Origin of the sequence: Kribbella sp. NPDC051587 (assembly GCF_044453945.1) — a bacterium.
In the GTDB taxonomy this organism is placed as follows: domain Bacteria; phylum Actinomycetota; class Actinomycetes; order Propionibacteriales; family Kribbellaceae; genus Kribbella.
The window spans coordinates 173,015-225,918 of the sequence record NZ_JBITDE010000015.1; the positions used below are offsets into that span (position 1 = coordinate 173,015).

55 protein-coding genes (1 of these 55 cut by a window edge) are annotated in these 52,904 nt (G+C 68.2%); 32 read left to right on the forward strand and 23 right to left on the reverse strand.

Translation table 11 applies throughout. The annotated features are described in order from the left end of the window. On the forward strand, positions 1 to 393 hold the 3' portion of the coding sequence (locus ACIA49_RS36535) for a protein meaA (RefSeq protein WP_396382852.1). Its footprint begins 1,593 nt before the window's first position; only the last 393 of its 1,986 coding nucleotides appear in the window; its start codon lies off the left edge, out of view; its stop codon occupies positions 391 to 393. A 22-nt stretch (positions 394 to 415) separates the two neighbouring features. Continuing rightward, positions 416 to 2,440 (forward strand): sialate O-acetylesterase, encoded by a 2,025-nt coding sequence (locus ACIA49_RS36540; RefSeq protein WP_396382853.1) that lies wholly within the window; start codon positions 416 to 418, stop codon positions 2,438 to 2,440. Here ACIA49_RS36540 and ACIA49_RS36545 read toward each other — a convergent pair. Continuing rightward, entirely contained in the window at positions 2,437 to 2,928 is a 492-nt protein-coding gene (locus ACIA49_RS36545) for a pyridoxamine 5'-phosphate oxidase family protein (RefSeq protein WP_396382854.1), read from the reverse strand. The two genes, ACIA49_RS36540 and ACIA49_RS36545, sit on opposite strands and share 4 nt — an antisense overlap. Positions 2,929 to 3,007: 79 nt before the next feature. Here ACIA49_RS36545 and ACIA49_RS36550 point away from each other — a divergent pair, with 79 nt between their 5' ends. Next, entirely contained in the window at positions 3,008 to 4,852 is a 1,845-nt protein-coding gene (locus ACIA49_RS36550) for a hypothetical protein (protein ID WP_396382855.1), read from the forward strand. Between the two features lie 129 nt (positions 4,853 to 4,981). Further along, positions 4,982 to 5,965 (forward strand): LuxR C-terminal-related transcriptional regulator, encoded by a 984-nt coding sequence (locus ACIA49_RS36555; RefSeq protein WP_396382856.1) that lies wholly within the window; start codon positions 4,982 to 4,984, stop codon positions 5,963 to 5,965. A gap of 34 nt (positions 5,966 to 5,999) precedes the next feature. Here the strand turns inward: ACIA49_RS36555 and ACIA49_RS36560 are convergent, their stop codons facing one another. Beyond that, on the reverse strand, positions 6,000 to 6,701 hold the full coding sequence (locus tag ACIA49_RS36560) for an isocitrate lyase/phosphoenolpyruvate mutase family protein (RefSeq protein WP_396382857.1): 702 nt from the start codon (positions 6,699 to 6,701) through the stop codon (positions 6,000 to 6,002). Continuing rightward, positions 6,698 to 7,159, reverse strand: a complete 462-nt coding sequence (locus ACIA49_RS36565) for a carboxymuconolactone decarboxylase family protein (protein WP_396382858.1) — start codon at positions 7,157 to 7,159, stop codon at positions 6,698 to 6,700. The genes ACIA49_RS36560 and ACIA49_RS36565 overlap by 4 nt, the downstream gene beginning before the upstream one ends. A gap of 46 nt (positions 7,160 to 7,205) precedes the next feature. Between ACIA49_RS36565 and ACIA49_RS36570 the strand changes: the two genes are divergently transcribed. Then, complete coding sequence (locus ACIA49_RS36570; RefSeq protein WP_396382859.1) at positions 7,206 to 8,585, forward strand: PLP-dependent aminotransferase family protein; 1,380 nt, start codon at positions 7,206 to 7,208, stop codon at positions 8,583 to 8,585. On the opposite strand, the gene ACIA49_RS36575 is transcribed toward ACIA49_RS36570, so the two are convergent. The 5 genes from ACIA49_RS36575 to ACIA49_RS36595 are packed head-to-tail and all read right to left on the reverse strand — an operon-like array spanning position 8,574 to position 13,748. Continuing rightward, a complete protein-coding gene (locus tag ACIA49_RS36575) occupies positions 8,574 to 9,467 on the reverse strand; it encodes an FAD-dependent oxidoreductase (protein WP_396382860.1) in 894 nt (297 codons plus the stop codon). The two genes, ACIA49_RS36570 and ACIA49_RS36575, sit on opposite strands and share 12 nt — an antisense overlap. Positions 9,468 to 9,481: 14 nt before the next feature. Next, entirely contained in the window at positions 9,482 to 10,564 is a 1,083-nt protein-coding gene (locus tag ACIA49_RS36580; protein WP_396382861.1) for an esterase-like activity of phytase family protein, read from the reverse strand. A 31-nt stretch (positions 10,565 to 10,595) separates the two neighbouring features. Next, entirely contained in the window at positions 10,596 to 11,915 is a 1,320-nt protein-coding gene (locus tag ACIA49_RS36585; protein ID WP_396382862.1) for an enolase C-terminal domain-like protein, read from the reverse strand. After that, entirely contained in the window at positions 11,912 to 12,817 is a 906-nt protein-coding gene (gene kdgD, locus ACIA49_RS36590) for a 5-dehydro-4-deoxyglucarate dehydratase (RefSeq protein WP_396382863.1), read from the reverse strand. The genes ACIA49_RS36585 and kdgD overlap by 4 nt, the downstream gene beginning before the upstream one ends. 55 nt (positions 12,818 to 12,872) lie before the next feature. Next, positions 12,873 to 13,748, reverse strand: a complete 876-nt coding sequence (locus ACIA49_RS36595) for a LysR substrate-binding domain-containing protein (protein WP_396382864.1) — start codon at positions 13,746 to 13,748, stop codon at positions 12,873 to 12,875. A 63-nt stretch (positions 13,749 to 13,811) separates the two neighbouring features. On the opposite strand from ACIA49_RS36595, the gene ACIA49_RS36600 reads away from it, so the two are divergent. Continuing rightward, positions 13,812 to 14,375 (forward strand): hypothetical protein, encoded by a 564-nt coding sequence (locus ACIA49_RS36600; protein ID WP_396382865.1) that lies wholly within the window; start codon positions 13,812 to 13,814, stop codon positions 14,373 to 14,375. Continuing rightward, positions 14,375 to 14,662 carry a transcriptional regulator gene (locus ACIA49_RS36605; RefSeq protein WP_396382866.1) on the forward strand — a complete coding sequence of 96 codons (288 nt, stop codon included), beginning with the start codon at positions 14,375 to 14,377 and terminating at the stop codon, positions 14,660 to 14,662. Before ACIA49_RS36600 ends, ACIA49_RS36605 begins: the two co-directional genes overlap by 1 nt. Positions 14,663 to 14,826: 164 nt before the next feature. Here the strand turns inward: ACIA49_RS36605 and glmS are convergent, their stop codons facing one another. From glmS to nucS, 3 genes are all read right to left on the reverse strand, one after another. Continuing rightward, positions 14,827 to 16,647 carry a glutamine--fructose-6-phosphate transaminase (isomerizing) gene (glmS, locus tag ACIA49_RS36610; RefSeq protein WP_396382867.1) on the reverse strand — a complete coding sequence of 607 codons (1,821 nt, stop codon included), beginning with the start codon at positions 16,645 to 16,647 and terminating at the stop codon, positions 14,827 to 14,829. A gap of 33 nt (positions 16,648 to 16,680) precedes the next feature. Next, a complete protein-coding gene (locus ACIA49_RS36615) occupies positions 16,681 to 16,962 on the reverse strand; it encodes a hypothetical protein (protein ID WP_391547833.1) in 282 nt (93 codons plus the stop codon). A gap of 76 nt (positions 16,963 to 17,038) precedes the next feature. Continuing rightward, positions 17,039 to 17,698: an endonuclease NucS gene (nucS, locus tag ACIA49_RS36620; RefSeq protein ID WP_396382868.1), complete on the reverse strand. Its 660-nt coding sequence runs from the start codon at positions 17,696 to 17,698 to the stop codon at positions 17,039 to 17,041. A gap of 41 nt (positions 17,699 to 17,739) precedes the next feature. Between nucS and ACIA49_RS36625 the strand changes: the two genes are divergently transcribed. The 3 genes from ACIA49_RS36625 to ACIA49_RS36635 are packed head-to-tail and all read left to right on the forward strand — an operon-like array spanning position 17,740 to position 20,893. Continuing rightward, on the forward strand, positions 17,740 to 18,624 hold the full coding sequence (locus tag ACIA49_RS36625) for a class I SAM-dependent methyltransferase (protein WP_396382869.1): 885 nt from the start codon (positions 17,740 to 17,742) through the stop codon (positions 18,622 to 18,624). Next, positions 18,621 to 19,070, forward strand: coding sequence for an NUDIX domain-containing protein (locus tag ACIA49_RS36630; protein WP_396382870.1), 450 nt, complete (start codon positions 18,621 to 18,623; stop codon positions 19,068 to 19,070). The genes ACIA49_RS36625 and ACIA49_RS36630 overlap by 4 nt, the downstream gene beginning before the upstream one ends. Before the next feature lie 44 nt (positions 19,071 to 19,114). Further along, positions 19,115 to 20,893 (forward strand): 3-hydroxyacyl-CoA dehydrogenase family protein, encoded by a 1,779-nt coding sequence (locus tag ACIA49_RS36635; RefSeq protein ID WP_396382871.1) that lies wholly within the window; start codon positions 19,115 to 19,117, stop codon positions 20,891 to 20,893. Between the two features lie 16 nt (positions 20,894 to 20,909). Here the strand turns inward: ACIA49_RS36635 and ACIA49_RS36640 are convergent, their stop codons facing one another. After that, positions 20,910 to 21,692, reverse strand: coding sequence for a phytanoyl-CoA dioxygenase family protein (locus ACIA49_RS36640; protein ID WP_396382872.1), 783 nt, complete (start codon positions 21,690 to 21,692; stop codon positions 20,910 to 20,912). A gap of 50 nt (positions 21,693 to 21,742) precedes the next feature. Between ACIA49_RS36640 and ACIA49_RS36645 the strand changes: the two genes are divergently transcribed. The 4 genes from ACIA49_RS36645 to ACIA49_RS36660 all read left to right on the forward strand — a co-directional run bounded on the left by ACIA49_RS36645 (position 21,743) and on the right by ACIA49_RS36660 (position 25,069). Next, positions 21,743 to 22,534: a helix-turn-helix domain-containing protein gene (locus ACIA49_RS36645; RefSeq protein ID WP_396382873.1), complete on the forward strand. Its 792-nt coding sequence runs from the start codon at positions 21,743 to 21,745 to the stop codon at positions 22,532 to 22,534. Positions 22,535 to 22,623: 89 nt separating this feature from the next. After that, positions 22,624 to 23,493 (forward strand): ABC transporter substrate-binding protein, encoded by an 870-nt coding sequence (locus ACIA49_RS36650; protein ID WP_396382874.1) that lies wholly within the window; start codon positions 22,624 to 22,626, stop codon positions 23,491 to 23,493. Next, the gene (locus ACIA49_RS36655; protein WP_396382875.1) at positions 23,490 to 24,341 is read left to right on the forward strand and encodes an amino acid ABC transporter permease; all 852 of its coding nucleotides are present in this window, start codon (positions 23,490 to 23,492) and stop codon (positions 24,339 to 24,341) included. The genes ACIA49_RS36650 and ACIA49_RS36655 overlap by 4 nt, the downstream gene beginning before the upstream one ends. Next, positions 24,338 to 25,069, forward strand: coding sequence for an amino acid ABC transporter ATP-binding protein (locus ACIA49_RS36660; RefSeq protein WP_396382876.1), 732 nt, complete (start codon positions 24,338 to 24,340; stop codon positions 25,067 to 25,069). The genes ACIA49_RS36655 and ACIA49_RS36660 overlap by 4 nt, the downstream gene beginning before the upstream one ends. On the opposite strand, the gene ACIA49_RS36665 is transcribed toward ACIA49_RS36660, so the two are convergent. Both ACIA49_RS36665 and ACIA49_RS36670 read right to left on the reverse strand, forming a co-directional pair. Further along, entirely contained in the window at positions 25,066 to 25,713 is a 648-nt protein-coding gene (locus tag ACIA49_RS36665; protein WP_396382877.1) for a response regulator, read from the reverse strand. The two genes, ACIA49_RS36660 and ACIA49_RS36665, sit on opposite strands and share 4 nt — an antisense overlap. Continuing rightward, positions 25,665 to 26,972 carry a sensor histidine kinase gene (locus ACIA49_RS36670; protein WP_396382878.1) on the reverse strand — a complete coding sequence of 436 codons (1,308 nt, stop codon included), beginning with the start codon at positions 26,970 to 26,972 and terminating at the stop codon, positions 25,665 to 25,667. Before ACIA49_RS36670 ends, ACIA49_RS36665 begins: the two co-directional genes overlap by 49 nt. A gap of 131 nt (positions 26,973 to 27,103) precedes the next feature. On the opposite strand from ACIA49_RS36670, the gene ACIA49_RS36675 reads away from it, so the two are divergent. The 9 genes from ACIA49_RS36675 (at position 27,104) to ACIA49_RS36715 (ending at position 33,760) form a co-directional block, all read left to right on the forward strand. Continuing rightward, entirely contained in the window at positions 27,104 to 28,138 is a 1,035-nt protein-coding gene (locus tag ACIA49_RS36675; RefSeq protein ID WP_396382879.1) for a fatty acid desaturase family protein, read from the forward strand. Positions 28,139 to 28,213: 75 nt separating this feature from the next. After that, positions 28,214 to 29,605: a M28 family peptidase gene (locus ACIA49_RS36680; protein WP_396382880.1), complete on the forward strand. Its 1,392-nt coding sequence runs from the start codon at positions 28,214 to 28,216 to the stop codon at positions 29,603 to 29,605. 53 nt (positions 29,606 to 29,658) lie between these two features. Continuing rightward, positions 29,659 to 29,958 carry a hypothetical protein gene (locus tag ACIA49_RS36685; protein ID WP_396382881.1) on the forward strand — a complete coding sequence of 100 codons (300 nt, stop codon included), beginning with the start codon at positions 29,659 to 29,661 and terminating at the stop codon, positions 29,956 to 29,958. Positions 29,959 to 29,971: 13 nt separating this feature from the next. Continuing rightward, positions 29,972 to 30,739 (forward strand): alpha/beta fold hydrolase, encoded by a 768-nt coding sequence (locus ACIA49_RS36690; protein WP_396382882.1) that lies wholly within the window; start codon positions 29,972 to 29,974, stop codon positions 30,737 to 30,739. Between the two features lie 70 nt (positions 30,740 to 30,809). Continuing rightward, a complete protein-coding gene (locus ACIA49_RS36695) occupies positions 30,810 to 31,754 on the forward strand; it encodes a GNAT family N-acetyltransferase (protein WP_396382883.1) in 945 nt (314 codons plus the stop codon). 12 nt (positions 31,755 to 31,766) lie between these two features. Continuing rightward, positions 31,767 to 32,477: a PIG-L deacetylase family protein gene (locus tag ACIA49_RS36700; RefSeq protein ID WP_396382884.1), complete on the forward strand. Its 711-nt coding sequence runs from the start codon at positions 31,767 to 31,769 to the stop codon at positions 32,475 to 32,477. Positions 32,478 to 32,589: 112 nt separating this feature from the next. Further along, the gene (locus ACIA49_RS36705) at positions 32,590 to 33,117 is read left to right on the forward strand and encodes a hypothetical protein (protein ID WP_396382885.1); all 528 of its coding nucleotides are present in this window, start codon (positions 32,590 to 32,592) and stop codon (positions 33,115 to 33,117) included. Between the two features lie 41 nt (positions 33,118 to 33,158). After that, on the forward strand, positions 33,159 to 33,323 hold the full coding sequence (locus ACIA49_RS36710) for a hypothetical protein (protein WP_391547855.1): 165 nt from the start codon (positions 33,159 to 33,161) through the stop codon (positions 33,321 to 33,323). After that, entirely contained in the window at positions 33,320 to 33,760 is a 441-nt protein-coding gene (locus tag ACIA49_RS36715; protein ID WP_396382886.1) for a type II toxin-antitoxin system VapC family toxin, read from the forward strand. Before ACIA49_RS36710 ends, ACIA49_RS36715 begins: the two co-directional genes overlap by 4 nt. Before the next feature lie 52 nt (positions 33,761 to 33,812). Here ACIA49_RS36715 and ACIA49_RS36720 read toward each other — a convergent pair whose 3' ends face one another. From ACIA49_RS36720 to mce, 5 genes are all read right to left on the reverse strand, one after another. Continuing rightward, positions 33,813 to 35,174 (reverse strand): AI-2E family transporter, encoded by a 1,362-nt coding sequence (locus ACIA49_RS36720; protein WP_396382887.1) that lies wholly within the window; start codon positions 35,172 to 35,174, stop codon positions 33,813 to 33,815. After that, the gene (locus ACIA49_RS36725) at positions 35,171 to 36,799 is read right to left on the reverse strand and encodes a transposase (protein WP_396382888.1); all 1,629 of its coding nucleotides are present in this window, start codon (positions 36,797 to 36,799) and stop codon (positions 35,171 to 35,173) included. Before ACIA49_RS36725 ends, ACIA49_RS36720 begins: the two co-directional genes overlap by 4 nt. Positions 36,800 to 36,895: 96 nt before the next feature. Then, entirely contained in the window at positions 36,896 to 38,227 is a 1,332-nt protein-coding gene (gene ccrA / locus ACIA49_RS36730; protein ID WP_396382889.1) for a crotonyl-CoA carboxylase/reductase, read from the reverse strand. 136 nt (positions 38,228 to 38,363) lie between these two features. Further along, the gene (locus ACIA49_RS36735; RefSeq protein ID WP_396382890.1) at positions 38,364 to 39,266 is read right to left on the reverse strand and encodes an anti-sigma factor RsbA family regulatory protein; all 903 of its coding nucleotides are present in this window, start codon (positions 39,264 to 39,266) and stop codon (positions 38,364 to 38,366) included. Between the two features lie 78 nt (positions 39,267 to 39,344). Further along, positions 39,345 to 39,761: a methylmalonyl-CoA epimerase gene (gene mce / locus ACIA49_RS36740; protein WP_396382891.1), complete on the reverse strand. Its 417-nt coding sequence runs from the start codon at positions 39,759 to 39,761 to the stop codon at positions 39,345 to 39,347. A gap of 92 nt (positions 39,762 to 39,853) precedes the next feature. Here mce and ACIA49_RS36745 point away from each other — a divergent pair, with 92 nt between their 5' ends. The 4 genes from ACIA49_RS36745 to ACIA49_RS36760 all read left to right on the forward strand — a co-directional run bounded on the left by ACIA49_RS36745 (position 39,854) and on the right by ACIA49_RS36760 (position 43,266). After that, positions 39,854 to 41,056, forward strand: a complete 1,203-nt coding sequence (locus ACIA49_RS36745) for an acetyl-CoA C-acetyltransferase (protein WP_396382892.1) — start codon at positions 39,854 to 39,856, stop codon at positions 41,054 to 41,056. Continuing rightward, entirely contained in the window at positions 41,056 to 42,012 is a 957-nt protein-coding gene (gene meaB, locus ACIA49_RS36750; protein WP_396382893.1) for a methylmalonyl Co-A mutase-associated GTPase MeaB, read from the forward strand. Before ACIA49_RS36745 ends, meaB begins: the two co-directional genes overlap by 1 nt. Positions 42,013 to 42,309: 297 nt before the next feature. After that, positions 42,310 to 42,468: a hypothetical protein gene (locus tag ACIA49_RS36755; protein WP_165956841.1), complete on the forward strand. Its 159-nt coding sequence runs from the start codon at positions 42,310 to 42,312 to the stop codon at positions 42,466 to 42,468. A gap of 87 nt (positions 42,469 to 42,555) precedes the next feature. Next, positions 42,556 to 43,266: a PH domain-containing protein gene (locus ACIA49_RS36760; protein WP_391547864.1), complete on the forward strand. Its 711-nt coding sequence runs from the start codon at positions 42,556 to 42,558 to the stop codon at positions 43,264 to 43,266. On the opposite strand, the gene ACIA49_RS36765 is transcribed toward ACIA49_RS36760, so the two are convergent. The 3 genes from ACIA49_RS36765 to ACIA49_RS36775 form a co-directional block, all read right to left on the reverse strand. After that, positions 43,232 to 44,461 carry an RNA polymerase sigma factor gene (locus ACIA49_RS36765; RefSeq protein ID WP_396382894.1) on the reverse strand — a complete coding sequence of 410 codons (1,230 nt, stop codon included), beginning with the start codon at positions 44,459 to 44,461 and terminating at the stop codon, positions 43,232 to 43,234. The genes ACIA49_RS36760 and ACIA49_RS36765 overlap by 35 nt on opposite strands. A gap of 3 nt (positions 44,462 to 44,464) precedes the next feature. After that, a complete protein-coding gene (locus ACIA49_RS36770; RefSeq protein ID WP_396382895.1) occupies positions 44,465 to 44,812 on the reverse strand; it encodes a YciI family protein in 348 nt (115 codons plus the stop codon). 75 nt (positions 44,813 to 44,887) lie between these two features. Next, complete coding sequence (locus ACIA49_RS36775; protein WP_396382896.1) at positions 44,888 to 45,628, reverse strand: maleylpyruvate isomerase family mycothiol-dependent enzyme; 741 nt, start codon at positions 45,626 to 45,628, stop codon at positions 44,888 to 44,890. 44 nt (positions 45,629 to 45,672) lie between these two features. Here ACIA49_RS36775 and ACIA49_RS36780 point away from each other — a divergent pair, with 44 nt between their 5' ends. The 4 genes from ACIA49_RS36780 to ACIA49_RS36795 all read left to right on the forward strand — a co-directional run bounded on the left by ACIA49_RS36780 (position 45,673) and on the right by ACIA49_RS36795 (position 50,653). Further along, entirely contained in the window at positions 45,673 to 46,176 is a 504-nt protein-coding gene (locus ACIA49_RS36780) for a MarR family winged helix-turn-helix transcriptional regulator (RefSeq protein ID WP_396382897.1), read from the forward strand. A gap of 68 nt (positions 46,177 to 46,244) precedes the next feature. Continuing rightward, positions 46,245 to 47,918, forward strand: coding sequence for a methylmalonyl-CoA mutase (locus ACIA49_RS36785; protein ID WP_396382898.1), 1,674 nt, complete (start codon positions 46,245 to 46,247; stop codon positions 47,916 to 47,918). A 76-nt stretch (positions 47,919 to 47,994) separates the two neighbouring features. After that, positions 47,995 to 49,632: an NAD-binding protein gene (locus tag ACIA49_RS36790; RefSeq protein WP_396382899.1), complete on the forward strand. Its 1,638-nt coding sequence runs from the start codon at positions 47,995 to 47,997 to the stop codon at positions 49,630 to 49,632. A 76-nt stretch (positions 49,633 to 49,708) separates the two neighbouring features. Then, a complete protein-coding gene (locus ACIA49_RS36795) occupies positions 49,709 to 50,653 on the forward strand; it encodes a tetratricopeptide repeat protein (protein WP_396382900.1) in 945 nt (314 codons plus the stop codon). Positions 50,654 to 50,656: 3 nt separating this feature from the next. On the opposite strand, the gene ACIA49_RS36800 is transcribed toward ACIA49_RS36795, so the two are convergent. After that, positions 50,657 to 51,112, reverse strand: a complete 456-nt coding sequence (locus ACIA49_RS36800; RefSeq protein WP_396382901.1) for a MarR family winged helix-turn-helix transcriptional regulator — start codon at positions 51,110 to 51,112, stop codon at positions 50,657 to 50,659. Positions 51,113 to 51,202: 90 nt separating this feature from the next. On the opposite strand from ACIA49_RS36800, the gene ACIA49_RS36805 reads away from it, so the two are divergent. Next, the gene (locus ACIA49_RS36805) at positions 51,203 to 52,186 is read left to right on the forward strand and encodes a hypothetical protein (RefSeq protein WP_396382902.1); all 984 of its coding nucleotides are present in this window, start codon (positions 51,203 to 51,205) and stop codon (positions 52,184 to 52,186) included. The last annotated feature ends 718 nt before the right edge of the window (positions 52,187 to 52,904 follow it).

Genomic DNA, 52,904 nt, shown 5'->3' on the forward strand with positions numbered 1-52,904 from the left:
CTGGTCGGCAAGCCTGGGCTGGACGGCCACTCCAACGGCGCTGAGCAGGTAGCGGTCCGCGCGCGTGACGTCGGCTTCGAGGTGATCTACCAGGGCATCCGGCTGACGCCCGAGCAGATCGTGGCGGCTGCAGTGGCGGAGGACGTGCACTGTGTCGGGCTGTCGATCCTGTCCGGCTCCCACATGGAGCTGGTCCCGGCCGTCGTGGCAGGCCTGCGCGAGGCCGGGCTGGAGGACGTGCCCGTGGTGGTCGGTGGCATCGTCCCGGACGCGGATGCCAAGGCCCTGCTCGCATCTGGTGTCGCTGCCGTCTACACGCCGAAGGACTACGATCTGACGGGGATGATGTCCGACATGGTCGACGTCATCCGCCACGCCAACAAACTCGAATAGAGCTTCCCCGGAGGTACCGCCCATGCCTCGGTCTGCCATCCTCACAACGGTCCTCGCCACGATCGCGGTCCTCGCTCCGCCCACTGCGGCGGTGGCAGCGGCAGGCTGTGACGCAGCCGCGGCGGGCTACACCACGGCTCTGCAGATCAATCTGCCCACGTCGGCGACCTGGCTCAATACGACGCCGCCGTACACGGTCAACAACACTGCGGCGATCGGGTCCAACTTCGATCGCGTCGGCTACTGCCTCGAGCTGAACGGTCCCAAGGGCGTGCAGTGGGTGTGGACGGCGATGGACCCGTTCACCAGTGATGCCAAGCGACTGGGTCTGCAGACCTCCGCAGGTCAGATCTTCCGGCAGCAGGTCACCGACCTCGAGGTGAGCTCCAACGTGGCCGGCGTGACGAACGGGACCGGTCAGACCGGCTACATCGAGATGTGGCCGAACCAGTACAGCGGTGCGGCCGCCGGTCAGGTCCCCAACGCCTCCGCGAGCACGTACGACGCGGATGACAGCCCGACCACGGTTCTCGGCCATGGCTCGTTCCAGATCCACCAGATCGGTGGGACCAAGCCGTCGTCCGTGCCGGCCAAGCCGGTGCTCTCGATCAACCGGTTCTCCGAGGCGACCGCCAAGACCCTGGCGCTCGGCATCGGCACGAACACCACCGGAGCACCCGACTGGACGCTGACCGACAACGCGGCGTCGTACACGCAGCGCAAGCTGACTGTCTACGCCCGGCCGTCGCTGGTGAAGCTGACCGAGATGCCGCAGGACCTGAAGCTGGTCCCACGCGACAGCGACAACGGCGCGAACCCCGCAGTGGCCGGCCAGGTCACGGCGACCGGGGTGGATCACGTGGAGCTGCGCGTCACCGGCAACGGTGCGACGCAGACCTTCACCGCTCCGGCCTCTGCGCCGTTCCGGTTCACGCCACGCATCCTGGCCGGCCGGTGGGACTACACCTTCGAGCTGAGAGCCGTCGGGCCCGGCATCGACCGAGTGGTGGCCAAGCGCACCGGAATAGTCGCCGGCGACGTGTACGTCGTACAGGGTCAGTCGAATGCCGAGGCGGCCAAGCGGTCCGGCGACGCGAATGTCGAGGAGTCCCAGTACCTGCGCAGTTTCGGGAGCTCCAACGCCGACCCGACCATCTCTGGTGCCGACCGGGTCTGGCACTACGCGACCGGGGAGGTGACGCAGCAGTCCGGCTCAGCTGGTCAGTGGGCGATCCGGATGGGCCGACGGCTCGTCGACACCTACGGCGTACCGGTGGCGCTGTTCAACGGCTCCCACGGCGGTAAGCCGATCAGCTTCTTCCAGCGCAACGACACCACGCCGAACGACCTCACAACGAACTACGGCCGGCTACGCAGTCGCTTGCAGGCGTCGGGAGTGCTCAGCAAGGTCAGGGGCGTGCTCTGGTACCAGGGCGAGCAAGACAGCGACAACGCGTCCGTCCACATCGCCGGCTTCACCTCTCTGCTGGCGGACTGGCGCACTGAGATGACTACGGCGAAGTACTTCGCCTACCAGGTCCGCACGTCCCCCTGTAACAACACCACGACCGTCAACCTCCGCGAGGCACAGCGCAAGCTTGGCGACACGCAGGGCGTCACGATCCTGTCGACCAACGGCCTGTCCGGTCACGACGGCTGTCACTACGCCTACGCCGGTGGCTATCGCGAGATGGGCGACCACACGTTCGCTGTCGTCGCCAGAGACCTGTACGGCGGTCCCTCGGCCGGCGTGGCTCCGCCGAACCCGTCGAGCGTCACCAAGAGCGGTACGACTCTCACAGTGAAGCTCCGGTCGACTGACCCGCTCATAGTGGACTCCGGCGTGGGAGCCGACTTCCGGCTGGTCGGCTCCACTGTCACGGTCACCTCGGTCGTCTACCAAGCCGATGGCTCGCTCAAACTGTCCTTGTCCGGTACGCCGACCGGTGCGACGGCACTCATCTACCAGGGTCATCTGAAGGCGGGACCCTGGATCACCAACGCCACCGGTACCGGGCTGCTGGCCTTCGACCTGGCCATCACCTAGGCGCTCTGCTTCTCCTTGACCAGGTCCTCGACGGCCTTCGGGATGGTGGTCTCGAAGTCGAGCAGCTTGGCCCAGGTGAGCGTCACGGTGATCAGGACCATGTCGGTGTAGAGGTCCTTCACACCGGCTACCCAGCCCTGGTACTGCTCCTCGTCGGCCATCACCTTGCGCCCGGCGACGATGTACCCCTCGGGGATCCCGTCGGCCAGCTCGACCTCGGCGGTTCCGCGCAGCAGCAGCACCTTCGGTGGGAAGGCCGCCGTGTCGATCGTCAGCGCCACCTTCGGGTTCTTCTTCAGCGCGGCGACCTTGGCCGCCTTCGGCGCGGTGGCGATCAACAGCTTGCCGCCGTCCATCCAGTAGCCGATCGGAACCACCCGCGGGTCCCCGTCCAGGCCGTTGTAGGCGAAGCGGGCCGGCTCGGTGCCGTTCAGCAGCTGCTGGGAGTAGGGCTTGGCCAGGATCTCGGAGATCTGCTCGGGGTTCATGTCGGTTCCTTCCGGTTGGTGTTCTCATGATGGAGACGGAGCCGGATCGCGGTCCTCGACATCAGTAGGTTGGGGAATTGTGGAATCTTTCGGATTCGGTCCCGGGACGGTCCAGATCGCCGACGACGGCGCGGTGGCGCAGGTGCTGCACCCTGATGGCCGCCAGGTGCTCCAGAGCACCTGGGGCAAGGGCTTCGTCATCACGGACCGCGGCAGCCACCGCTTCGACCAGCCGGTCCTCACCAGGTGGCGAAGCAGCGGACTCGACCTCCTCCACCAGCTGGGCGACCTGGAGCTGCGTGTCGGCCGCCGCTTCGGCGAGCACTGGACGGAGACCTACGAACTCCGCAATCCGACCGCTGAGCCAGTAGCGGTCGGCTCACTCGCGATCAGTACGCCGTACCGGGACGTCTATCGCTCTAGTCGCGAGAGCCTCACTGGTGCGGTCCACGCGCACATCTGGACCGGCGGTGCGGACGCATGGGCCTGGGCGGTCCCGATGGACGGCAGTGGTCCCGGACTAGGGCTGCAGCTCAAAGAGGGCGAGCTCTGGGCGTACTCCGTCGAGGGACGCGACACAGACAGCAGTAGCAACACCCGCGGCCTCCTCTACCTGCACGTCACGGACCACGCCCGTGCCCCGCATGCGATGGGCGGTCAGCCGCTGATCACGCTGCAACCGGGAACGTCGTACCGGTGGACCTGGCAGCTTGGCTGGTACGACGACCTGCCGGCGTTCCAGGTGGACCGCCAGCCACGTCTCGACGCCGACCGGTTGGCTGCCGAGGTGGGCGAGACGATCGAGGTGCGCGGCCACGGCCCGGTCACCAGCGACGAGCCCGGTCTAAAGTATGTGGAGGCCGACAACGCGCGGATCGCGCTCCTGTTCCACGAACCGCTGCGAGTGATCGCGGAACGGCGTACCCGCTTCATCCTCGACCACCAGCGCCGCCCGGAGCTCGCAGACAGCCGCCGGTACGCCTTCGTTCCCTACGACAACGACAGTGGCCTCACGGTGCAGACAGGGGCTTGGCGAGACTGGTCAGACGGACGTGAGCGCGTCGGTATGGCCCGTCTGCTGCAGGAGGTCCGCGACCGCGGCTGGGGTGATCGGGCCGAGCTGGATGAGGCGCTGGCCTCCTATGAGCGTTTCGTCCGCGACTATCTGGTCGACGAGGACGGCACAGTGCATGAGGACAGCGTGGAGCAGGAGCACATCCGGCTCTACAACTTCCCGTGGTTCGCACGCTTCCTCCTGGCGCAAGGCGATCGCGCTGGTGCGATCCGCGTGCTCGAGAAGTACTACGAGCTAGGCGGCGACCACTTCCTCGCTTTCGACCTTGGACCGCTGTTGAGCGAGCTGGGTCTCCACGAGCACCTGATCCGGCATGCGCGCACGTTCCTCGAGTACGGCGACGAGCTACCGCCGCACGAGGTGAACTACGAGCAGTCGATGGTGGCGCCGCTCCTCGAGCTCCTGGTCGCGGCCTACCGGATTGCGCCGGACCAGATCGATGGTGCGGAGCTCACGCGCCGACTGCCGTGGCTGACCGCCTTCGCGGCCGATCAACCCGACGTACGGCTGCGGCACGTACCGATCCGGCACTGGGACGGCTACTGGTTCGGACGGCTCCGGCTGTGGGGTGACGTCTTCCCGCACTACTGGTCAGTGCTCAGTGCGACCGTGTACGACGCTTGGCCGCGCGAGCTGGTCAGCCCCGAGCAGGCGGCATGGCTGGACACGGCGGCGGACGCCATCCTGCGAGCGAACCTCTTCGGCTTCTCCTCCGACGGTACGGCGACCTGTGCGTTCGTCTACCCGAGTTGTGTCAACGGCCAGCCGGCGCACGTCGCGGACCCGCTGGCCAATGATCAGGACTGGGCTCTCGTCTACGCCCTGCGTTCTAACGATAGAAAGTGGTAAAAGCATCAGAAGAACGTGAGAGATACCACCGGCAGTTTACGAAAGTTATCTACCTAAGCAGGGGTGTCGAATGGTAACTTCACGCCAACGCCACCCGCCCTGGTGGCCGACCGTGGTGGGGGATGTCGCGTGGTTGCCAACGTCACCGCCGGCTTCGGCCGGCAGCCGCAGGACCTGTCCGAACACGAGAAGCTCGTCCGCGAGCTGCTGCCCGACGATGTGGCCGAGGCCTATCTCGAGCTGACCCGAACCGGCGCTCGCGTCACCCACGTCGGTGACCCGATCGACCAAGAGTTGCTGAACCGCCAGCTGGCGTACCTGCAGCCCGCTCCCGACGCTCTGGTGATCAGAGCCGTCGACCCGCTGATCGCTGTCACCGGTCTGCTGACGCAGGTGCATCAGGAGCTGACCAAGCAGCACGGCAGACTGCTGCAGGGGTACGTGGCCGCTGCCGAGATGCATCAGATGCAGCTGCACGACCGGCGGTCCGACCATGTCCCGTCGATGCTCGCCCAGATCATCTCCGACCCTGACGAGCTCACCGCTCGCTGGACGACGTCCATCCAGACCGTCCAATGCACCTACCGGTCGATCGTCACCCCTGACGGTCCAGCGCGGGTGCTGCCGGCGCCTGTCAACGCACAGTGCGACAGCATGCAGTTCCGCGAGCTCTGCACACCGGAGTACCTGGCTGACGGCGGTGTGCAGACAGCACTCGACGCCGGGGTCGTCGTACGCACGACTCGCACGCTGCCGACCAGCATGGTGATCGTCGACGACCACTTCGCACTGATCGGTCTGGCCGCCGGTGGCAGTACCGGCGCGCTGCTGGTCCGCTCGGCACCGATGGTCGCCGCATTGACGCAGTACTATGACCAGCTCTGGGAGAGCGCCACACCGGTCATTCAGTCGCAGACCAAGGGACTTGGTGCCACTGAGCGAGAAGTCCTTCGGTTGCTCGTCCATGGTCTCAAGGACGACGCGATCGCCCGCCACCTGCAGCTGAGTGTCCGGACGGTACGCCGTCATATCGCCGCGATCATGGACTTCGTCGACGCCCCCACCCGCTTCGCTGCCGGCGCCGCCGCGCACCGTTTGGGCTTACTGGGCTGAAGGGTGGGCCGCTGCAACGGCCCACCCTCTTCGCTCACTGCAGGCTCGGGAGGAGCTTCTGCAGGGAGTCCATCATGTGCGTGTGCAAGCTGGTGCCGTAGGAGATGCGGTGTGCACCGGCAGCGACCAGCTCGGCAGCCTTCAGGCCGTCGGGTGCAGCGTGCGCGTTGATCGGGCCGCCGATCTCAGCGACCAGCTCCGGCAGTACCTCGACCGGTGCGAAGATCGGGTAGATGCAGTCCGCACCCGCCCGCCGGTAGATCCGCCCGCGGGCAACAGCGTCCGCAGGCGTGCCCTGCACCAGGAAGGTGTCGACCCGCGCGTTGATGACCAGGTCAGCACCTGCGGTCGCTCGTACCTCAGCCAGGTAGTCGGCGAACTCAGCAGGGTCGACCAGTCCACCGGGCGTCGAGTCCTCGAGGTTGCAGCCGACCGCACCGGTCTCCAGCAACCGCTCCGCGAACTCCTTGGCCGGCAGGTTGTAGCCAGCCTCCATGTCCGCCGTCACCGGTACGTCGACCGCCCGGGCGATCCGGGCGACCGCGGTCAGCATCTCCGCGGCCGGGGTCAACTGACCGTCGTCGTACCCGAGGACCCGAGCCATCGCACCGCTACTGGTGGCGATGGCCGCTGCGCCGCCGGCCGCGATGACCTTGGCGCTGACCGGGTCCCACGCGTTCGGCAGAATCAGCGGGGGCCCGGAGTGGTGCAGGGCCCGGAAGGCTTCAGCGGTCATGGCTTGTAGTGGCCGGGAGCCATCTTGCCGGTGACGCCGACCCGGTTCCACGCGTTGATCATGATGATCAACGCGATCAGCTGGGCCAGCTCCTTCTCATCGAAGTGCTGTGCGGCCAGCTCATAGACGTCGTCCGGCACGTGGCCGTCGCTGACCAGGGTGATCGCTTCGGTCAGTTCCAGGGCGGCCTGCTCCTGCTCGGTGAAGAGGTTGCGCGACTCGCGCCAGACCGGCAGCAGGTTCAGCTTCTGCTGGGGGCCGTCGCCGTGCAGGTAGTCGAGGCTGTGCATGTCGGTGCAGTAGGCGCAGCCGTTCAGCTGGGAGGCGCGCGCCCGGATCAGGTTGGCGAAGTTGGCGTCGAGGCCGACGCCGGCGGTCTCGTCCAGCGCGATCAGCGCCTTGTAGAAGTCCGGGGCCACGGTGGCCAGCTTCACCCGTCGAGTTGTCGTTGTGCTCATGTCTCCAACCTAGGTCGGGATCGGCCCAGGTGTATGGTCCACTTCCATGGAAGATCCAGGGGCCAATTTCGGAGCCGATCTGCATCTGGACCTGGCCGCCTCGCGCGGCCGCAACGACCTGGTCCAGGCGCTGCACGCCTCGATCCGGAGCGGCCGGCTCCCGGCAGGCACCCGGCTGCCGTCGTCGCGCTCACTGGCCAAGGACCTGGGCATCGCCCGGAACACGGTGGCCGATGCCTACGGCCAGCTTGTCGCCGAAGGCTGGCTCACAGCCCGCCAGGGCTCCGGCACAGTCGTTGCGAGCCGCGCCAACACCACACCGACTCCGGCCGCGACCGTGGCGCCGGTCCGCACCTTCCGCTACGACCTGACCCCGGGCTCACCCGATGTCTCGACGTTCCCGCGGGGCGAGTGGCTGGCCGCCGCACGCAAGGCCTGGCCGGCTGCTCCGAACGAGGCGTTCGGCCTCGGCGATCCCCGCGGCCGGATCGAACTCCGCCGTACCCTCGCCGACTACCTCGCCCGCGCCCGCGGGGTCCGCGCCGACCCGGAGCGCATCCTGATCTGCTCCGGCTACGTCCAGGCCCTCAGCCTGCTCTGCGAAGCAGTCCGCAACCTCGGCGGTACGACGGTCGCCACCGAGGAGTTCGGCTATGACCTGCACCGCGACGTCATCCGCGCCCGTGGTCTCAAGCCCGTCCCGCTCCCACTCGACCAGTACGGCGCCGACGTGTCCCACCTGGCCGGACAGGCCGCACTGCTCACTCCGGCCCACCAGATGCCCACCGGCGTCCCGCTCTCACCAGAACGCCGTACGGCGGCTGTGGAGTGGGCAGCCGAGTCAGGCGGAGTGCTGATCGAGGACGACTACGACGGTGAGTTCCGCTACGACCGGCAGGCCGTGGGAGCCCTGCAGGCGTTGGACCCTGAGCGGGTCGTCTACACCGGCACAGCGAGCAAGAGCCTCGCCCCGGGCGTCCGGCTCGCCTGGATGGTCCTTCCACAACACCTGCTCGAGCCGGTGATCGCAGCCAAGCGCGTGGCCGACTACCAGACCGCCACACTCGAGCAGTTGGTGCTCGCCGAGTTCATTGCCTCCGGCCACTACGACAGGCATGTACGGCGTTCGCGCTTGCACTACCGCCGTCGCCGCGACCGCCTGGTCGAGCTGCTCGCGGAACGCGCTCCGAACGTCCAGGTCGCGGGAATCGCGGCAGGCATGCATGTGCTGCTCGACGTACCGGGTGATGCCGAGGACATGGTCGCGCGTGCCGCCCGCCAAGGGCTCGGCCTAGCCAGCATGAGCACCTACCACTTCGCCCCGACCCCGGCGACCCGCCAAGCCGTCATCGTCGGCTACGGCACCCCACCCGACCACGCCTACCCAGGCGCGCTCGACCTGCTCTGCCAGGTCCTAGGCGTTTAAGAGCGCCAGGACCTCATCCGCACAACCCCAGGACAGCGTGACGCCCGAGCCGCCGTGCCCATAGCAGTGGATGACGTCGTCGACGCGCTCGCAGCGAACCGTCGGCCTGGACGGCCGCAGCCCGACCCGTGCTCGCAGAACCGTTGCCTTGCGCAACTGAGGCGCCAGCTTGGCGGCCCGCTCCAGAATCGCCGAGCTGTCGTCAGGATTGACCCCCAGCGTCCAGTTGCCCGGCTCACTCGTGCCGCCGACGATGACGTCGTTAGAGCGCGGGAGCACCACGATGTCCTCCGCGATCAACCACTCCGAGATCCCACACGGCGCAACGCTCAGCACCTGCCCGCGCACCGGCGTCACGGTCTGGTCGGCCGCGGTCAGCCGCGCCCCGAGACCCGTGCAGTTGACCACGAGATCCGCCGTACTGGGCAGGCCGGACAGAGCCGCGCGGGTCAGCGTGCCGCCGGCGTTCTCAAGCCGTTTCACCAACGCAGGCAGGTACTGCGGCATCTCGACCACCGGTGCGGTGAAAGCCCACCCGTCCGCGTACCCGACCGGCGGCGACGCGACCCGCGTCAGGTCCGGCAGGACGTCGGCCCACGCCGGGTCCGGTGTCCGCTCCACCAACAGCTCACGCCCGTGCCGCAGCTGCACTGACCGCTCATGCTCGGCCAGCTTGGTGAATTCGTCGTACGACGCCTTGGCCCAGGCAGCAACGCGGTCGGCCGGCTCAGCGAGGTAGGGACCCCAGACCGCGCCGGCCACCGCAGATGTCGTCTCCAGCGGTAGATCGCGAGCGAGAACCGCCACCTCGTAGCCACTCTCGGCCAGCCTGACGGCACACGTCAGTCCGATGACACCGGCACCCACCACAATCACGCGCATACGCACAGTGTTGCTTAGTAGAGGTCAACCGCCAACGAGTAGAAGCGGGTGATCTGCGTCTTGCCGTTGTTGTCGTCCGACAGCAGGTACAGCTGCCGCCGTCCACCGGGCAGGTAGCCGCCGAGCGCGAGAGCCTCAACGTTGTCCAGCAGCGGGTTCGGCTGCGGCTGGAGAGCAGTCGCGCCGGACGGCGGGCAGTTCACCAGGTCGAACAGCAGCTTCTTCTGCACGAACACCTTGTCCGACGCATCGGCGAGCGAGGCACGCGACGTGACATCGGCTGCGTGCCGCAGTGACACCGTGAAGACCCGGATCGTGTTGCCGACCCCCGGCACGAAGGTGCGCTCCATCGAAACCAGTTCGGTCGGGCTCACCCAGGCCAGCTCGACCAGCGACAGACCGGGGTCGGTCTTGTACGCGTACTGCGAGGCAACGCGGTAGTCGTGTCCGGAGAAGCCCACGTAGTGCAGGATCCGGTTCCGCCCGCGACCATCGGCGTCGCGTCCGTCCGGCGCCAGCGGCTCTTCCATGCCCGCGAACACCGACCGCCCGTCCCGGCTGGCCGCCAGCGACTCGAAGGTCCCGTTCGAGACCGCCTCACCGGCCGGCGCCACCTGGAACCGTGACGGTACCGGCAGCGATCCGATCTGCAGACCATCGGAAAGCCGGAACCGCCGGATCGACGGCTCACGCTCGGAAGTCGCCAGGATGGTCCGGTTACCTCGCTCGACGACGAGTCCCTCACCATCGAAGTCCTGCGCGTTGAAGGGCGTCCCGTCCGGCCGCTTGAGGATCGTCATCCCGTCCACGCTGACGGTCGGCTTGCTGCTGACCCGCAGGTTGAAGACCCGCGCAGGCGAGGTGAGCACGTTGTCCACCAGTGCGACCGCACTGTGCGGCCCGGTGACGTTGAGTGCGGACAGTCCCGCGACCAGCTGGCCGTCGTACGTCGTCTTGTTCAGTGCGTCGCTGAACCCGAGGAACCGGGCATCAGGTGAACATGCGCCACCACCAGCCGGCGGATGGGCTACCGCGGTGAGTGGAGTGGCAAGCGCGGTGAGAACAACAGCAGCGGCGAGCGGCTTCTGCCAACGCATTCAAGGCTCCTCAGTCAACGACAGATGAACATCAGCGCACCAGACAGGGCCGCTTCGGATCGAACGCCCAGTCCTTGATCACATACTGCATGGCGGCTGCGTCATCACGTGCACCGAGTCCATGTTTCAGGTACAGCTCATGGGCTGCCTGCAAGGCGTCGCGGTCCAGACCGACCCCGAGCCCAGGGGCCGTCGGTACGGCGATCTGTCCCTCGACGATCTGTGGTGGCGCAGTGGTGAGCGCCTGCCCGTCCTGCCAGATCCAATGCGTGTCGAGTGCCGTGATCCGGCCGGGAGCCGCGGCGCCGACCTGCGTGAACATCGCCAGCGAGATGTCGAAGTGGTTGTTCGAATGCGAACCCCACGTCAGCCCGAAGTCGTTGCACAGCTGCGCGACCCGCACCGACCCGGCCATCGTCCAGAAGTGTGGATCCGCCAACGGGATGTCGACGGCGTCCATCCGGACCGCCTGCGCCAGCTCACGCCAGTCGGTCGCGATCATGTTCGTTGCCGTGCGCAAGCCCGTCGTACGGCGGAACTCGGCCATCGTCTCGCGTCCGGAGAACCCGGCCTCGGCCCCGCACGGATCCTCGACGTACGCGAGCACGTCGTCCAATCCGTTGCACAAGGCAACAGCCTCCCGGAGTGACCAAGCGCCGTTCGGGTCGACCGTGATCCGCGCCTGCGGGAAGCGCTCCGCCAACGCACGCACAGCCGCGATCTCGGCCGAGCCCTCGAACACGCCGCCCTTCAACTTGAAGTCGGCGAACCCATAACGCTCCTGAGCGGCCTCCGCCAGCGCGACCACGGCGTCCGGCGTCAACGCAGGCTGCCGCCGCAACTGCGACCACCGATCATCCCCGGAGTCGTTCAGATACGGCAGATCCGTGTGCCCCGAATCGCCCACATAGAAGAGATAACCAAGCACCGGTACGGCGTCCCGCTGCTGACCGTCGCCGAGTAGCTCAGCCACCGGTACGCCGAGATGCTGTCCGAACAGGTCGAGGAGTGCCGACTCGAGCCCGGTCACCGCGTGGACCGTCGTACGGAGGTCGAAGGTCTGCAACCCGCGGCCGCCCGCGTCCCGATCTGCGAACGTGTCAGCGACCGAGCGGAGCAGACGGCGGTAGCCGGCGATCTCCTGCCCCACAAGGAGTTCGGCGGCCTCGGTGATCGTCGCTGCGATGTTCGTGCCGCCCGGAACCTCGCCGAGCCCGGTGTTTCCGGAACTGTCGGTGGCGATCACTACATTGCGGGTGAAGAAGGGGCCGTGTGCGCCACTGAGGTTGAGCAGCATGCTGTCGTACCCGGCCACCGGCACGACCTCGACGGAGGTGATGGTTGGTGTCATTTCACGCGCCCGATCAGCTCGGTGAGCTGCGCGAGTTCATCGGCCGACAGGTCTTGCAGCGGCGGCCGGACCGGCCCGGCCGACCGGCCGATCGCGGTCAGACCGGCCTTGACGATCGAGACGGCGTATCCCTTGGTGCGGTCGCGGATGTCGAGGTAGGGGATGACGAAGTCGTTCAGCTTGCGATAGACGGCGTCCCGGTCCTGCGCGCGCACGTCGGCGTAGAAGCCGAGCGCGAACTCGGGGACGAAGTTGAAGATCGCCGACGAATAGGTGCTCACCCCGAGCTGCAGCAACGGCAGCGCGAATGTCTCCGCGGTCGGCAGCCCGCCGATGTAGGTCAGCCGATCGCCCACCCGCGCGTAGGTCCGGGTCATCATCTCGATGTTGCCGACGCCGTCCTTCAGGCAGACCAGGTTGTCGTTGCGGTCGGCAAGTTCTGCGACCGAGACGTCGGTGAGGATCGCGTTCGCCCGGCTGTAGACGGTCACACCGAGACTGGTGCTGCGGCAGACCGCCGACACGTGCTCGACGAGTCCGCGCTGGCCGGCCTCGGTCAGGTAGGGCGGCAGCAGCAACAGCCCATCGGCGCCCGCGGCCTCGGCGGCCCGCGCCTGCTCGATCGCCGCGAACGTCCCACCCGTCGCCGGCGCGATCACCGGCACCCGCCCAGCCACCTCCGAGACGGCCGTCCGGACGACGGTGTCGATCTCGGCCGGCGTCAGCGAGAACCCCTCGCCGGTCCCACCCGCGGCGAACAGCCCGGCGACGTCGTACTGGCTGAGCCACGACAGATGCTCGCGGTACGCCGGTTCGTCGAAGCTCAGATCGGGTCGGAAATGCGTGACGGGAAACGAGAGCAGACCGGTCTTCAGCTGGGCAGCGAGTTCGACTGGAGTCACGGTAGTCAGCGTAGGAACGCCGATGGATACCTGTCCAAGATTGTTTTTGGATCCATCAATGCTCCGAGAGCATCGCCCGGACCCGCCGCAGGACCGGGCTGGTCGAGTCCCGAGCCCAGATCGCGTGCAGCTCGACCGGTGCACCGGCGAGATCGAGCTGCTGGAAACGCACCCCCGGTACGCCGAGATCGCGCGCCGAATCAGGGACTAGCGCGATTCCGCGACCAGCCGTCACGAGCAGCACGACGGTGAGCACCTGTTGCACCCGCTGGGTGATGTGGTGCTGGGAGCCGGCCAGGAATCGGACGGTCAACTCATGGAAGTAGCCGGCGCGCACAGAGTCGTAGCTGATCAGCTCCTCCCCGGCGAAGTCGGCCGCCGTCAGTGGGCGGTCGACCGCAGCCAGCCGATGATCGGCGGGAACCACTGCGCACAACGGTTCCCGCGCCACGACCAGCGAGTCGAGGAGTTTGCCGTCGTACGGTGGCCGTCCGAGCGCCAGGTCGAGTTCACCGTGCAGGAGGCCGTCGAGCTGGGCCGATGTGACCCGCTCGTGCAGGACGACCTCGACCTCCGGCAGTTCGTCGGACATGCGGCGCAGGAACGGCCCGAGCGTCCGGATCGCCGACACGGCGGTGAAGCCGAGCCGGAGCGTCCCGGCCGCGCCTTGATCGACCCGCCGGGCCAGATCGCCCGCCGACTCCACCAGTGCCAGCATCCGCCGTGCTTCACCCAGAAACGCCTGCCCGGCCTCGGTCAGCACCACTCGACGGCTGTCCCGCTCGAGCAGTTGCGCACCGACCGCCCGCTCGAGCTTCTGCACCTGCCGGCTCAGCGGCGGCTGCGTCATCGCGAGCCGCTCGGCGGCCCGCCCGAAGTGCAGCTCCTCGGCGACCGCCACGAAGGCGCTCAGTTGATCCAGCGAGAACATGATGCCCGCAAGGTACCAAGTTCGTACTTGCCAAGATGGAAAGTTCGGCGCACACTTTCCAACATGGAAAGTAACGGGAGGCCCGACCCCGCGGAAGCGGCCGCGGCGCTGGATGATCTGCACCGCTCACAGACGAAGCTGGCGGCCGGTCTGCGCCTGCCGTCCGGCTTCTACACCACGATCGGGCTCGCGATCAGCGCGACGATCTTCCTGTTCGCCCGCGGTCTGGCCGCCGGTCCGGAACAAGCGCCCCTGACCCTGGTTGCGGGCCTCGTCGTCTTCGGGGTGGTGGCCGGCCTTCAGGTCCTGCGCTTTCGGCGGCTCAACGGCGCCTTGGTGGGGAGCATGGTCAGCCAGGTCGTCCTGGGGAAGGGGACGCTGTCGTCGGTCATCTATGCCGCCGCGCTGGCCGGTGCGGTGTGGGCGGGGTATGTCGGCAGCTGGTGGTTGAGTGCGCTCTGTGCACTGGCCGGTGGTGCAGGTTACGTCGCCAGCGGAATGCGCTGGATGCGGCAGTATCGCGCTGACCCGCAGCTTTACGGGCGCGGCGGCGAGATGGCCTGGTGGGTCTCCGCGGTCCTCGGGCTCGTGGTTGCCGGCTCGATCATGGTCGTCGGGAGCCGCTGATGGCTGATCTGGACACGCATCTGCAAGCACCGGCCCGGCTTCGGCTGATGAGCCTGCTGGTGACCGTCACCGAGCTGGAGTTCGTCACCCTGCGCGAGCAACTCGAGGTCAGTGACTCGGTGTTGTCCAAACACGTCGCGGCTCTCGCTGAGGTTGGCTACGTGCGGAGCCGCAAAGGCAGTCACCAGGGCCGCCGGACCACCTGGATCTCGATCACCAGTACCGGCCGAAAGGCCCTCAGCACGCATGTCGCCGTACTGAGGGCCATCGTGGCGAACGTCGAGTGAGGGCGCGTCACTTGGCTCCACGCCTACTGCGCTGCACTCGGCACGGCACCTCGCCGCACTGGAGGAAAGGCCACGATGAACCACATCGAGGCCTCCCCTCCAGCACGCCGAGCTACCGCACCGAGCACATGCTCGCTACGGCGCGGAGCCAAGCGACACGCCCACTACTCGACCGTGACGGACTTCGCCAGGTTGCGGGGCTTGTCGACGTCGTGGCCGAGGGCGACGGCGGCGTAGTAGGCCAGGATCTGCAGCGGGATCGTGAGCAGGATCGGGTCGAGCTCCGGCTCGTTCTTCGGCACCACGATCTTCGCGGCCACCCCGTCCGGTACGTCGACGCCCGGGTGAGTGACGACGTACAGGGGGCCGGAGCGGGCGGCGATCTCGTGCAGGGCACCGATGTTGCGGTCGAGCAGCTCGTCCTGCGGGACGATCGCGACGCTCGGGACGTCCGGCGAGATCAGCGCGAGCGGGCCGTGCTTGAGCTCGGAGGTCTGGTACGCCTCGGCGTGCCGGTAGGAGATCTCCTTGAGCTTCTGGGCGCCTTCGCGGGCGACCGGGTAGCCGCGGGTACGGCCGACGAAGAACAGGCTCTCGTGCTGGGCGAGCCGGCCGGCGATCTTGGCCAGCTCCTCCTCCTGCTCGACGATCGACTGGATGTGCTCGGGGAGCTTCTTCAGCCCCTCGATCAGCCGGCGGCCGTCGGCTGGGGAGACGTCGCGGATCCGGCCGAGGTGGATGCCGAGCATCGCGAACGCGACGGCCATGTTGGTGAGGGCCTTGGTCGAGGCGACCGAGACCTCCGGGCCGGCGTGCAGGTACACGCCACCGTCGACCGCGCGGGCGATGCTGGAACCGACCGCGTTCACCAGGCCGATCACCCGGCCACCCTTACGCTTCAGTTCCTGTACGGCGACCAGGGTGTCCAACGTCTCGCCGGACTGGCTGACCGCGATGTACAGCGTGTCGCGCTCGACCACCGGGTTGCGGTAGCGGAACTCCGAGGCGGGCTCGGCGTCGGCGGGGATCCGGGCGACCTCTTCGATGAACTGCGCGCCCATCTGACCGGCGTAGTACGCCGAGCCGCAGCCGAGGATCTTGACCCGCTTGATCTCGCGCGCCTCGCGGGCGTCCATGTTCAGGCCGCCCAGGTGGACGGTGTGGAAGCGCTCGTCCAGGCGGCCCCGCAGCGCGCGGCCGACCGCGTCCGGCTGCTCGTGGATCTCCTTCATCATGAAGTGCTCGTGCAGGCCGCGCTCGTACTCGTCGGCCTCCCAGTCGACCGTCTTCGCGGTCTTGGTGGTCGGCGAGGCGTCCTGGGTGAAGGTGCGGTAACCGTCGGCCTTCACGGTCGCCATCTCGCCGTCGTCCAGGTAGACGACCTGACGGGTGTAGCGGATCAGCGCGGCCGCGTCGGAGGCGACGTGCATCTCGCCGTCACCGATGCCGAGGATCAGCGGGCTGCCGTTGCGGGCGACCACGATCCGGTCCGGGAAGTCGAGGTCGATCACGGCGATGCCGTAGGTGCCCTCGATCCGGCGCAGCGCGGCCATCACCTTCTCCTCGAGGGTGGCGCCGTCGGACTGCTCGATCAGGTGCGCGAGAACCTCGGTGTCGGTCTCGGAGCGCAGCTTGACGCCGGCCTCCTCGAGCTGGGCGCGGAGCGCGCCGGCGTTGTCGAAGATGCCGTTGTGGACGACCGCGATCCGCTCGTTGCCGCTGGCGTGCGGGTGCGCGTTGTCCTTGCTCGGACCGCCGTGGGTCGCCCAGCGGGTGTGACCGATACCGAGCTTGCCGCCGAACCGCTTCGGCAGCGAGGCCTCCAGCTCACGGACCCGTCCGGCGTCCTTGTGCACCTTCAGCTCGCTGGTGCCGAGGACGGCGACTCCGGCCGAGTCGTACCCGCGGTACTCCAGTCTTGCCAGTCCGTCCACCAGGATGGGCGTGGCCGGCTTGGTGCCGACGTACCCGACGATTCCGCACATGTGTTGGTGCCTTTCGAAGGTCGTTGGTTGCTGTCAGCCGTAGACGATCCGTCGCAGCTGACGGGCAGAGAGTTCGGGGGAGCGCACGGGCCAGTGCCGGAGCTCGGTGCCGACGCGGGCGAAGATCTCGTCGTTGCGGGCACCGTAGGTCTGCAGCTCCCGATGACGGCGCCGGACATACTCCTCGGCCGTCTCGGTGAAATACGCCAGGACGTCGGCGACCACGCGCCGCGCATCGTCCGCGGAGAGTCCGGTCGTCCGGCTGACCTGCTCGGCCAGCTCGTCCACCGGGCCTGCCGCCGCCTCACTGATCACGCCCCAACTCTGCAGCGCTTCAGGGTCCAACACAAAGGATCTGCCCGAAATCGGGCAAAAATCCTGACAAGTCAACCTAGAACAGCCGCAGAACGTCCGATTCCATCCCGCGCAGCAGGTCGTAGTCGACCGTCACGCACTCCAGGCCGCGGTCGGTGGCCAGGAACTGGGCCTGCGGCTTGATCAGCTGGGCCGCGAAGATCCCCCGGACCGGGGCCAGTAGGGGGTCGCGGTTGAGAAGCTCGACGTACCGGGTCAGTTGCTCGACGCCGTCGATCTCGCCGCGCCGCTTGATCTCGACCGCGACGTGCTTGCCGTCGGCGTCCCGGCACAGGAGGTCGACCGGGCCGATCGCGGTCGGGTACTCCCGCCGTACCAGCGTGAAGCCCTCGCCGAAGGTGTGCACGTGCTCGGCCAGCAGTTCCTGCAGGTGTGCCTCGACGCCGTCCTTGATCAGGCCGGGGTCGGTCCCGAGCTCGTACGCCGTGTCGCTGTGCACCTCCTCGAGGGTGATGCGCAGCTCCTCGCCGGCCTTGTTCGTGACGCTCCAGATGTTGTCCTCGACCACCAGCTTGCAGGGCGGCGACATCCAGTTGAGCGGTTTGTACGAACCACCGTCGGCGTGGATCAGCACGGAGCCGTCCGCCTTCACCATCAGCAACCGCGGCGCCATCGGCAGATGGGCGGTCAGACGGCCGGAGTAGTCCACGGAACAGGTTGCAATCACCAAGCGCACGAGGAGTGACGCTACAGCACGTCCGTGCGAAGGTGGTTGGCATGAACCTGATGTGTCCGGCGCGGATTCTGCTGCTGCCAGGAGATGTGCAGGACGCGGCGGTGGGGGAGCGGATCGCGCAGGTGTACGCGGCGACCTTCGACGCGTCCGCGGGCGCGCGGCTGGCCGAGCAGCTCGGTGTGAAGCTGACAGTCGTGCCAGATCTGGTACGGCGACCTGACGTGGAACTGCAGTCGATCGCGGACCAGCACCGGGGCGAGACTGTCGTCGTACTCGGTGTGGATCTCGGTCTGAAGTTGCCTGCGGTGGTGGAGCACACCGGTGACGGCTGGACCCGGGTGGCGACCGACAACGAGCGGACGGTGGCGACGTACGAAGAGAAGGCGGAGGCCTTCCGTGAGTCGATCCCCAAGGAACCGCACCATCAGCTCATCGACCTGCTCGCAGACCTGGTCCCGGTAGGCGCCCGCGTGCTCGAGTTGGGCAGCGGTACCGGACGCGACGCGGCTGAGCTTGAACGGCGAGGCTTCGTGGTGCGGCGGACGGATGCGACCGAAGCGTTCCTCGAGATGATGCGAGCCGACGGCCACGATGCCGATCGCCTCGACGCCCTCGCCGACGACTTCGGTGGCCCGTACGACGCCGTCTTCGCCGACGCGGTCTTTCTCCACTTCGCGCGGACCCAACTGGCCGCCGTACTGCGGAAGGCTGTGCACGCGGCGCCGGTGCTGGCCTTCAGCACGAAAGAGGGTGCCGGCGAGGAGTGGTCGAACCGGTTCCTCGACCTGCCGCGGCACTTCGTGATGTGGCAGGAGGAACCACTCCGCGAGTTGCTCGCCAGCGCCGGCTGGACGGTCCGCGAGTTGATCCGCACCACCGGTCCGAGCGGTGCTCACTGGTTCTCGGTCTCGGCGACCCGCACGTGATCCGCGCCGGCATCGTGCTGTTCTCAGCCGACGGGATCGCGGTGATCGAGCGCGTCCGCGACGGACTCACCTACTACGTACTGCCCGGCGGTCAGGTGGATCCGGGCGAAACGGTGGCTGAGGCGGCTCGGCGGGAGACGCTTGAGGAGCTCGGCTTGCATGTGCGGATCCTCGGTACGGTCGCCGTGGTGAACTTCCGCGACAGCAACCAGCACTACTTCCTCGCCGAGGCGCTCGGCGGCGAGTTCGGTACGGGTGACGGCCCCGAGATGGACAGCCCCGTCGACTCCGAGGCAGGCAGCTACCGGGCGATGTGGCTGCCACCTGCCCGGTACGGCGAGCTGAAGCCCAAACCGATCGGTGCGGCACTGGCCGCCGTACCGGATCCGGAAGCGCTGGCGAACGAGTGGTTGGACACACCGATGGTTTTCGACGAGCCAGGGTGACTCAGCTCATGGGCTGACCAGTCGCGGACTGGCATAGTGCCTGCATGGCTCGGGAACTGCAGGTCGTCGGTGTGGTCGGACTCGGCACGATGGGTGCCGGTATCGCGGAGGTGTTCGCGCGCCACGGTCTGACCGTGGTCGGCGTGGAGCGTGACGACGAAGCGGTCGAGCGCGGCCGCGGTCACATCCAGCACTCGACGGACCGGGCGGTGAAGCGCGGCAAGCTGTCGGTCGAGGACCAGCAGGCGCTGTTCGACCGGGTCACGTTCGCCACCTCGATCGAGGCGCTCGCGGACTGCGACCTCGTGATCGAGGCCGTGATCGAGCGGCTCGAACTGAAGCGCGAGATCTTCTCCGCGCTCGACAAGGTCGTCCGCGAGGACGCGATCCTGGCCACCAACACGTCGTCGTTGTCGGTCACCGAGATCTCGGTCGCCACCCAGCGCCCGCGCCGCGTCGTCGGCATGCACTTCTTCAACCCGGCGCCGGTACAGGAGTTCGTCGAGGTCATCAAGACCGTCGTCACCGAGCCGGACGTGGTCGAGGACGTGCAGGCGCTGGCCCGCCGCCTCGACAAGGTCCCGGTGGTCGCGGCCGACCGGGCCGGCTTCATCGCCAACGCGCTGCTGTTCGGCTACCTGAACCATGCCGTCTCCATGGTCGAGTCGCACTACGCGACCCGCGAGGACGTCGACGCCGCGATGCGCCTGGGCTGCGGCTACCCGATGGGTCCGCTGGCGCTGCTCGACCTGATCGGCCTCGACACGGCGTACGAGATTCTCGACACGATGTACAAGCAGGGCCGCAACCGGCTGCACGCGCCGGCCCCGATCCTCAAGCAGATGGTCACCGCCGGCCTGCTCGGCCGCAAGACCGGCCGCGGCTTCTACACCTACGAGTCCCCGGACTCGCCGGTCGTCGTAGACGACGAGCAGACCCCGCAGGTGAACGGCGACGACACCGTGATCCGGCCGATCCGACAGATCGGCGTGGTCGGCTCCGGCACGATGGCCGTCGGCATCATCGAGGTCTGCGCCAAGGCCGGGTACGACGTTCTGTACGTCGCGCGCGGGACCGAGAAGGTGGACAAGGTCCGGGCCGGTCTGGAGCGCTCGCTGGAGAAGGGTGTCCAGCGCGGCAAGCTCTCCTCCGAGGAGCGGGACTCGGCTCTGCGCCGGATCACCGGCGCGGCGCGGCTCGACGATCTGGCCGGTGCCGACCTGGTGATCGAGGCCGTGGTCGAGGAGCTGAGCGTCAAGCAGGCCCTGTTCGAGAGCTTCGACGAGATCTGCAAGCCGACCGCGATCCTGGCCACCACCACGTCGTCCTTGCCGGTGATCGACCTGGCGATGGCGACCAAGCGGCCGGCCGCCGTGGTCGGCCTGCACTTCTTCAACCCGGCGCCGGTGATGAAGCTGGTCGAGGTTGTCAGCACGGTCAGCACCGCGCAGGACGTCGCCGACACCGTCGCCGCCGTGGCCGTTGCCGCAGGCAAGCATCCGGTCCGCTGCGGCGACCGGGCCGGCTTCATCGTGAACGCGCTGCTCTTCCCGTACCTGAACGACGCCGTCCGGATGCTCGAGGCGCACTACGCCGGGGTCGACGAGATCGACGCCGCGATGAAGCTCGGCTGCCGCCTGCCGATGGGCCCGTTCGAGCTGCTCGACGTAGTCGGCCTGGACGTCTCGCTGGCCATCCAGCGCACGCTCTACCTGGAGTTCCGTGAGCCCGGGTTCGCCCCGGCGCCGCTGCTCGAGCACCTGGTCACGGCCGGCTACCTCGGCCGCAAGACCGCCCGCGGGTTCCGGGACTACGCCGGCTGACCGGGACCGTCACGATTTACGGCTCGCTGTCGCCGTAGTCCCCGCAGGGGCCGCCGCCGATGGCTTCGGGCAGGGTCGTCGGTCGGTGGTCGGGGCGGATCAGCGGGTTGTAGAACGCGGCGATCTCGGTGCTGGCCTCGGGAACGTAGTGGAAGATCAGCGACCGACGGAACCGGTCGGCGCTGCTGTTCGGGCGCGAGCCGTGCACGACGCTGCCGTGGAAGAACAGCACGTCCCCGGCCGTCATCTTGGTCTGCACCTTCTGCAGCCCCTCGGGGATCGGCACCTCGGCGTTCGTGAACGACTCGGTGAGATCGGCCGGCTCGGGACACACCAGCTCGGTCCGATGCGACCCCGGTACGACGGCCAGTCCGCCGTTCTCGGCGTCCACATCGTCGATCGCGATCCACGCCGCCAGGCAGGTCTCGGGATCGGCCCGCAGGAACATGTTGTCCTGGTGCAAGGCCTGACCGCGCGCACCCGGCGGCTTGAAGTAGAACATCGACTGGGCGGCGAGCGGCGGTCCGATCAGCGCCGTGACCACATCGAGGATCCGGCTGTCGAGCATCAGCTCGCGAGCGATCCGGCCGGCCTCGACCTCGGTACGGCGATGGGGGTGCACGAACCGCGGGTACCGGGCCAGCGGGTCGCCGTCCGGGATGCCATCGTCGAAGTCCATCGACCGATCGGTCTCGACCTGCTCCATGAACGCTGTCCGCACGCGGGCGACCTCGTCCGGAGCGAGGAGCTGCGGGACCTGGACGATTCCCTCGGTGGCGTAGATCTCGGCAACTGTCATGCCTCCAGGATCGGCTGCGTCGTGTTGCCGGAGCGATAGCCTATTGAGCTGTGAACCTTCGAGATCCTGCTGAGTCGCCGACACCCGAGGTGCGCCGGCTGATGACGGGTGAGTTCGACGAGGGACCGGAGTACACGACTTATCGCCGCCGCGGGACCACCGACTGGCTGCTCGTGCTCACCCTCGACGGCGCCGGCCACTTCAGTGCGGTGCCCGCCGTACCGGGCACGATCGTGCTGGTCCGTCCCGGGACTCTGCACGACTACGGGACGGTGGGGGAGCGCTGGCATTTCCTGTACGCCCACCTGCATCCCAAGCCCGAGTGGTTGCCGCTGCTGGACTGGCCGGAGGTTGCCCCCGGCATCCTTTTCCTTCAACCCGCGGCCGTGGATCGGATTGCCGACTACCTGCGGGACGCGGTCCGGTATCAGCGCAGCGTCTTGCCGCAGGGCGAGCAGCTCAGCGTGAACGCCCTCGAAGCCGCGCTGCTCTGGTGCGACACCCAGAACCCCAAGGCCGTCCGCATCGACGACCGCCTGCTCCGTGTGATCGAGCTGATCGACCTCTCGCTGAAGAGCCCGCTCGACCTGCCCAAGCTCGCCCGGGTCGCGAACCTCTCGGTCTCGCGTTTCGCTCACCTCTTCCGCGACCAGCTCGGCGTGACCCCGCAACAGTTCGTCGAGCGCCGCCGCCTCGACGCCGCGGCCCGGCTGCTGGAGCTCACCACTCGTTCCATCGCCTCTGTCGCCGCGGAGGTCGGGTTCTCCGACCCGCTCTACTTCTCCACCCGCTTCCGCCGTCACACCGGCACCAGCCCCACGGCGTACCGGCGTTCTTCTTGAGAACAGGACGTAGTCGGCTGCCTACAGGGGCAGTCCACGGAACACCTCCTGTCCTTCGGCAGGGGATCCGAGGCCGTACGCTTCTGCGCATGACTTCGCGTGCCAGATTTATTCGACTCCGTGTGGTGGCGGCGGCCGTGTTGATGCTCGGGCTGGCTGCCTGCGCTCCGGAGGACGAGACGAGCGGTACGCCGGCGCCGACCGGGGCCGATGCCTGCGGCAAGGACAAGCTGGCGCTCCGGACCGCCGGGACGCTGGCCGTCGGGACGGACAAGCCGGCCTACGAGCCGTGGTTCAGCAAGGACGACCCGAGCAACGGTCAGGGCTACGAGTCGGCCGTCACCTACGCGGTGGCCGAGAAGCTCGGGTTCGCCAAGGCCGAGGTGAAGTGGCAGACGGTGCAGTTCAACGCCGCGTTCGCGCCCGGTCCGAAGAAGTTCGACCTCGACGTGAACCAGGTGTCGATCTCGGACGCGCGCCGCAAGGCGGTCGACTTCTCGTCCGGGTACTACGACGTCCGGCAGACCGTGATCACCACCGCGGGCAGCAAGATCGCGAACGCCAAGTCGGTCGCCGAGCTCGCCGACGCCAAGCTCGGTGCGCAGGTCGGGACGACCAGCTACACGGTCGCGAAGGACCAGATCAAGCCGAAGCAGCAGGTCGCCGCGTACGACACCAACGACCTGGCCGTCCAGGCGCTGAAGAACAAGCAGCTCGACGGCATCGTGGTCGACCTGCCGACCGCGTTCTACATGACCGCGGCGCAGCTCGACAACGGCAAGATCGTCGGGCAGCTGCCGGCGACCGGGACCGCCGAGCAGTTCGGCTTCGTGCTCGAGAAGGACTCGAAGCTGACCGGCTGCGTGTCCCAGGCGGTCGACGCGCTGAAGGCCGACGGAACGCTGGCCAAGCTGCAGAAGCAGTACCTGACCGAGGAAGGCGCGCCCGAACTCTCATGAGTGAGTGGCAACCGTCCGCTCTGCAGCAGGAGCGGATCGCCTTCCGCCGGCGGCAGGCGCGACGGTCGACGCTGATCGCGGTGGGCAGCTCGGTCGTCCTGCTGGTACTGGTTGCCGTCGGCATCGGCTCGACCCCGGGCTGGCCGCGGGTCCGGGAGACGTTCTTCAACGCCGACCGGGCCTGGGAGGCGTTGCCGACCGTCGCCCAGGGGCTGTGGCTGAACATCCGGGTGATGCTGATCTGCGCCGTACTGATCGTCATCCTCGGCCTGACGCTCGCCATCATGCGCACCCTGCGCGGACCGATCTTCTTCCCGCTCCGCGTCTTCGCTGCGGCCTACACCGACGTGTTCCGCGGTCTGCCGCTTCTGCTGGTGATCTTCCTGCTCGGCTTCGGCGTACCGGCGCTCCGCCTCAGCGGCCTGCCCAACGACGCGGTGATCTGGGGTGGCGCCGCGCTCGTCCTCACCTATTCGTCGTACGTCGCCGAGGTCTTCCGCGCCGGCATCGAATCGGTCCACCCGTCCCAGCGAGCCGCCGCGCGGTCGCTCGGACTCACCTACCGCCAGACGCTGCGCTTCGTCGTACTGCCGCAAGCCGTCCGCCGCGTACTCCCACCCTTGCTGAACGACTTCGTCAGCCTGCAGAAGGACTCCGGCCTGATCGCGGTCCTCGGCGTGATCGACGCGATCCGCGCCGCCCAGCTCGAAACCGCGATCGACTTCAACTTCACCCCGTACGTCGTCGCGGGGCTGCTGTTCGTCGCGCTGACCATCCCCTTGACCCGGCTGACCGACTACGTCGCCCGCCGCCAAGGCTGGTACGGCGGGGGAGGGGGACCCGTATGACGCTGCTGTCCCTGCGTGGAGTGCGCAAGTCCTACGGCTCCAATGTCGTATTGCATGACTTCGATCTCGAGGTGGACGCGGGCGAGTGTGTCGTACTGATCGGCGCGTCCGGATCCGGCAAGTCGACGCTGCTGCGTTGCGTGAACCTGCTCGAGGTCGTCGACGACGGCGTGATCGAGTTGGCCGGCGCCGACATCACCGATCCGCGGGTGAACGCGGACAAGGTGCGCTCCGAGATCGGGTTCGTCTTCCAGTCCTACAACCTGTTCCCGCACCTGACCGTGCTCGACAACATCACCCTCGCTCCGATCCGCGTCCACGGCGTCGACCGCGCCACCGCCCGTACCCGAGCCCTCGCCATGCTCGACCGCGTAGGCCTGGCCGACAAGGCGGCCGCCAAGCCCGACGAGCTGTCCGGCGGTCAGCAACAACGCGCCGCGATCGCCCGAGCCATGGTCAACTCACCCCAACTGCTCCTGCTCGACGAGGTCACCTCAGCCCTCGACCCCGAACTCGTCGGCGAAGTCCTGGACCTCCTCCGCGAGCTGAAGGAGGAAGGCATGACCATGCTCGTCTGCACCCACGAAATGGGCTTCGCCCGGGACGTCGCCGACCGAGTCTGCTTCCTCCACCAGGGCCGCCCTCTCGAAGTTGGCCCACCGGCGCAGGTTCTCGACGCTCCCCGTGAGCCGCGGACGCGCGAGTTCCTGAGCCGTATCCGCAGCTAGCGCGCCGACAGGTACTGCAGGACGGCCATGACTCGGCGGTTGTCGTCCTCGGACGGCGGGAGGTCGAGTTTGGCGAAGATGTTGTTGGTGTGTTTGGAGACGGCCTTCTCGGTGACGAACAGGGCGGCGGCGATGGCGGCGTTGGAGCGGCCTTCGGCCATCAGGCCGAGGACCTCGGACTCGCGCGGGGTGAGCCGGCCGATCGGTTCGTCGCGGGTGTTGCGGGCCAGGAGCTGACCGATCACGTCGGGGTCCATCGCGGTGCCGCCGCCCGCGACCCGTCGTACCGAGTCGAGGAAGTCGGCCACGTTGGAGACGCGGTCCTTCAGGAGGTAGCCGACCGCGCCACCGCCGCCGGTCAGGAGCTCTCGCGCGTACAGCTGTTCGACGTACTGGGACAGGACCAGGATCGGCAGGTTGGGGACCTGCTTTCGGGCCTCGATCGCGGCCCGCAGGCCCTCGTCGGTGAAGGTCGGGGGCAGCCGGACGTCGACAACGGCCACGTCCGGCCGGTGCTCCACCAGGGCGGGCACCAGCCGGGGACCGTTGTCGACCGCCTCGACGACCTCGAAGTCGTGCGCCTCCAGGAGACGGATCAGGCCGTCCCGGAGGAGGGCGTGGTCTTCAGCGATGAGGACTCGCAAGGCAGCTCCATGATCACGGTGGTCGGCCCGGCGCTCGGGCTCACCACGGTCAACGTACCGTCGAAGGCGGCCAGCCGCCGCTCGATACCGTACAGACCGCCACCGGGGCGGACCACCGCACCTCCCACGCCGTCGTCGCCGACGATCATGTGCAGCTTCTCCTGCTCGTGGGTGATCTGGATCCAGGCGGTGGTCGCGGCCGAGTACTTCACCGCGTTGGCCAGGCACTCGGCCACCGCGAAGTACGCCGCGGACTCGACCGGCGCCGGAGGACGACCCGGTACGTCGTACATGACGTCGACCTTGAACGGGCAGGACATCGCGAGCGCCCGGACCGCTCCGTCGAGACCGCGGTCGGCGAGCACCGGCGGGTGGATGCCCCGGACCAGGTCGCGCAGCTCGGACAACGCCGTGCTGGCGGACTGACGGGCCTCGGTCAGCAGCGCGGCGGCCTGGGCCGGGTCGCGGGCGACCATCTCCTCGGCCATGCCGAGGTTCATGCTCAGTGCGGCCAGGCGGGCCTGGGCGCCGTCGTGCAGGTCGCGCTCGATCCGGCGCAGCTCGGCCGCCTGGGTGTCGACGGTCTCGGCGCGGGAGGTGGCCAGCTCCTGGACCCGCAGCGCGAGCTTGGCGCTCTCGGTCGGGCCGAGCAGCGAGCGGGCGATGTACGCGTTCGCCTTCAGCAGCCGCTCACCGGCGGCCTGCCAGATCATGAACCCGATCAACGCGATCGGCATGAGCAGGAAGCTGGTCCAGAAATTGACCGTGAACAGCCCACCGAGCGGCTGCGTGAAGACACCCTCCGGGGTGACGCCGACCAGCAGCGGGTAGATCGCGTAGAAGAGCGTGCTCAGGAACAGGACCGCACTGGTGAGGCTCAGCGTGAAGCCCACCACCGCGTTCACCAGCAGCCAGACGATGTCACGCCAGGTAGCGGGGTCGGACAGCGTCGTCCGCAGCCACATCAGGATGCCGGGCAGGGGCGGCTTCTTGTACGGGCGGGGGATCGGCTCACCGATGAAGCCGGCCAGCATCGTGCGGTGACAGTTCGCGAACCAGCGGGTGGCCGGGACGAACGCGAGCAGCAGCGGGATGCCGACCCAGACGGCGATCAGCGGGATGGCCACCACGTTCAGCACGAAGAACGCGATTCCGAGCTGCGCCATGATGGCCAGGGCGAGCGCGATCCACGGCTGTGCGAGTTTGGGGTACCGCATCGGCGGCGCCGCGGGGGCAGTCGCAGTGGCAATGGTGGTCATGCACCCATCATGACCGAGGGTGAGGCCGTAGCCAGTGGTGCTAACCCCCCTTCTTCCCCGGGGGATTTCCCCCGGTGGATTCGGGGGATAGCAGGCCTGTGCGCGGCGGCCGCGCCGACAAAGCTTGCTGCATGACGACCACAGCGCACAGTCCAGACACCCGCGGGAGCGGATTCGCGCCGCTGCTGCGCGAGATCAAGGCCGCCGGACTCCTCGAACGCCGGACGGCGGCCTATGCGATCTCGATCGGCGTGAACGTGGCGCTGACGGCCCTCACCTGGATCGCGATCGCCGCGGTCGGAAGCTCCTGGTGGGTGCTGCTGCTCGCGATCCCGCTGGGCATCCTGACCACCCGGGCCGCGTTCTTCGGCCACGACGCCGGGCACCAGCAGATCACCAACTCGCGCCGGCTGCACGACTGGATCGGGATGCTGCACGGCAACTTCGTCCTCGGGATGAGCTACGCCTGGTGGAACGACAAGCACAACCGGCACCACGCCAACCCGAACCACACCGACAAGGACCCGGACGTCGGCGAGGGCATCCTGGTCTGGACCCGGCAGCAGGCCGAGGGCCGCAAGGGCCTCGAGGGCTGGCTGAGCCGCAACCAGGCCCGGATCTTCTTCCCGCTGCTCACGCTCGAAGGGTTCAACCTCAAGGTCTCCAGCATCCGCTTCCTGCTGCAGCGGCGTCGTACCGAGCAGGTCGAGATCGGCCTGATGGTCGCGCACCTGGTCTGCTACTTCACCGCGCTCTTCGTGCTGTTGTCGCCGGCGCAGGCGTTGGTCTTCGCGCTGCTGCACCACATGATCTTCGGCCTGCACCTGGGCAGCGTCTTCGCGCCGGGCCACAAGGGGATGGAGATGCCGGGTGAGGACAGCGACTGGGGACACTTGGAGAAGCAGGTCCTGACCTCGCGCAACATCAACGGCGGCCTCGCGACGGACTGGATGATGGGCGGACTGAACTACCAGATCGAGCACCATCTCTTCCCGAGCATGCCGCGAGCCAATCTGCGCTTCGCCCAGCCGATCGTCCAGCAGTACTGCGAAAAGGTCGGCCTGCCGTATCTGAGCACCGGACTAATTCATTCGTACCGAATGGGGTTGCGGCACATGCACGAGGTCGGCCGCGAACTGCGGGAGGAAAAGGCGTTCGCGCGCTGAAAACTCCTTCTCTTACTGAGATTGCTCGATTACCTTCACTTCTCTCGGGGCCGCCCACCTTGTGAGGAGACCTGCATGACCGAAACGTCCGGTGTGAGCCGCCGCGGGCTGTTGGGCGCGGTTGCCGGCGTCACCGCCGCGACCGCGATCCCCGCCGCCCCCGCCTGGGCTGCGGACGACCAGCGGCCCGGTGCACTCAGTCATCCCAAGCTCGACAGGTACGACCGCCAGATCGTCTCCGGACTCTCCTCGGACCGGGCCCTGCGGCACCTGCGGGTTCTGTCCGAGGACATCGGCCCGCGGATCGGTGGGACCAGCAGCGAGAAGCGGGCGGCCGACTACATCGCCGACCAGCTGGACAGGTTCGGGTACCGGACCAAGCTGGAGCCGTTCCCGGTGGCGGACAAGTTCCTCGCCCAGATCGAGGACGTCCGCGACATCCTGCCGAACGACCTCTGCTGGCAGGCCGGAGCCGCTCCCGGCGGCAAGCTCGACGTGACGGTGGAGGGGCCGGTCCGGGATGTCGGCCCAGCCACCGCGCCCGTCTGGCCGGCCGACGTGGCCGGCTCGATCGTGATCGCGGATGACACCGCAGCCGCGCGCCCGGCCTTAGTCGCGGAGGCCGCGGCGCGGGGTGCTGTCGGAGTCATCCTGTTGCCGGCCGACCTGGTGTTCCCACGCCGGGCGTCGGCGTTCTCACCAGCCGGCCTGACCGACGCACCGATCCCGGTGATCGGAGTCGCGCAGGTGCAGAAGCGGTTGCTGCGTGAGGCGCTCGCGGTGGTGACCTCACTGCCGCTGCGGATCAGCACCAAGGCCCACCGGGGTCTGACCTCCAACAACGTGATCGGTGAACGTCGCGGCCGCAGCGGCGCCAACGGTCCGATCGTGATGGTCAGCGGTCACTACGACTCGGTCATCGGCGCACCAGGGGCGAACGACGACGGCTCCGGGACCGTCCTCACGCTGGAGATCGCCCGGGTGATGAGCAGGCTCAACACCAACGCAACCCTGCGGTTCGCACTGTGGGGTTCGGAGGAGCAGGGGCTGATCGGATCGCGGTACCACGTGGCGCAGTTGCCGCAGGACCAGCGCGACCGGTACAAGGCCGTGTTCCAGAACGACATGGTCGCCACCAGCTGGGACCCGGCCGTCACCTACTGGATCCTGTCGTTCACCGGTCTGGCCAACACCGCGACCGACGCCGTACGGGCTTCTGGTCAGCGGCTCGGCTACGACCCGCAGATGGTCGGTCCGGTACTGCGCGGTGCGTCGGACCACCAGTCGTTCCAGGAGGTCGGCATCGCGTCGGCGAACTTCTCCTGGCGCGGTGAGATCTCACCGGCTCACCTCGAGCCGCCGTACCACTCGCCCGAGGACACCATCGCCAAGAACGTCAGCCTGGAACGCCTCCAGGTCTCGATGGAGCTGATCGGTACGGCGGCCTACGCCACCGCACGTCTGTAGTTGCACTGCCTGCACCGGGGTGACATGGCTCATACGGCTAGCCTTGAAGGGCTATGTCGCCCCGGAGCAGGAAACCGTCGAAGTGGCAGCGGCCCGTCAGCGACCGGCCGCTACTGGGTGGTTCCCAGTCGCGGGAGAACCGCTCGGACGGCGAGTGGAACGTCCGGCGCGTGTCGGGCTCCGCGACCGGCAAGTCCTACCGTTGCCCCGGCTGCGACCAGCTGATCCCGCCGGCCACGCCGCACGTGGTGGTCTGGCCGGACAATCCCAGCCTGCTCGCCGCCCTCGGTGGCGCCCAGTCCCTCGACGAACGACGCCACTGGCACACCGCGTGCTGGGGCCGTCGGCGCTGAAAGTAGGTCGTTGATGAAGCTCCCGGTCACGTCGTACGGCGAAACCGGTACGCCGGTCGTGGTCATGCACGGCCTCTTCGGCTCGGGCCGGAACTGGATGACGGCCGCCCGCCGGCTCGCCGGGCAGCACCGCGTCTTCGCGCTCGACCTGCGCAACCACGGCTCGTCGCCGCACGTCGACACCATGAGCTACCCGGAGATGGCCGACGACGTCCGGGAGACGATCGAGAGCCTCGGTACCGGCCCGGTCACCCTGGTCGGTCACTCGATGGGCGGCAAGACCGCCATGCTGACCGCGCTGCTCTACCCCGCAGTGGTCGAGCGACTGGTAGTCGTCGACGCCGCTCCGGTCACCTACCCGCCCGCGTTCGTCGAATACGCGCAGGCGATGCGCAACGCCGATCTCTCGTCAGTGCAGCGTCGCGCCGATGTCGACGCCCAGCTGGTTGACGCCGTACCGACTCCGGGGACGCGGGCCTTCCTGCTGCAGAACCTCATCCTCGACGACACGGGTGCCCGCTGGCGGCCCAACCTGCCGGTGATCGAGGCCGCGCTCCCGCAGATCTCCGGCTGGCCCTCCGGTCTCGAGGGCCGGCACTACGACGGGCCGACGCTGTTCATCTACGGCGGCAAGTCGGACTACGTCCAGCAGGATCACCGCGCCACGATCGCGTCGTACTTCCCGCGCGTCCAGTACGCCGAGGTCCCGGAGGCCGGCCACTGGGTGCACGCCGAGCGTCTCGACGACTTCCTCGCTGCCCTGGTGCCGTTCCTGCCGTGACTGTTAGGCGTTGACTAGATCTACTGTACGGCGGTAAATTTTCAACACGGCTCGCTCGTCGGGGGTGTTGATGATCCGTTCGTTCGCGGTGGGAGACGGTCCCGAGCTGGCTGTCGTCTGGACCGCCGCGGCGCCGGCCGACCCGATCGGGTACCCACGGTTCCGCGACCTCTTCCTGCTCGACCGGAACTTCGACCCGGCTGGCCTGAAGGTTGCCGTCAGCAACGGCCAGATCGTCGGCGCCGCGTACGCCGTCCGCCGGTTGATCCCAGTCACCGGCGCGGACCTGGAGCCGGCTACTGGGTGGATCCCCTTCTTCTTCGTGCATCCCGACGCGCGCGGTCGCGGTCTCGGCCGGGCGCTGCTCACGGCCGCCATGGACTGGCTTCGCGAATCGGGATGCGCCGAGGCCCACTTCTCGTCGTACACGCCGAACTACTTCCTGCCCGGCCTCGACCGCTCGCGGTACCCGGCAGCTGAGCGCCTGCTGACCTCGTTGGGCTTCGAGCCCCAGTACGACGCGGTCGCGATGGACCGGAGTCTGGTCGGGTACGCGATGTCGGCCGAGGTGGGCAAGCGCCTCGACGAGTTGGTGGGGGAGGGCTACAGCTTCGGTACGCCGACCGGTGACGAACTGACCGAGTTGATCCACCTCGCCGGCGCGGAGTTCAACCCGGACTGGGCTCGGGCGATCCGTGAGGCGGTCGTGGCCGGGATGCCGCTGGACCGGATCGTGGTCGCGCGTGGTCCCGGTGGACGCATTCTCGGGTGGGCTCAGCATGCGACGTACGAGGGTGTGATCGAGCGGTTCGGTCCATTCGGTGTACTGGCTGAATGTCGTGGTACCGGCCTCGGCAAGCTGCTGCTGCACCTCACACTGACGCGCATGGCCGCGCTCGGCGCCCACAGGGCGTGGTTCCTGTGGGCAGGCGAGCAGTCCGCCGCCGGCCGCCTCTACCTGAGCACCGGCTTCACCATCACTCGCACCTTCACCATCCTGCGCGCCAACGTCTGACGGGAGTCACCCATGACCAGAACCGTGCTCGCCATCGGCGCCCACATCGGCGACATGGACCTGACCGCCGGTCCGACCCTGGCCAAGCTGATCCTCGACGGCGCCAACGTCACCATCGTCGCCCTCACCCCCGGCGAACGCAGTCATCCGCGGCTTGCGCCGGCCGAGTACAAGAAGCAGAAGATCGCCGAAGGCGAAGCGTTCGCCACCGCCATCGGCGCCGACTTCATGGTCCTCGACCACAGCGAAGGCTTCCTCCCCGACACCGACGAGGCCGCGATCGAACTGGCCACGATCATTCGCGACCAGCAACCCGACACCCTCATCACCCACTGGCACCACAGCACCCACCGAGACCACGAACACGCCGCCCGCCTCACCGCCCGAGCCCGCTACCTCGCCGACCTCGCACTCGACCCCACCGAGCTAGGCCCCCTCGCAAACCTCCCCAGGCACGCCACCCGCACCCTCCTCCACACCGAGAACTGGCAAGACATGGACGGCTTCCATCCCACCCTCTACGTCCCCATCCCCGACGAAGCCTTCTACCGCTGGATCTCCGCCATCCGCCACCAACCCTTCGCCCGCGGCGAACACGGCTTCCGCCACATCGACTACTACACAGCCCTCCTCACCACCCGAGGCTGCCTAGCCGGCTATCCCCGAGCCGCCGCCTTCCACGCCACCCCCACCCCCGAACTAACCAAACTCCCCGCCCCCTGAGACCCGGTACGCCGAGCAGCCCCACGCCTCGCCCACGCCCGACCGGGGCGGTGTGATCGTATTCCGTCTAGTCAAATTGCCTGGATACCGTCTAGTTGCCTAGACTGATTACGTGCAGGCGACCAAGACCTACGACGCCACCGCCAGACGTGAGGGCCGCTGGTGGATGGTCGAGATTCCCGACCTGAACGGTGTGACGGAGGCCCGCAGGCTTGACCAGGTCGAGCAGGCCGCGCGCGAGTACATCGCAGTGACCGCTGACCTTCCGCTGTCCCAGGTGGCGGTCACGTTCTCCGCCATCGAAGCAGCAGGGCACGACCTCCTCGATGCCAAGGCTCTGGTCGAGGACCTCCGTGCGCAGGCAAGGAAACTCGAAACCCTTGTCGCCGACTTCAGCCGTGAGCTCGCGGCATCACTCACTACTGCCGACATTCCGGTACGCGACGTCAGCAATGTTCTCGGCGTCTCCCATCAGCGCGTATCGCAATTGGTCCAGGAAGCAGAAGAGGTGCCGTCGCACCTCGCGGAAGTGGTGCGCCAGGCCAACGCCGACTACCGGCATGACCTTCTGATCCGAGGCAAGGACGGGCGACTGCATCGCATCGTCGAGGTTGTGCCATCCGAACAGGGGAAGATATGAAGATCAGGCGGTTTCCTGGTGGGCTCGTTTACAGTAAAGGCATGGATGACCAGCAGGTCGCCGAGCTGCGACGACGCTTTCCGTGGTTTGGTTTGGCCAGCATCGATGAGCCCGACCTGTCAGTGCGGTATCGCGAGATCCTCGCGGACGCCCGCAAGGACCGTGAGATTGTCGAGGCGATCGAGGCTGTCCGGCGGGGTGCATGACTGCGCTGCTCTGTGATTCGGGCCCGTTGATCGCCATGTTCAATGTCGGCGACGTGAACCATGAGCGCTGCGGGAAGTTGTTGTTGGGATGGTCGGACAAGCTGTTCGTTCCTGAGCCTGTGCTAGGTGAGACCTGCAATTTTCTCCGCAACAACGTGCGCAACGGTCCGTCCCTTGAGGTTCAGTTTCTTGAGGCAGTGACGGGGCGAACTGAAGATTTCGAGGTGGTCGACCCGGCTCCTGAGGATCGACTGCGTGCTGCCGAGCTCAGCGCACAACTCGTCTCGGGGCCGCTGGGTTATGTCGATGCTGTGATCCTGGCGCTGGCCGAGCGGCTGAAGGTGCCGGCGATCGCGAGTGTCGATTTCAAGTTCCTCGGGATGGCAACGCCAGTTTCCCGTCTGCAGCCATTGCGGTGGGTTCTGCAGGAACAGTGACACGCTGGGCGTAGCCGGGGCGTGGGGCGATGGGCCCCACGCACCGAAGGGACTACGAGGCGTCGGCTTTGCGGACCCAGACTTCGCGGATGATGAGGAGGATGGCGGCGGCTGAGGGGATGGCCAGGAGGGCGCCTACTACACCGAGGAGGGCGCCGCCGAGGAGGGCGGCGATGACGGTGACGGCGCCGGGGATGTCGACGGCTCGGCGCATGATGCGGGGAGCTACGACGTAGTTCTCGATCTGTTGGTAGATGATGCCGTAGATGAGGCAGGCGATGCCGGTCCAGAGGCCGCCGGTGAAGCCGATCAGGGCGACGATGACGACGCCGATCAGGCCGCCGACCATCGGGATGAAGTCGCAGAACATGACCACGATCGCGAGGGCGACGGCGTACTCGCGCAGGCCGACGATCTCGAGGAAGAGGAACATCATCACGCCGGCGATCAGGGCGACCAGGAACTGGCCGCTGACGTAGCCGCCGACGCGGGTGAGGACCTCGTCGCCGAGGATCGAGACGCGGGTACGGCGGGTGCGCGGCACGAGGCTGTAGGCCGCTCGCTTGACCGAGGGGAGCGAGGCCAGGAAGTACAGACTCAGGACCAGGATCGTGAAGGTGTTGAACAGGGCGTTGGCGACGACCTTGCCGACGCCGAGGATGCCGCCGAAGGCGCGCTGGGCCAGCGCCGGGTCCTGGATGTAGTCGGTGGCCTTCTGGATGAAGTGGTACTTGTTGTTGAGCTCGGTGATGGTCTTCGACTTCTGGAGCAGGTTGAGCCACTCCGGGGCGTTCTTGATCAGGCCGTCGATCTGGTCGGTGACGACCGGGACGATCGCGAAGCCGACGCCGGCGACGGCGAGGATCATCAGCAGGAAGACGACGCCGACCGAGAGGCCGCGCTTCAGGCCGCGGCGCATGAACCACTCGACCAGCGGGTTCAGGCCGACCGCGATGAACATCGAGACCAGCAAGAGGATCAGCACCGAGCTGGCGCGGCCGAGGGCGTTCCACAGGCCCCACGCGAACAGGACGCCGAGGGCCGCGAAGAACCCGAAGACGAACGGGTTCGACCGGCGGATCGGCGGACCGGGCATGCCCATGCCCTCGTCGGGGTGACGCTCGTCGATCAGTAGTTCGCCTGCGAGGTCGTCGTCGGTGGACTCGAGCTCCTCGGCCTTCTCGACGGTGGCGACGGCCTTGTTCGCCGCGGCCTCGGCCTGCTTGGCCGAGGTCCCGGCGTCGTCGGCCGAGTCGTCCGCCTGGTCGGCGGACTCCTCGGCGTCGTCGGCGGACTTCTCCGCGTGCTCGGCAGCGGCCTCGGCGTGCTCGGCGGCCGCTTGGGCCTCGCGGGTCGCCGCGGCGAGTTCTTCCGGGGTGGTCGCTGTCGAGTTGTCGTCGCCGGCTGGCGTCACATCGTGTCCTTCGGGGATCGCGCGCTGGTCTTGCGGTCCACCGAATTGTCCTGGGCGTCGAGGTCATCGAGGCGGAACTCGTCGATCCTCGTCGAGTCGACCGGCTGGTCATCGGCCTCGGCCTCGACGTCAGCCTCGGCCGGCCCACCCGCGGACTTGCTGGTCAGCTTCTCGGCGGTCTTCGGGTCGACCCGCAGGCTGGTGTCGATCCGGGTCTCGTCGACCCGCGCCTCACCGGCGTCCGATCCGACGAACGGGCTCGAACCGGTGAACGGCCCGTCGTCGTCGAGCGCCGGCTCCGCGGCCGCCGTACCGGCGCCGAAGGCGTGGCTGTCGGTGCGCGGCTTCGGCGCGAAGGGGCTGTCTCCGGTCGGCTTCGAGTCCGCGACCGGCTCCGGCTCGACAGCCGGCGAGGTGAACGGGCTGTCGGTCGACGGCGTGAACGAGCTTCCCGCCGTACCAGGTCCGCCCGCCGACGGGGAGAGGCCGTCAACGGAAGCAGATGCCGGGGCCGAGCTCAGCGCACTGGAGTCCGGCCGGCTGAAGGGGTTCACGTACGGCGTCGCAGCCGCCGTCTCGGAGTCGAGTTCGGCCGCCTGGCGGGCGATGTTGCTGGCGATCTCGTTCAGGCCGGCGATCTGGGTCAGGATGCCGTCGCGGCGCTTGGCGAGCCGCTCGGTCTCGCGGGCCACGATCGTGCGCGACCGCTCGGCCTCGTCGGCGGCGTTGGCCAGTTCGGACTCGGCGCGGGTACGGGCGGTGCTCAGCACCTGCTCGGCCTCGCGGCGGGTCCGGCTCAGGGTCCGCTCGGCGGACTCCTCGGCCTCGGCGCGGATCTTGCGGGCCTGCTCGGTCGCCTCGGCCACCCGGCGCTCGGAGGCCTCGGCGGCCTCCTTCATCTGGGTGGTCAGGTTCTCGGTGTCGGCCGCGATCTGCTGGTGCTTGTCGGCCAGCTCCTTGGCCTGCTGCTCCCGCTCGTCGGCCAGCCGGGCGCGCAGGGCGGCCGACTCGCGCTGGATCGCGGTCCGGATCTTCTCGGCCTCGTGCAGCGCGCCGTTCTTCAGCGTGCTGGCCTGCGATTCGGCGGTCAGCGTGAGCTGCTCGGCCTTGCGCCGCGCGGCCTGCAGCACCTCGGCGCCCTCGGTCTCCGCGGTACGGCGGAGCTCGGCGGCATCACCTTCGGCGGTACGACGCATGCTGTCGGACTCGTTGAGAGCAACCGTCCGGATGTCCTCGGCCTCGCGCTCACCGGTCGCCCGCTGCGCGGCAGCCTCCTTGGCCGCGGTGGTCCGCAGCTCCTCGGCCTCCCGACGAGCCTCCTCGAGCGCCTCGGCCGCCTGGTCCTGGGCGAGCCGCAGGATCTGCGCGGCCCGGTCCCCGAGACCGGCGTACGACGGGTTGGCGCTGGCCTCGAGCTGGCGGCGCGTCTCGTCGAGCTGCCGCTGCAGCGGAGCAACGCTGCCCTGCAGCTCGTCGGCCCGCGTGCGGACCTCCACGAGCTGCATCTCCAGGGCGCGAACGTAGTCGTCCACGGCTTGCTTGTCGTAGCCACGCCGACTGACCGGGAAACCTCCGGCCGCGGTTGCAGTGCGGTCGAAGAACGGCAGGCTCGACTCGTCAGGCATTCCTGAGTTTCCCTTCTGGCGGCTCAGCTGAATCCCCCAGCTTAAGCCTGTCAGACGGAGGCCCTGACCAGCCAATCGGGCCCCCGCCTAAACAACTCAGCGGTTGCGGAAGCGGTCGATCGCCTGCTGGTGCTTCGCGCGGAGTTCGGGGTCCCGGACGCCGAGGCCCTCGGTCGGGGACAGGGTCAGGACGCCTACTTTGCCCTGGTGGAGGTTGTGGTGGACGTCGTACGCGGCCTGGGCGGTGTCCTCGAGGGCGTAGACGCGGCTGACGGTGGGGTGCACCATTCCCTTGGCGATCAGGCGGTTGGCCTCCCAGGCTTCGCGGTAGTTGGCGAAGTGCGAGCCGACGATGCGCTTCAGGTTCATCCACAGGTAGCGGTTGTCGTACTCGTGCATGTAGCCGGAGGTCGAGGCGCAGGTGACGATCGTGCCGCCCTTGCGGGCCACGAAGACCGAGGCGCCGAAGGTCTCGCGGCCCGGGTGCTCGAAGACGATGTCGGGGTCGTCGCCGCCGGTCAGTTCGCGGATCCGGGCGCCGAGGCGCTTCCACTCCTTCGGGTCCTGGGTCGACGGGTCCTTCCAGAACTTGTAGCCCTCGGCGGACCGGTCGATGATCAGCTCCGCACCCATCGCGCGGCAGATCTCCGCCTTCTCGGGCGACGACACCACGCAGACCGGGATCGCGCCGCCGTTCAGTGCGAACTGCGTCGCGTAGGACCCGAGTCCGCCGGAGGCGCCCCAGATCAGTACGACGTCGCCCTGCTTCATGTTCGCGCCGTTGGAGGAGACGAGCTGCCGGTACGCCGTGCTGTTGACCAGCCCAGGGGATGCGGCCTCTTCCCAGGTGAGGTGGTCCGGCTTCGGCATCAGCTGGTTGGACTTCACCAGCGCGATCTCGGCGAGGCCGCCGAAGTTGGTCTCGAACCCCCAGATCCGCTGCTCGGAGTCCATCATCGTGTCGTTGTGCCCGTCGGGGGACTCGAGCTCGACCGACAGACAGTGCGCGACGACCTCATCGCCAGGCTTCCAGGCGTTCACGCCCGGGCCCGTCCGCAATACGACGCCGGCCAGGTCGGAGCCGACCACGTGGTACGGCAGGTCGTGGCGGGCGGTCAGCGGCGACAACTTCCCGTACCGCTTGAGGAACGAGAACGTCGAGACCGGCTCGAAGATCGACGTCCAGACGGTGTTGTAGTTGATCGCGCTCGCCATCACCGCTACCAGCGCCTCACCCGGGCCGAGCTCGGGCGTCGGGACGTCGTCCAGATGCAGACTCTTGCGCGGGTCCTTCTCCTTGGTGTCCAGACCTTCGAACATGTCCGCCTCGTCGGCGTGCACGGTGATGCCCCGGTAGTGGTCCGGTACGTCGATCCCACCTACCGCCGCACTGTCGCCGGCGAGGATCGCATCGAGGATCTGCTTCACGTCGTACCTCCTGCAAGGAGCGGACTGGTGAGCGGACGTTACCGTTGAGTATGCCTCCCGGGCTGTGCCTTGTGACACAGTTCGGGACCGGTGAGACCACCGTCACTTTTCCAGTCCACCGTTGTCAGTGGTCTTACTACCGCAAGCGCGTGTGCAACCGCACTTGGGTGAACCCGTCGCCGGACCGCAACTGGGCGAGATCGCACAGCTGATTGGCCAGCCAGACGCCGCGGCCGCCGAGTCCGTCCAGCGGCGGCATCACCCGGCCGACGAGCAGGTTGTCGATCCGGCCCTGGTCGGCCACGTCGCAGACGAGCGAACCGAACTCGATCCAGACCGACAACGCACCACGGCCGCCGCCGAAGCGGATGCTGTTGGTGCAGACCTCGTGCAGGGCCAGCCCGAGGTCGTCCATCCGGTCTCGCGACACCCCGTGCGACGACGCATGCCCGTTCACCCACTTCCGCACGTCGCCGAGATCGGCCAGCCCGAACTCCCACCGCTCGGCCCGATCCGGTACGTCGTTCAGTGGTGTCCGGATGGTCTTCTCGGCCAACGCCTCGGCTCCCGAGTGGGAAGCGGTGGGGTCGACTCCGGTGATCGCCGCGAACGGACAGCAGAGGCGGAAGCCCGAGTCGCCGCTGAAGGCGAGGTCGGTCAATCCCTCGTGCAGCAAGGCTTCGTCGTACTCGGCCGTGCTCCGGCCCGGGTACATGGACTCGCTGAGGCCGTAGACCGGGCGGCCGCCGGACTGCGTGAGGACGTCGCGCCAGAACGGGATCAGCCGGGCGGGATTACGTCCGGTGGTCGTCATATCGATAAAACGCAGCCGCGCGGCCGATGCTCCGAGGGCGTCGCGCAGCACGGCGATCCGGTCCGGCGGGAGTACCGCCACGATCGCCGCGTCCGTCGCCAGGCCGTCGTGAACGAACGGCGCCGACAGTCGCACGAACTCTTCGTCGCCCGAGTAGACGAAGGCTTCGTGCTGGAAACCCGCCGGCGCACCGTCGAGAGAGTCGGTGGCGCTGTCCTTCAGCACTCGAACAGCGTAGTCCGCAAAATCCAACTCTGAAGGGGATAGAGCGCGCCGTCACCGGCTGTTGGTGAGCCGTAACACTCAGGCGGGCTGCACAAGCTCGACCAGCACCCCGCCGGCCGACTTCGGGTGGATGAAGTTCACCCGCGAACCGGCGGTACCGCGGCGCGGTTCGTCGTACAGGAGCTCGGCCCCACGCGAGCGCAGTACGGCGGAGACCTGGTCGATGTCGCGGACCCGGTAGGCCAACTGCTGGATGCCCGGTCCGCGCTTGTCCAGGAACTTGGCGATCGGCGACGCGTCCGACAGCGGCGCGAGCAGCTGGATCGACGAGCCGGAGGTGCCGACCGAGAGCATCGCCTCGCGGACGCCCTGCTCCTCGTTGATCTCCTCGTGCGCGACCGTCATCCCGAAGACGTCGGCGTAGTGGCGCACGGCCGCGTCGAAGTCCGGTACGGCGATGCCGACGTGATCGATCGCCTCGAAGAGCTCGTCCATCCCTTCACCCTAAGACGGTGATCGGGCAAGACGTCGTTCGTGTGACCCGTTCGACAGACACGTACCAGTGCCGCCGCAGGTATCGTGACAGCATGTCTGACACGCAGAACCAAAGCGTCATCGTGGCCGGCGCGCGTACCCCGATCGGGAAGCTGCTGGGCGGTCTGAAGGGCTTCACCGGAGCTGAGCTCGGTGGGTTCGCGATCAAGGGCGCGCTGGACAAGGCCGGCGTCGCGCCGGACCAGGTCGAGTACGTGATCATGGGCCAGGTGCTGCAGGCCGGCGGCGGTCAGATCACCGCCCGCCAGGCCGCGGCCAAGGGCGGCATCCCGATGGGCGTCCCGGCGATCACCATCAACAAGGTCTGTCTGTCCGGCCTGAACGCGATCGCGCTCGCCGACCAGCTGATCCGCGCCGGCGAGTACGACGTCGTCGTCGCCGGCGGTATGGAGTCGATGACGAACGCGCCGCACCTGCTGCCGAAGTCCCGCGAGGGCTTCAAGTACGGCCAGGTCGCCCTGAAGGACTCGATGGAGTTCGACGGGCTCTGGGACGCGTTCACCGACCAGCCGATGGGCGCGCTCACCGACCAGGCCAACAACGAGGGCATCAAGCTGACCCGTGAGGAGCAGGACGCGTTCGCCGTCCGCTCGCACGAGCGCGCCGCGGCCGCCTGGAAGAACGGCCTGTACGTCGACGAGGTCGTGCCGGTCGAGGTCCCGCAGCGCAAGGGCGACCCGATCGTGATCAGCGCCGACGAGGGCGTCCGGGCGGACACCTCGCTCGAGGTGCTGGCCAAGCTGCGGCCCGCGTTCGGCAAGGACGGCACGATCACGGCCGGTTCGTCGTCGCCGATCTCCGACGGAGGCTGCGCGGTCGTCGTGATGAGCAAGGCCAAGGCCGAGGAGCTCGGGCTGTCCTGGATCGCCGAGATCGGGGCGCACAGCTCGGTCGCCGGTCCGGACTCGACGCTGCAGAGCCAGCCCGCCAACGCGATCGCGAAGGCGTGCGCCAAGGAAGGTATCGAGCCGGCGGCACTCGACCTGGTCGAGATCAACGAGGCCTTCGCCTCCGTCGGGATCGCGTCCACGCGTGAGCTCGGGGTCGACGCCGACAAGGTGAACGTGAACGGCGGCGCGATCGCTGTCGGCCACCCGATCGGGATGTCGGGCGCACGGCTCGTGCTGCACCTGGCACTCGAGCTCGGTCGCCGTGGCGGCGGCGTCGGCGCGGCCGCACTCTGTGGCGGTGGCGGTCAGGGTGATGCCCTCATCGTTCGTGTGAACAAGAGCTGATGCCACGCCGCACCCCACCGGTAGCGGAGCTGGTCGAGCGTGCCCGGGAGGGAGACTCCCGGGCCGTCGCCCGGCTGATCTCGCTGGTCGAGGACGAGTCACCGCTGCTGCGCGAGGTGATGGCTGCACTCTCCCCGTACGCCGGTCATGCGCACATCGTCGGAATCACCGGCTCACCCGGCGTGGGCAAGTCCACGTCCACGTCCGCGCTCGTGACGGCGTACCGGGGCACCGGGAAGCGGGTGGCCGTCCTGGCGGTCGATCCGTCGTCACCGTTCTCCGGTGGGGCGTTGCTGGGTGACCGGGTGCGGATGCAGGACCACGCGCTGGACAAGGGCGTCTACATCCGTTCGATGGCGTCCCGCGGTCACCTGGGCGGCCTGTCGTGGTCGACACCGCAGGCGTTGCGAGTGCTGGACGCGGCCGGGTTCGACGTGGTGTTCGTGGAGACGGTCGGGGTCGGGCAGTCCGAGGTGGAGATTGCCGGGATGGCCGACACCACGATCGTGCTACTGGCACCTGGGATGGGCGACGGGATCCAAGCGGCCAAGGCCGGCATCCTCGAGGTCGGCGATCTGTACGTCGTGAACAAGGCCGATCGTGATGGCGTCCAGAACGTCACCCGAGACCTGCGGCACATGCTGGCGCTGGCCGAACGGGCCGAAGGTGCGTGGGTGCCGCCGATCCTGAAGACAGTGGCCTCGCGCAACGAAGGGGTCGACGAGGTCGTCACCGCGATCGAGGACCGGCTGACCTGGATGCGCGGCAACGGCGTCCTGGACGACCGGCGACGCTCCCGGGCCCGGGACGAGATCGAGGCGATCGCAATGACCGCGCTGCGGACCCGGTTCGCACATCTGCACGGGGACGCGCGGCTCGACGTACTGGCCGCGAAGGTGGCCGAGGGCAACACCGATCCCTACAGCGCGGCCGACGAACTCATCGCCGCTTTGTGAGTTAGGTCTCGCCAGTGCGACAGAGGGCCACCTTCTGTCACACCGTGTAATCGGGCCGTGAAGGGTGGGCTACTGTCCCGTATTCGGGCAAATGTGCCACTATGCGGTCACGGTCTGCGATCCACGTCTCATCACGGCGCGCCGCCAGGTGCCATGCCCCCGGATCCGTTACACAATGGAGCTTGTAGCTGGTGAGCATTGTGCGGTGGGCTGTGTTCAGTCAGTGACAATTCGTGACGGTCCGTGATACAAACTCACAACACAGTCGACCCAGTGGTTGGAACGAGGAGTGGTGACATGCCGAAGAAGCTGTTGATCTGGGCTCTCATCGCCTTTGCCGGCTTCTATCTGTTCACGCAGCCGACGAACGCCGCCGACGCGGTGGGGGGCGCCTTCTCCGGAGTCGGTGATCTGTTCGGGAGCGTGATCACGTTCCTGACCGCGCTGTTCAACTGATCTGACGCCCAAGTGTCCCGTGACGAGCGATCGTGCGGGACACTTGTTGTACGGGGTCAAATTGACGCGTGACAGGGGAGTGAGCGGATGGCCGGAATTGGCCTCTTCCGGATGTTCGATCCGAAGGTACGGCGCCATCTGATCTCGGACGAGGGCGAAGTCGTCATCGACGAGGTTCGGCAGCACTGGGTCGTGTTCACGGTCCCGATGCTGGAGGTGCTGCTCGCGGCCGGTCTGCTGATCACGATGGTGACCACGCCGATCGGCGGGCAGCCGGTGCTGCTGGCGATCTGCCTGGTGCTGCTCACGCACTCCTTCTGGACCTTCCTCACCCATCACCGCGACCGCTTCGTCGTCACGAACATGCGGGTGATGCGGATCCGCGGCGTCTTCTCGCAGACCGTCGCGACCACCCCGATCGCACGGGTCCTGGACATCACGCTGCAGAAGCCGATCATCGGGCGGATGCTCGGCTACGGCCACTTCGTCTTCGAGTCCGCCGCGCAGGACCAGGGCTTCCGCGAGATCAAGTGGGTCAGCCGGCCCGACGACCGCGACCTGACCATCCAGCGCGTCATCCAGCGCACCGGCCTGCGCGCCTCGGCCAGCGTCGACGTGGTCCAGAGCGACGAGGACTCCGACGACGACGGTACCGGCCCGATCGGGATGGACTCGGCCCAGGAGGTCACCACGACCACCGCGGCCCCGGCGCACCACTCGCGCCCCGCGCCGAGCAGTTCGCCGTCCGCCTCGAAGTCGATCTTCAACAGCGATCGTGGGAACTGGACCGACGACTGAACTCCCCGATCCGACGTTGCCGATGGCGGTCTTCGGCCGCCGTCGCGGGCTCGGATCGCGACAGCTCCTCGACGGCCTCGCGGTAGCGGTGCAGGCGCGCCAACAGCTCCGCCCGTACGGCGTGAGTCCGCGAACCCTGTTGTCCTTCGAGAAGGGTCAGCCCGGCCTGCGGGCCATCGGCTTCTGCGGTCGCGACGGCGTGGGCCAGCTCTGCGGCGGGCGTCGGCGCGACGGAGAGCAGGAGGTCGTAGAGGCGGACGATCTCGCGCCAGTCGGTGATCGAGTACGCCGGTGCGCGCGCGTGCTCGGCCGCGATCGCGGCTTGCAGCTGGTAGGGATCGGCCTGCCGGTCTGAGCGTTCCAGGGAGTCGTTCAGCAGCGCGATCCCGCGGGTGATCGCCGCCGCGTCCCACAGCGTGCGGTCTTGCCGATCGAGCGTGACGACCTCGCCGTCAGCATCGAGTCGTGCCGGTCGGCGTGCTTCGGTGAGCAGGAGCAGCGCCAGTACGGCGGTTGGCATCGGCTGGCCGGGGAGCAGTCCGTGCAGGAGCTCGGCCAACCGGATCGCCTCAGTACAGAGATCGACGTCGTACGCCGTCTCGCCGGTGGCCGGCGCATGACCCGACGTGTAGAGGCCATGGACGACCGCGCACACCGCGGGCAGCCGGTCGGGCAACTCGCTCGCCGGGGGAACGCGGTACGGGATGTTCGCGGCCGCGATCTTCTGCCGGGCCCGCGTGAGCCGCTTCGCGGTCGCTGCCTCGGTGGTGAGCATGACCGCGGCGATCGCGGCCGACGAGAGACCACACAGGGTCCGCAGCGCGAGCGCGACCCGCGTCGGCGGCGAGAGCGTCGGATGGCAACACGTGAAGATCAACCGCAGCAGGTCGTCCTGGACGGCTTCATCCGATGCGAGCTCGGGGCGGGTGAGCTCCACGAGCTCGGTCCCCGCCCGTTCCTTGTCTCCTCGGGCGCGCTCGCGGCGCAGGATGTCGATCGCCTTGCGGCGCGCAGTGACCGTCAGCCAGGCGCGCGGCTCCGGTGGTACTCCTGTGACCGGCCAGGCGCCGAGAGCCGCCAGGGTGGCTTCCTGGACGGCGTCCTCGGCGAGCTGGACGTCGCCGACGGTCCGGATCAGGGTGGCGAGGATCCGCGTGCCCTCGATCCGGATCGTGTCGGCGATCTCGTCGTACATGATTTATTTGGCGTTGATGACCGGACGGACCTCGACCGCGCCGTTCCAGGCGGCCGGGAGCTTGGCGGCGATCGCGATCGCTTCCTCCAGGTCCTCGGCCTCGATCAGGTAGTAGCCGGTCAGCGCTTCCTTGGTCTCGGCGTACGGCCCGTCGGTGGTGACGACCTGGCCGCCGCGCGCACCCTCGACGCGGACCACGGTGGCGGTTGTCGTCGGGTGCAGGACGGCGCTGGCCTTGATCTGCCCGGCGTTCTCGATCGCGAACTGCCGGTACTCCGCGAGCTCGGCGGCCTGCTCCGGCGCGAACCAGTCGACGTCGGCGGTGTAGGTGAGGACGAGGTACTGCGTCATGATGCGGCTCCTTCGGTCAGGACCACTCTGATCCCTCGGGAAAGGAACGAACAGCACCTCGCCATCAGGACACTCCTATTGAGTCGCTTCCGTGAGCCGCCCCCGGAACGCCTGTACGACGTCCTCCGAGCCGGCGATCTGGATGGCCTCGTCGCCGGTGCGGCCCCACAGCCACAGGTAGACCGAGCCCGCGTCACCGAAGATCTCCGCCGCCGCGTCACCCTCGGATCCCTGCGTGACGGTCACACTGGTGGCGTCAGCGCCGACTGTCCACGACCGGCCCTCGGCCGTGATCCGGACCGCCGCGTCGATCGGGTGCTTGGTCCAGTTCTCGTCCCACCACGGACCGCCGAGGCTCGGATAGAGCACCTCGTCGATCCCGTCCAGTGCGAGTTCAGCGGCGATCGGCGTCACGACGTCGTACGCGAGCTCCACGTCGATCCGGTGCACGACGGTCTCCAACGCCATCCGCCGGAACCAGAAGCCCGTCGTACTGTCCTGTGGGCTGAACGTCCAGGTCTGCTGCGAGGTGCCGACCTTCCGGAGTGCCACCAGCAGAGCGGCCAGGGACTCGTCGAACAGCTCGAAAGCGTCGCGGTCGTCGACACCCTCCGGCGGCCACGGTTTGGGTAGCTCGCCGAGCCGGAGCACCTCGATCTTGTGCAGGTAGACCTGCGCGACATGCCGCACGACGGTCTCCACCGTCCAGCCCGGGCAGCTCGGCACCGGCGCTTCGAGGCCGAACTGGGCGACCTCACGCAGCCGGGCGGCCTCGGCGGTGAGTTGTTCGAGGTAGTACTCCGCTGACAATCCCATGTCCGGAACCCTCCCACAGGCCGCCGACAGTTACTCTTCAGTTCATGGCAAGGAGACGGGCGTTGCCGTTCGATCCGATCGACGAGGCGTCGCGGCAGTGGGGTCAGCGCTGGGGCGCGGTCGAGCAGATGCGCGCGGTCACGTCGTTGATGCGGGCCCAGCAGATCGTGATCGGCGAGCTGGACGACATCCTCCGCAAGCACGGACTGACGTTCGCGCGGTTCGAGGCGCTGGTGCTGCTGACGTTCTCCCGGCGTGGTTCGCTGCCGCTGGGGAAGATGGGCGAGCGGCTGCAGGTGCACCCGACCTCGGTGACGTCGATCGTCCGGCGGCTGGAGGCGGCGGACCTGGTGCTGCGGATCCCGCACCCGGACGACGGCCGCGCCGTCCTGTGCGAGATCACCCAGGAGGGACGGGACCTGGTCGAGCGGGCGACCGCGGATCTGGTCGCGGCGGACTTCGCGCTCAAGGGCCTGAGTGACGACCAGCTCAAGATGCTCTGGTCCGTGCTCGAGCCGCTGCGGCAGAGCGCCGGCGACTTCAGCTGACTCTGCGCACCGGAAGTTGGCACGCTCTTGCGGTTGGAAATAGTTGGACGTCCAAGTATTTTGGGTCCATGGACGCCGAGCAGATCGCAGCCGGCCGCAGCCGGTGGCAGCAGCGGTACGACGCCGCACGCAAGCGGGAAGCGGATTTCACCACGCTCTCCGGCACCGAGGTCGAGCCCGTCTACGGCCCGCCCGAGGGGGCGACCGATCCGCGGATGGAGCGGATCGGCTGGCCGGGCGAGTTCCCGTTCACCCGCGGTCTGCACGCCACCGGGTTCCGCGGTAAGCCGTGGACGATCCGGCAGTTCGCCGGCTTCGGCAACGCCGAGCAGACCAACGAGCGCTACAAGATGATCCTGAACGGCGGGGGCGGCGGCCTGTCCGTCGCCTTCGACATGCCGACGCTGATGGGCCGCGACTCCGACGATCCGAAGGCGCTCGGCGAGGTCGGCCACTGCGGTGTCGCGATCGACTCGGCGGTCGACATGGACCGGCTGTTCAACGGCATCCCGCTGCAGGACGTCACCACCTCGATGACGATCTCCGGCCCCGCCGTACCGGCCTTCGTGATGTACCTGGTCGCCGCCGAGCGGCAGGGCGCGGACATCTCCAAGCTCAACGGCACGCTGCAGACCGACATCTTCAAGGAGTACATCGCGCAGAAGGAGTGGCTGTTCCCGCCGGAACCGCATCTGCGCCTGATCGGCGATCTGATGGAGTACTGCGCAGCCAACATCCCGGCGTACAAGCCGTTGAGCGTCTCCGGCTATCACATCCGTGAGGCGGGATCGACGGCCGGCCAGGAGCTCGCCTACACGCTCGCCGACGGCTTCGGGTACGTCGAGCTCGGCCTCGACCGTGGTCTCGACGTCGACGTCTTCGCGCCCGGTCTGTCGTTCTTCTTCGACAGCCACCTGGACTTCTTCGAGGAGATCGCGAAGTTCCGCGCCAGCCGCCGGATCTGGGCCCGCTGGATGCGCGATGTGTACGGCGCCAAGACGGACAAGGCCCAGTGGCTGCGTTTCCACACCCAGACCGCTGGTGTCTCGTTGACTGCCCAGCAGCCGACACTGAACGTCGTACGGACTGCTGTGGAAGCCCTGGCTGCTGTTCTCGGTGGCACGAACTCGCTGCACACCAATGCGCTGGACGAGACGCTCGCCCTGCCGACCGATCAGTCGGCCGAGATCGCGCTGCGCACGCAGTCGGTGCTGATGGAGGAGATCGGCGTCACCAACGTCGCCGACCCGCTCGGCGGCTCGTGGTACGTCGAGGCGCTGACCGACAAGATCGAGGCCGAGGCCGAGGAGATCTTCGCGCGGATCAAGGAGATGAGCCCGGACGGCACGATGACCGGCGGCATCCTGCGCGGCATCGAGGACGGCTGGTTCATGGCCGAGATCGCCGACGCGGCCTTCGAGTACCAGCAGAAGCTCGAGAAGGGCGAGAAGAAGATCGTCGGCGTGAACACGCTGACCGACACCGTCTCCGGCGGGCTGGAGATCCTCCGGGTCAGCCACGAGGTCGAGGTCGAGCAGTGCCGGGTGCTCGCGACGCGCAAGTCCCACCGCGACGAGGACCTGGTACGGCGTACGCTGGCTGCTCTTGTCGAAGCGGCCAGGGGGACTGGCAACCTGATCGAGCCCATGCTGGAGGCGGCGCGTGCGGAGGCCACGATGGGGGAAATCTGTCACGTTCTTCGGGACGAGTGGGGCGAGTACCGGGAGCCCGCCCGCTTCTGAGGTCGTCGTAGCGGCAGAACCCTCGGCCGCGGCACGCGTTCAGGCGGCGGCCGGTCCGCCTGACGGGCGAGCGGTCGTGGTCTGTGGTTCGGACCGCACGATGCTGCGGGTCGTCACCGAGCTCGTGAGCTCGGGCGAGCGGGTGGTCGCAGTCGTCAACCCGGCCTCGCGGCACTACGACCGGATCAGCGAGCTCGGCGCCCAGGTGATGGGCGTCCGGGTGATCAGTGAGTCGTTGCTGCGCCGGGCCGGGATCGACGCCAAGGACGGCGAGGCGTCGACCGCGCGGGCCTTGGTGTTGCTGGACACCGACGACGTCCACAACGTGCACACGGCGTTGACCGCCCGCGACATGGATCCGGGGCTGCGGATCATCGTGCAGATGGTGAACCCGCGGCTGGGCAAGCAGTTGCACAGCCTGCTTGGCGACTGCGTGGTCATCTCCGGCCCGTCGCTGGCCGCGCCCGCGTTCGTAGCGGACGCGCTGGAGGACGACGAGCTCACTTGGCTTGACATCGGCGACCGGCGGTTGGTCGCCGGACAGGCCGATCTGATCCGCGAACCCCATCTGACCGTTCTGGCCGACACGACCTCGTCCGCGACGCCCGTGCTGCTGCCCGAGGCGAGCGCGGATCCGAGTGGCGACATTGTGCTGGGCACCGGGATCCGCACGGTCTGGCGGACTCGCGACGTCCGGCGGGCCGGCTGGATCATGGCCCTCAGCGACGTGCTCGATCGCCGGGTACGGCGGATCGCGGCGGTGATGGCGATGCTGGTGATCATCGGAACGGTGCTCACGCATTTCATCGCCAGGATCGACTGGCTGCGGGCGCTCTACCTGGTCGCCGGGGCGGTCACCTCCGCCGGGATCGAGGACAACGTGTTCTCCGACGCGGCCCCGTGGGCGAAGGTCGCGGCGGTGATCGTGCAGCTGACCGGCATCGTGCTGGTGGCGCTGCTGACCGCGGTCATCGTCGACTCGCTGATCGGTGCCCGGCTGTCCCGCGTGATCGGTGGGGTCCGCGGCCGGCCGCGCAACCATGTGGTCGTGTGCGGCCTCGGTACGGTCGGCGCCCGGGTGCTGGAGATCCTGTCCGAGCGTGGAGTCGCGGTGGTCGGCGTCGAGAAGGACGACGATGCGCCCGGCGTACAGACTGCGCATCGGCTGCGGATCCCGGTCGTGATCGGCGACAGTAGCAACGAAGAGACGCTGCGATCTGCTGGGGTTCAGCGGGCGCAGTCGGTGCTGGCGCTGACCGACGGCGACATCACCAACCTTGAGTCCGCGATGGTGGTCCGGGATCTCAATCCGGACGCGCGGATCACGATGCGGATGTTCGACCACGACCTGGCCCAGCGGGTCGAGCGACGGCTCGGGCTCGGCCACAGCCGCTCGGTGTCGATGCTGGTCGCCCCGGCGATCGCGGCCGCGGCGGCCAACCGGCGCAGCCAGGTGACCGTCCCGGCCGGTCGGCGCGTCCTGCTGCTCACCGAGGTGACCGTGGAGCCGGCCTCGGTCGCGGTCGGTCTCCGGCTCGGTGAACTCGACGAAGCCGGTGGGCTCCGGGTGCTCGCCCACAAGCACGACACCGACCCCTGGGACTGGACCCCGGCGTACGACCGCCCCCTGCGTGGTGGCGATCGGATCGCGGTCGCTGGGACGCGGAGCGGCCTGGCGCGACTACTCCTGGCTACCCGGGCTCCCAACGCTTGAGTAGCGTCGGAGAGGATAGACCTGTGAACGTACGCGGTGGGCGCCCCTTGGGCGCGAGCGGAATGCGAGGGCAGTGGTGAGCCAGTCCAACTTCTCCCGTCCCGGAGCGATCGATCTGTCCGCCTTGCGGCGGCCGGCCGGAGCCCCCGGGCCCGGCGCCGGTGCAGGTGTGCCCGGTACGGCGGCCGGTGGTGCTGCCGGCTCGTACGTGCTGAACGTCAGCGAGGCGACGTTCCAGAGCGACGTGATCGAGCGGTCCCTGCAGGTGGCCGTGGTGGTCGAGTTCTGGTCGCCGCGGGCGCAGGGCGCCGCCCAGCTCGGCGAGGTGCTGACCAAGCTCTCGACCGAGTACGCCGGTAAGTTCCTGCTGGCCCGGATCGACATCGACGCCAACCCGCAGCTGGCCCAGGCGGTCGGTGTGCAGTCGGTGCCGCTGGTGATCGCCGTACTGCGTGGTCAGGTCGTGCCGCTGTTCCAGGGCGCGCTCGGCGAGGCCGAGGCCCGCCAGTACCTCGACCAGCTGATGACGGTCGCCGTGGCGAACGGCGTCTCCGGCCGGGCCGAACCGGTCGGACCGGCCGCGGAGGCTCCCGTCGAGGAGGAGGACGCGCCGAACCCGCGCTACGCCAAGGCGGAGGACGCGGTCGGCGCGGGTGACCTCGAGGGCGCGATCGCGGCGTACGAGGAACTGATCAAGGAGACGCCGAACGACGCCGAGGCGAAGTCGGGTCTGGCCCGGGTCCAGCTGGTGAAGCGGACCCAGGAGGCGCCGGCCGACATCCGCACGCGGGCGGCCGACAACCCGTCCGACATCGAGGCGCAGCTGCTGGTCGCCGATGTCGACCTGATGGGCGGTCACGTCGAGGACGCGTTCGCCCGGCTCATCACGACCATCCAGACGACCGCGGGGGACGAGCGCAACACCGTTCGCCTGCACCTGCTGGAGCTGTTCGACGTCGTCGGCGCCGAGGACGAGCGCGTCGGCAAGGCCCGTCGTCGCCTGATGGCCGCGCTGTTCTGAGTTTTAGCGGTCCAGGATTGGATCGGTCGTGAGGGTTTCTGACACCCGGGCGAGGAGCGCACGCAGTACGTCGCGCTCCTCGTCACTGAAGGCAGCGGCCAGCCGGCGCTCGACGCCGGTGGCCCGCTCATCGGCCTGATCCAGGGCCTTCCGCCCGGCCGGAGTCGGGCGCGTCTCGATCACGTGCTTGTGCAGTGGGTGCGGCGTGCGCTCGATCAGGGTGGACGCCTCCAGGTTGCGCAGGATCGTCGTCATCGTCTGTGGGGTCACCAGACAACGCCGAGCCAGCTCAGCGGCTGAGATCCCGGGCTGCTCGTCCAGCACGAACAGAGCGGCGTACTGCGGCACTGTCAGGCCGGCCGGCTTCACTGCGGCCGCCTTCGCCGCCTGCAGGTCTTGCTCGACCCGCTTCAGGTGACTAGCGAGCCGCTCGTCGAAGGACATCCGCATACCACTCATCGTACGAACACCTTTCGGCATATATGCATTGACGCACATCAGAGCTCTGATTAGTCTCTGTACTCGTATCCGCCTGAGAGGGGTTTTTCGATGGTGCGTTTCACTGCGGCTCTCGCCGCAGTTCTCGCTCTGACCTCGCCGGTCGCGCCTGCTGTGGCCGCGCCGGTGGGGATCTCGATCACCGGCCACACGGCCGACCGTTATCCCGAGGGGATTGCCTGGGACCCGACCCGGCAGGCCTTCCTGATCGGGTCGATCGCGACCGGCCGGATCTCCGTCGTCGGCCGCGACGGCGTCCCGCATCCGTTCGGCGTCGCGCCCGGCATCTCCACCTTCGGGCTGCACGTCGATGCCCCGCGCAATCGCGTGCTTGTCACGTACGGCGATATCGGGTCGGGCGAGCGCTCGTCCGAGGCAACGTCGTACAAGCAGTCCGGCATAGCCGTCTACAACCTGCGGACCGGTCGACTGCTCCAGCGCGTCGACCTGAACACCGCGCGGCTGAACCCGGCCGGCGGCAAGCACGGCGCGAACGATTTCGCGATCGATGCCGTAGGCAACAGCTACGTCACCGACCCCGCCGGGGACGCGATCTACAAGATCGACCCGACCGGCCACGCATCGGTGCTCGTCCGGGATGCACGGCTGCGCAGTGACTCGATCGGGGTGAACGGGATTGTGTGGGACCCGGCCGGGTTCCTGCTGACGGTTCGCTACGACACCGGCGTACTCCTGAAGATCACGCCGCGCGGCCACTTCTCAGAGGTTGCCGTAGGCAAGCGCTTGGTCGGTGGCGACGGCCTGGCGATCACCCGCGACCGCCGCCTGATCGCCGTCACCAACAAACTCGGCGCCCCGGGCACCGAGGAGCTCACCGTCCTCTCCAGCACCGACGGCTACCGCACGGCGCGCGTCCGCTCGGCCCAGCCCTGGCCCGTCGCCGCCCCAACAACAGCCGCGATCACCCCGAGCGGCGTCTACGTCCTCAGCGGCAGTGTCGACGTGTTGCTGAGCGGCGGTTCAACAGACCGCTTCACCATCCGCCGCGCCAACGCCGTACCAAACAACGGGTAGTACTCGCCCGCCACCCCAACCCCTAAGCGCGAGCCGCCCCTGCGAGCGCCTCACCAACCAGGGACTACCCGTCCGTCGGTACACCCGAGCAGAACCAACCCCAGCCTCTACGGCAGGCCCGCACCACCTCGCGCCCGCACCCCGAGCAGAGGGGGCGCGCAGAGGGAGTGCGCGGCCCCGCGCCCACACCCCGAGCAGGAGGCCCGCGCCACTTCGCGCCCACACGCCGAGCGAAGCCCCGCGCGCCCTCGCGCCCACGCGCAGGCCCGCGCGGCCTCGCGCTCACGCGCCGAGCAGAGGATCCCGCGAGGTCTCCCGCCCACAACCCCGCGCAGAGGACCTGCGCGGGGTCGCACATGTACCCCGAGCAGGAGGCCCGCGCGGCCTCGCGCCCTCGCGCCCACGCGCCCACGCGCCGAGCGAAGCCCCGCGCGGCCTCGCGCCCACACCCCGAGCAGGAGGCCCGCGCCGCGCGTGTCCACCCCTCGCGCGGCACCTGGTGCCCACACCCCGAGCAGGAGGGCTGCGCCACCTCGCGCCCACCGGTCCGCGGCACCTCGCGCCCACCCCGGGGCGATTTGAGGGGATATCCCTTTGGGTTGCCCCTTCTCTCCTCAAATTTCGGCTCTCCTGTCGTATGTGTGGGTCAGTTTCGTGCGGGGAGGGTGGGGTGGTGGCGTCCGAGGCGGAGCATGGCGAGGGCGATGAGGGGTTCGGC

Excerpts from the sequence above, each read along its gene's own strand:
- ACIA49_RS36540 (WP_396382853.1), top strand. The coding sequence starts at position 416 with ATGCCTCGGTCTGCCATCCTCACAACGGTCCTCGCCACGATCGCGGTC.
- ACIA49_RS36545 (WP_396382854.1), bottom strand. The coding sequence starts at position 2,928 with ATGAACCCCGAGCAGATCTCCGAGATCCTGGCCAAGCCCTACTCCCAG.
- ACIA49_RS36560 (WP_396382857.1), bottom strand. The coding sequence starts at position 6,701 with ATGACCGCTGAAGCCTTCCGGGCCCTGCACCACTCCGGGCCCCCGCTG.
- ACIA49_RS36565 (WP_396382858.1), bottom strand. The coding sequence starts at position 7,159 with ATGAGCACAACGACAACTCGACGGGTGAAGCTGGCCACCGTGGCCCCG.
- ACIA49_RS36570 (WP_396382859.1), top strand. The coding sequence starts at position 7,206 with ATGGAAGATCCAGGGGCCAATTTCGGAGCCGATCTGCATCTGGACCTG.
- ACIA49_RS36575 (WP_396382860.1), bottom strand. The coding sequence starts at position 9,467 with ATGCGCGTGATTGTGGTGGGTGCCGGTGTCATCGGACTGACGTGTGCC.
- ACIA49_RS36580 (WP_396382861.1), bottom strand. The coding sequence starts at position 10,564 with ATGCGTTGGCAGAAGCCGCTCGCCGCTGCTGTTGTTCTCACCGCGCTT.
- ACIA49_RS36585 (WP_396382862.1), bottom strand. The coding sequence starts at position 11,915 with ATGACACCAACCATCACCTCCGTCGAGGTCGTGCCGGTGGCCGGGTAC.
- ACIA49_RS36595 (WP_396382864.1), bottom strand. The coding sequence starts at position 13,748 with ATGTTCTCGCTGGATCAACTGAGCGCCTTCGTGGCGGTCGCCGAGGAG.
- ACIA49_RS36600 (WP_396382865.1), top strand. The coding sequence starts at position 13,812 with ATGGAAAGTAACGGGAGGCCCGACCCCGCGGAAGCGGCCGCGGCGCTG.
- ACIA49_RS36605 (WP_396382866.1), top strand. The coding sequence starts at position 14,375 with ATGGCTGATCTGGACACGCATCTGCAAGCACCGGCCCGGCTTCGGCTG.
- glmS (WP_396382867.1), bottom strand. The coding sequence starts at position 16,647 with ATGTGCGGAATCGTCGGGTACGTCGGCACCAAGCCGGCCACGCCCATC.
- ACIA49_RS36625 (WP_396382869.1), top strand. The coding sequence starts at position 17,740 with ATGAACCTGATGTGTCCGGCGCGGATTCTGCTGCTGCCAGGAGATGTG.
- ACIA49_RS36635 (WP_396382871.1), top strand. The coding sequence starts at position 19,115 with ATGGCTCGGGAACTGCAGGTCGTCGGTGTGGTCGGACTCGGCACGATG.
- ACIA49_RS36640 (WP_396382872.1), bottom strand. The coding sequence starts at position 21,692 with ATGACAGTTGCCGAGATCTACGCCACCGAGGGAATCGTCCAGGTCCCG.
- ACIA49_RS36650 (WP_396382874.1), top strand. The coding sequence starts at position 22,624 with ATGACTTCGCGTGCCAGATTTATTCGACTCCGTGTGGTGGCGGCGGCC.
- ACIA49_RS36655 (WP_396382875.1), top strand. The coding sequence starts at position 23,490 with ATGAGTGAGTGGCAACCGTCCGCTCTGCAGCAGGAGCGGATCGCCTTC.
- ACIA49_RS36660 (WP_396382876.1), top strand. The coding sequence starts at position 24,338 with ATGACGCTGCTGTCCCTGCGTGGAGTGCGCAAGTCCTACGGCTCCAAT.
- ACIA49_RS36670 (WP_396382878.1), bottom strand. The coding sequence starts at position 26,972 with ATGACCACCATTGCCACTGCGACTGCCCCCGCGGCGCCGCCGATGCGG.
- ACIA49_RS36675 (WP_396382879.1), top strand. The coding sequence starts at position 27,104 with ATGACGACCACAGCGCACAGTCCAGACACCCGCGGGAGCGGATTCGCG.
- ACIA49_RS36680 (WP_396382880.1), top strand. The coding sequence starts at position 28,214 with ATGACCGAAACGTCCGGTGTGAGCCGCCGCGGGCTGTTGGGCGCGGTT.
- ACIA49_RS36685 (WP_396382881.1), top strand. The coding sequence starts at position 29,659 with ATGTCGCCCCGGAGCAGGAAACCGTCGAAGTGGCAGCGGCCCGTCAGC.
- ACIA49_RS36690 (WP_396382882.1), top strand. The coding sequence starts at position 29,972 with ATGAAGCTCCCGGTCACGTCGTACGGCGAAACCGGTACGCCGGTCGTG.
- ACIA49_RS36695 (WP_396382883.1), top strand. The coding sequence starts at position 30,810 with ATGATCCGTTCGTTCGCGGTGGGAGACGGTCCCGAGCTGGCTGTCGTC.
- ACIA49_RS36700 (WP_396382884.1), top strand. The coding sequence starts at position 31,767 with ATGACCAGAACCGTGCTCGCCATCGGCGCCCACATCGGCGACATGGAC.
- ACIA49_RS36710 (WP_391547855.1), top strand. The coding sequence starts at position 33,159 with ATGGATGACCAGCAGGTCGCCGAGCTGCGACGACGCTTTCCGTGGTTT.
- ACIA49_RS36715 (WP_396382886.1), top strand. The coding sequence starts at position 33,320 with ATGACTGCGCTGCTCTGTGATTCGGGCCCGTTGATCGCCATGTTCAAT.
- ACIA49_RS36725 (WP_396382888.1), bottom strand. The coding sequence starts at position 36,799 with ATGCCTGACGAGTCGAGCCTGCCGTTCTTCGACCGCACTGCAACCGCG.
- mce (WP_396382891.1), bottom strand. The coding sequence starts at position 39,761 with ATGGACGAGCTCTTCGAGGCGATCGATCACGTCGGCATCGCCGTACCG.
- ACIA49_RS36745 (WP_396382892.1), top strand. The coding sequence starts at position 39,854 with ATGTCTGACACGCAGAACCAAAGCGTCATCGTGGCCGGCGCGCGTACC.
- meaB (WP_396382893.1), top strand. The coding sequence starts at position 41,056 with ATGCCACGCCGCACCCCACCGGTAGCGGAGCTGGTCGAGCGTGCCCGG.
- ACIA49_RS36755 (WP_165956841.1), top strand. The coding sequence starts at position 42,310 with ATGCCGAAGAAGCTGTTGATCTGGGCTCTCATCGCCTTTGCCGGCTTC.
- ACIA49_RS36760 (WP_391547864.1), top strand. The coding sequence starts at position 42,556 with ATGGCCGGAATTGGCCTCTTCCGGATGTTCGATCCGAAGGTACGGCGC.
- ACIA49_RS36765 (WP_396382894.1), bottom strand. The coding sequence starts at position 44,461 with ATGTACGACGAGATCGCCGACACGATCCGGATCGAGGGCACGCGGATC.
- ACIA49_RS36770 (WP_396382895.1), bottom strand. The coding sequence starts at position 44,812 with ATGACGCAGTACCTCGTCCTCACCTACACCGCCGACGTCGACTGGTTC.
- ACIA49_RS36775 (WP_396382896.1), bottom strand. The coding sequence starts at position 45,628 with ATGGGATTGTCAGCGGAGTACTACCTCGAACAACTCACCGCCGAGGCC.
- ACIA49_RS36780 (WP_396382897.1), top strand. The coding sequence starts at position 45,673 with ATGGCAAGGAGACGGGCGTTGCCGTTCGATCCGATCGACGAGGCGTCG.
- ACIA49_RS36785 (WP_396382898.1), top strand. The coding sequence starts at position 46,245 with ATGGACGCCGAGCAGATCGCAGCCGGCCGCAGCCGGTGGCAGCAGCGG.
- ACIA49_RS36800 (WP_396382901.1), bottom strand. The coding sequence starts at position 51,112 with ATGAGTGGTATGCGGATGTCCTTCGACGAGCGGCTCGCTAGTCACCTG.
- ACIA49_RS36805 (WP_396382902.1), top strand. The coding sequence starts at position 51,203 with ATGGTGCGTTTCACTGCGGCTCTCGCCGCAGTTCTCGCTCTGACCTCG.